The sequence below is a fragment of the Methylobacterium sp. Leaf465 genome (assembly GCF_001424705.1).
In the GTDB taxonomy this organism is placed as follows: domain Bacteria; phylum Pseudomonadota; class Alphaproteobacteria; order Rhizobiales; family Beijerinckiaceae; genus Methylobacterium.
In genome coordinates this window covers 511780-566733 of record NZ_LMRA01000012.1, presented here as the reverse complement: position 1 = coordinate 566733, position 54954 = coordinate 511780, and the positions used below count along the sequence as shown (strand labels likewise).

General features: G+C 70.1%; 56 protein-coding genes and 1 tRNA gene (2 of these 57 cut by a window edge). 27 read left to right on the top strand and 30 right to left on the bottom strand.

Going from position 1 to position 54954, the window contains the following annotated elements; genetic code table 11:
• From ASG51_RS11095 to ASG51_RS11070, 6 genes are all read left to right on the top strand, one after another.
• Positions 1-185: the 3' portion of a DUF2312 domain-containing protein gene (locus ASG51_RS11095; RefSeq protein WP_055951813.1), read on the top strand. The gene continues 82 nt to the left of window position 1, outside the view; only the last 185 of its 267 coding nucleotides appear in the window; its start codon lies off the left edge, out of view; it ends in the stop codon at positions 183-185.
• A 154-nt stretch (positions 186-339) separates the two neighbouring features.
• Positions 340-1590 carry a glutamate carboxypeptidase gene (locus tag ASG51_RS11090; protein ID WP_056380778.1) on the top strand — a complete coding sequence of 417 codons (1251 nt, stop codon included), beginning with the start codon at positions 340-342 and terminating at the stop codon, positions 1588-1590.
• A gap of 189 nt (positions 1591-1779) precedes the next feature.
• The gene (locus ASG51_RS11085) at positions 1780-2187 is read left to right on the top strand and encodes a response regulator (RefSeq protein ID WP_056380776.1); all 408 of its coding nucleotides are present in this window, start codon (positions 1780-1782) and stop codon (positions 2185-2187) included.
• A gap of 173 nt (positions 2188-2360) precedes the next feature.
• Entirely contained in the window at positions 2361-2912 is a 552-nt protein-coding gene (locus tag ASG51_RS25015) for a hypothetical protein (protein ID WP_056380774.1), read from the top strand.
• Between the two features lie 430 nt (positions 2913-3342).
• A complete protein-coding gene (locus ASG51_RS11075; RefSeq protein ID WP_056380772.1) occupies positions 3343-3747 on the top strand; it encodes a hypothetical protein in 405 nt (134 codons plus the stop codon).
• Between the two features lie 57 nt (positions 3748-3804).
• Positions 3805-5397 (top strand): EAL domain-containing protein, encoded by a 1593-nt coding sequence (locus ASG51_RS11070; RefSeq protein ID WP_056351199.1) that lies wholly within the window; start codon positions 3805-3807, stop codon positions 5395-5397.
• 22 nt (positions 5398-5419) lie between these two features.
• Here ASG51_RS11070 and ASG51_RS11065 read toward each other — a convergent pair whose 3' ends face one another.
• The gene (locus ASG51_RS11065; RefSeq protein ID WP_156389660.1) at positions 5420-6505 is read right to left on the bottom strand and encodes a PAS domain-containing protein; all 1086 of its coding nucleotides are present in this window, start codon (positions 6503-6505) and stop codon (positions 5420-5422) included.
• Between the two features lie 209 nt (positions 6506-6714).
• Between ASG51_RS11065 and ASG51_RS11060 the strand changes: the two genes are divergently transcribed.
• Together ASG51_RS11060 and ASG51_RS11055 are read left to right on the top strand one after the other, a co-directional pair.
• On the top strand, positions 6715-7833 hold the full coding sequence (locus tag ASG51_RS11060) for an HD-GYP domain-containing protein (protein WP_056380770.1): 1119 nt from the start codon (positions 6715-6717) through the stop codon (positions 7831-7833).
• A gap of 100 nt (positions 7834-7933) precedes the next feature.
• On the top strand, positions 7934-8677 hold the full coding sequence (locus ASG51_RS11055; protein ID WP_056380768.1) for a Crp/Fnr family transcriptional regulator: 744 nt from the start codon (positions 7934-7936) through the stop codon (positions 8675-8677).
• Between the two features lie 94 nt (positions 8678-8771).
• Here ASG51_RS11055 and ASG51_RS11050 read toward each other — a convergent pair whose 3' ends face one another.
• The 5 genes from ASG51_RS11050 to ASG51_RS11020 all read right to left on the bottom strand — a co-directional run bounded on the left by ASG51_RS11050 (position 8772) and on the right by ASG51_RS11020 (position 13670).
• Positions 8772-9590 carry a universal stress protein gene (locus tag ASG51_RS11050; protein WP_056380766.1) on the bottom strand — a complete coding sequence of 273 codons (819 nt, stop codon included), beginning with the start codon at positions 9588-9590 and terminating at the stop codon, positions 8772-8774.
• A gap of 159 nt (positions 9591-9749) precedes the next feature.
• On the bottom strand, positions 9750-10082 hold the full coding sequence (locus ASG51_RS11045) for a cytochrome c (protein WP_056380764.1): 333 nt from the start codon (positions 10080-10082) through the stop codon (positions 9750-9752).
• Entirely contained in the window at positions 10082-10897 is an 816-nt protein-coding gene (locus ASG51_RS11040) for a universal stress protein (RefSeq protein ID WP_056380762.1), read from the bottom strand. Before ASG51_RS11040 ends, ASG51_RS11045 begins: the two co-directional genes overlap by 1 nt.
• A gap of 923 nt (positions 10898-11820) precedes the next feature.
• Positions 11821-12132 (bottom strand): hypothetical protein, encoded by a 312-nt coding sequence (locus ASG51_RS11025; protein WP_056222827.1) that lies wholly within the window; start codon positions 12130-12132, stop codon positions 11821-11823.
• 203 nt (positions 12133-12335) lie between these two features.
• Positions 12336-13670 carry an MFS transporter gene (locus ASG51_RS11020; RefSeq protein ID WP_056274821.1) on the bottom strand — a complete coding sequence of 445 codons (1335 nt, stop codon included), beginning with the start codon at positions 13668-13670 and terminating at the stop codon, positions 12336-12338.
• A gap of 346 nt (positions 13671-14016) precedes the next feature.
• Here ASG51_RS11020 and cyoA point away from each other — a divergent pair, with 346 nt between their 5' ends.
• The 5 genes from cyoA to ASG51_RS10995 are packed head-to-tail and all read left to right on the top strand — an operon-like array spanning position 14017 to position 19085.
• Positions 14017-15213: a ubiquinol oxidase subunit II gene (gene cyoA / locus ASG51_RS11015; protein ID WP_056380759.1), complete on the top strand. Its 1197-nt coding sequence runs from the start codon at positions 14017-14019 to the stop codon at positions 15211-15213.
• 60 nt (positions 15214-15273) lie between these two features.
• Positions 15274-17277: a cytochrome o ubiquinol oxidase subunit I gene (gene cyoB, locus ASG51_RS11010; protein ID WP_056222817.1), complete on the top strand. Its 2004-nt coding sequence runs from the start codon at positions 15274-15276 to the stop codon at positions 17275-17277.
• 28 nt (positions 17278-17305) lie between these two features.
• The gene (cyoC, locus tag ASG51_RS11005) at positions 17306-17950 is read left to right on the top strand and encodes a cytochrome o ubiquinol oxidase subunit III (protein ID WP_156389669.1); all 645 of its coding nucleotides are present in this window, start codon (positions 17306-17308) and stop codon (positions 17948-17950) included.
• Positions 17947-18330 (top strand): cytochrome o ubiquinol oxidase subunit IV, encoded by a 384-nt coding sequence (cyoD, locus tag ASG51_RS11000; protein ID WP_056222804.1) that lies wholly within the window; start codon positions 17947-17949, stop codon positions 18328-18330. Before cyoC ends, cyoD begins: the two co-directional genes overlap by 4 nt.
• Positions 18330-19085 carry an SURF1 family protein gene (locus ASG51_RS10995; protein ID WP_056222799.1) on the top strand — a complete coding sequence of 252 codons (756 nt, stop codon included), beginning with the start codon at positions 18330-18332 and terminating at the stop codon, positions 19083-19085. The genes cyoD and ASG51_RS10995 overlap by 1 nt, the downstream gene beginning before the upstream one ends.
• Before the next feature lie 2 nt (positions 19086-19087).
• Here ASG51_RS10995 and ASG51_RS10990 read toward each other — a convergent pair whose 3' ends face one another.
• Both ASG51_RS10990 and ASG51_RS10985 read right to left on the bottom strand, forming a co-directional pair.
• Positions 19088-19726, bottom strand: coding sequence for an alpha/beta hydrolase (locus ASG51_RS10990; RefSeq protein WP_056380757.1), 639 nt, complete (start codon positions 19724-19726; stop codon positions 19088-19090).
• Between the two features lie 73 nt (positions 19727-19799).
• Positions 19800-20729, bottom strand: coding sequence for a ring-cleaving dioxygenase (locus ASG51_RS10985; RefSeq protein ID WP_056380755.1), 930 nt, complete (start codon positions 20727-20729; stop codon positions 19800-19802).
• Positions 20730-20853: 124 nt separating this feature from the next.
• On the opposite strand from ASG51_RS10985, the gene ASG51_RS10980 reads away from it, so the two are divergent.
• Positions 20854-21783, top strand: coding sequence for a LysR family transcriptional regulator (locus tag ASG51_RS10980; protein WP_056380753.1), 930 nt, complete (start codon positions 20854-20856; stop codon positions 21781-21783).
• 9 nt (positions 21784-21792) lie between these two features.
• On the opposite strand, the gene ASG51_RS10975 is transcribed toward ASG51_RS10980, so the two are convergent.
• The gene (locus ASG51_RS10975) at positions 21793-22020 is read right to left on the bottom strand and encodes a hypothetical protein (protein WP_056274809.1); all 228 of its coding nucleotides are present in this window, start codon (positions 22018-22020) and stop codon (positions 21793-21795) included.
• 183 nt (positions 22021-22203) lie between these two features.
• Here ASG51_RS10975 and ASG51_RS10970 point away from each other — a divergent pair, with 183 nt between their 5' ends.
• A complete protein-coding gene (locus tag ASG51_RS10970; RefSeq protein WP_056380751.1) occupies positions 22204-22731 on the top strand; it encodes a DUF4142 domain-containing protein in 528 nt (175 codons plus the stop codon).
• A 56-nt stretch (positions 22732-22787) separates the two neighbouring features.
• On the opposite strand, the gene ASG51_RS10965 is transcribed toward ASG51_RS10970, so the two are convergent.
• The 5 genes from ASG51_RS10965 to ASG51_RS10945 form a co-directional block, all read right to left on the bottom strand.
• Positions 22788-23594, bottom strand: coding sequence for a transglutaminase family protein (locus ASG51_RS10965; RefSeq protein ID WP_056222782.1), 807 nt, complete (start codon positions 23592-23594; stop codon positions 22788-22790).
• Positions 23595-23667: 73 nt separating this feature from the next.
• The gene (locus ASG51_RS10960; protein WP_056223026.1) at positions 23668-24588 is read right to left on the bottom strand and encodes a transglutaminase family protein; all 921 of its coding nucleotides are present in this window, start codon (positions 24586-24588) and stop codon (positions 23668-23670) included.
• A gap of 135 nt (positions 24589-24723) precedes the next feature.
• Complete coding sequence (locus tag ASG51_RS10955) at positions 24724-25245, bottom strand: response regulator (protein WP_056274808.1); 522 nt, start codon at positions 25243-25245, stop codon at positions 24724-24726.
• Positions 25246-25445: 200 nt separating this feature from the next.
• A complete protein-coding gene (locus ASG51_RS10950) occupies positions 25446-26639 on the bottom strand; it encodes a transglycosylase SLT domain-containing protein (RefSeq protein ID WP_056274806.1) in 1194 nt (397 codons plus the stop codon).
• A gap of 210 nt (positions 26640-26849) precedes the next feature.
• Positions 26850-26926 (bottom strand) — tRNA-His (locus tag ASG51_RS10945).
• 212 nt (positions 26927-27138) lie between these two features.
• Here ASG51_RS10945 and ASG51_RS10940 point away from each other — a divergent pair.
• Positions 27139-28983, top strand: coding sequence for a chloride channel protein (locus ASG51_RS10940; RefSeq protein ID WP_056380749.1), 1845 nt, complete (start codon positions 27139-27141; stop codon positions 28981-28983).
• Positions 28984-29014: 31 nt separating this feature from the next.
• Here ASG51_RS10940 and ASG51_RS10935 read toward each other — a convergent pair whose 3' ends face one another.
• The 3 genes from ASG51_RS10935 to ASG51_RS10925 all read right to left on the bottom strand — a co-directional run bounded on the left by ASG51_RS10935 (position 29015) and on the right by ASG51_RS10925 (position 31849).
• The gene (locus ASG51_RS10935) at positions 29015-29215 is read right to left on the bottom strand and encodes a hypothetical protein (RefSeq protein WP_056380748.1); all 201 of its coding nucleotides are present in this window, start codon (positions 29213-29215) and stop codon (positions 29015-29017) included.
• Positions 29216-29385: 170 nt separating this feature from the next.
• The gene (locus ASG51_RS10930; RefSeq protein ID WP_056380745.1) at positions 29386-30216 is read right to left on the bottom strand and encodes a YfdX family protein; all 831 of its coding nucleotides are present in this window, start codon (positions 30214-30216) and stop codon (positions 29386-29388) included.
• Between the two features lie 265 nt (positions 30217-30481).
• Complete coding sequence (locus ASG51_RS10925) at positions 30482-31849, bottom strand: MFS family transporter (protein ID WP_277996208.1); 1368 nt, start codon at positions 31847-31849, stop codon at positions 30482-30484.
• A gap of 288 nt (positions 31850-32137) precedes the next feature.
• On the opposite strand from ASG51_RS10925, the gene ASG51_RS10920 reads away from it, so the two are divergent.
• A complete protein-coding gene (locus ASG51_RS10920; protein WP_056380744.1) occupies positions 32138-33016 on the top strand; it encodes a DUF1236 domain-containing protein in 879 nt (292 codons plus the stop codon).
• 62 nt (positions 33017-33078) lie between these two features.
• Here the strand turns inward: ASG51_RS10920 and hrcA are convergent, their stop codons facing one another.
• Positions 33079-34134, bottom strand: a complete 1056-nt coding sequence (hrcA, locus tag ASG51_RS10915; RefSeq protein WP_200917560.1) for a heat-inducible transcriptional repressor HrcA — start codon at positions 34132-34134, stop codon at positions 33079-33081.
• A gap of 264 nt (positions 34135-34398) precedes the next feature.
• Between hrcA and rph the strand changes: the two genes are divergently transcribed.
• From rph to hemW, 3 genes are all read left to right on the top strand, one after another.
• Positions 34399-35127 carry a ribonuclease PH gene (gene rph / locus ASG51_RS10910; RefSeq protein ID WP_056380864.1) on the top strand — a complete coding sequence of 243 codons (729 nt, stop codon included), beginning with the start codon at positions 34399-34401 and terminating at the stop codon, positions 35125-35127.
• On the top strand, positions 35124-35756 hold the full coding sequence (gene rdgB / locus ASG51_RS10905) for an RdgB/HAM1 family non-canonical purine NTP pyrophosphatase (RefSeq protein ID WP_056222757.1): 633 nt from the start codon (positions 35124-35126) through the stop codon (positions 35754-35756). Before rph ends, rdgB begins: the two co-directional genes overlap by 4 nt.
• A gap of 69 nt (positions 35757-35825) precedes the next feature.
• Positions 35826-37004, top strand: a complete 1179-nt coding sequence (hemW, locus tag ASG51_RS10900; RefSeq protein WP_056351161.1) for a radical SAM family heme chaperone HemW — start codon at positions 35826-35828, stop codon at positions 37002-37004.
• On the opposite strand, the gene ASG51_RS10895 is transcribed toward hemW, so the two are convergent.
• Positions 37005-38219, bottom strand: coding sequence for a penicillin-binding protein activator (locus ASG51_RS10895; protein WP_056351159.1), 1215 nt, complete (start codon positions 38217-38219; stop codon positions 37005-37007).
• 121 nt (positions 38220-38340) lie between these two features.
• Between ASG51_RS10895 and rsmI the strand changes: the two genes are divergently transcribed.
• Both rsmI and ASG51_RS10885 read left to right on the top strand, forming a co-directional pair.
• Positions 38341-39309, top strand: a complete 969-nt coding sequence (gene rsmI, locus ASG51_RS10890) for a 16S rRNA (cytidine(1402)-2'-O)-methyltransferase (RefSeq protein ID WP_056380742.1) — start codon at positions 38341-38343, stop codon at positions 39307-39309.
• Positions 39299-39679: a YraN family protein gene (locus ASG51_RS10885; protein WP_056223020.1), complete on the top strand. Its 381-nt coding sequence runs from the start codon at positions 39299-39301 to the stop codon at positions 39677-39679. Before rsmI ends, ASG51_RS10885 begins: the two co-directional genes overlap by 11 nt.
• Positions 39680-39681: 2 nt before the next feature.
• Here ASG51_RS10885 and ASG51_RS10880 read toward each other — a convergent pair whose 3' ends face one another.
• Positions 39682-40071, bottom strand: coding sequence for a response regulator (locus ASG51_RS10880; protein WP_056222745.1), 390 nt, complete (start codon positions 40069-40071; stop codon positions 39682-39684).
• Positions 40072-40422: 351 nt separating this feature from the next.
• On the opposite strand from ASG51_RS10880, the gene ASG51_RS10875 reads away from it, so the two are divergent.
• The 3 genes from ASG51_RS10875 to ASG51_RS10865 are packed head-to-tail and all read left to right on the top strand — an operon-like array spanning position 40423 to position 43228.
• On the top strand, positions 40423-41316 hold the full coding sequence (locus ASG51_RS10875; protein ID WP_082513962.1) for a glycine betaine ABC transporter substrate-binding protein: 894 nt from the start codon (positions 40423-40425) through the stop codon (positions 41314-41316).
• A complete protein-coding gene (locus ASG51_RS10870; protein ID WP_082513961.1) occupies positions 41313-42494 on the top strand; it encodes an ABC transporter permease subunit in 1182 nt (393 codons plus the stop codon). Before ASG51_RS10875 ends, ASG51_RS10870 begins: the two co-directional genes overlap by 4 nt.
• Positions 42491-43228: an ABC transporter permease subunit gene (locus ASG51_RS10865; RefSeq protein ID WP_056222740.1), complete on the top strand. Its 738-nt coding sequence runs from the start codon at positions 42491-42493 to the stop codon at positions 43226-43228. The genes ASG51_RS10870 and ASG51_RS10865 overlap by 4 nt, the downstream gene beginning before the upstream one ends.
• Here ASG51_RS10865 and ASG51_RS25010 read toward each other — a convergent pair.
• Both ASG51_RS25010 and ASG51_RS10855 read right to left on the bottom strand, forming a co-directional pair.
• Entirely contained in the window at positions 43215-44546 is a 1332-nt protein-coding gene (locus ASG51_RS25010) for a L,D-transpeptidase (RefSeq protein WP_244480116.1), read from the bottom strand. The two genes, ASG51_RS10865 and ASG51_RS25010, sit on opposite strands and share 14 nt — an antisense overlap.
• Before the next feature lie 70 nt (positions 44547-44616).
• Positions 44617-45381 (bottom strand): extensin family protein, encoded by a 765-nt coding sequence (locus tag ASG51_RS10855; protein WP_156389668.1) that lies wholly within the window; start codon positions 45379-45381, stop codon positions 44617-44619.
• A 359-nt stretch (positions 45382-45740) separates the two neighbouring features.
• On the opposite strand from ASG51_RS10855, the gene ASG51_RS10850 reads away from it, so the two are divergent.
• Positions 45741-47810 (top strand): M3 family metallopeptidase, encoded by a 2070-nt coding sequence (locus ASG51_RS10850; protein ID WP_056380856.1) that lies wholly within the window; start codon positions 45741-45743, stop codon positions 47808-47810.
• 86 nt (positions 47811-47896) lie between these two features.
• Positions 47897-48718: a hypothetical protein gene (locus tag ASG51_RS10845; RefSeq protein WP_056380738.1), complete on the top strand. Its 822-nt coding sequence runs from the start codon at positions 47897-47899 to the stop codon at positions 48716-48718.
• Between the two features lie 36 nt (positions 48719-48754).
• Here ASG51_RS10845 and ASG51_RS10840 read toward each other — a convergent pair whose 3' ends face one another.
• The 8 genes from ASG51_RS10840 to ASG51_RS10805 all read right to left on the bottom strand — a co-directional run.
• Entirely contained in the window at positions 48755-48970 is a 216-nt protein-coding gene (locus tag ASG51_RS10840; protein ID WP_056380854.1) for a hypothetical protein, read from the bottom strand.
• A 168-nt stretch (positions 48971-49138) separates the two neighbouring features.
• Positions 49139-50026 carry an SMP-30/gluconolactonase/LRE family protein gene (locus tag ASG51_RS10835; RefSeq protein ID WP_056380736.1) on the bottom strand — a complete coding sequence of 296 codons (888 nt, stop codon included), beginning with the start codon at positions 50024-50026 and terminating at the stop codon, positions 49139-49141.
• Between the two features lie 66 nt (positions 50027-50092).
• Complete coding sequence (locus ASG51_RS10830; RefSeq protein ID WP_056380734.1) at positions 50093-50992, bottom strand: NAD(P)/FAD-dependent oxidoreductase; 900 nt, start codon at positions 50990-50992, stop codon at positions 50093-50095.
• Between the two features lie 133 nt (positions 50993-51125).
• On the bottom strand, positions 51126-51467 hold the full coding sequence (gene grxD / locus ASG51_RS10825; protein ID WP_056222726.1) for a Grx4 family monothiol glutaredoxin: 342 nt from the start codon (positions 51465-51467) through the stop codon (positions 51126-51128).
• A 44-nt stretch (positions 51468-51511) separates the two neighbouring features.
• Positions 51512-52021 (bottom strand): DUF29 domain-containing protein, encoded by a 510-nt coding sequence (locus ASG51_RS10820; protein ID WP_056380731.1) that lies wholly within the window; start codon positions 52019-52021, stop codon positions 51512-51514.
• 22 nt (positions 52022-52043) lie between these two features.
• Complete coding sequence (locus ASG51_RS10815) at positions 52044-52280, bottom strand: BolA family transcriptional regulator (protein ID WP_056380728.1); 237 nt, start codon at positions 52278-52280, stop codon at positions 52044-52046.
• 33 nt (positions 52281-52313) lie between these two features.
• On the bottom strand, positions 52314-54539 hold the full coding sequence (gene purL / locus ASG51_RS10810; RefSeq protein ID WP_056380726.1) for a phosphoribosylformylglycinamidine synthase subunit PurL: 2226 nt from the start codon (positions 54537-54539) through the stop codon (positions 52314-52316).
• Positions 54540-54649: 110 nt separating this feature from the next.
• Positions 54650-54954, bottom strand: partial view of a hypothetical protein gene (locus ASG51_RS10805; RefSeq protein WP_056380724.1) — the end only. Its footprint extends 859 nt past the window's final position; only the last 305 of its 1164 coding nucleotides appear in the window; its start codon lies off the right edge, out of view; the stop codon is at positions 54650-54652.

Below are 54954 nucleotides of genomic sequence, written 5' to 3'. Positions count from 1 at the left end.
GCCTCGAGGAGGAGAAGGCCGGCCTCGCCTCCGACATCAAGGATGTCTACGCCGAGGCCAAGGGCACCGGCTTCGACACCAAGGCCCTGCGCAGGATCATCTCCCTGCGCAAGAAGGACCATGCCGAGCGCCAGGAAGAGGAAGCCATCCTCGAGCTCTACATGCAGGCCCTCGGGATGGTCTGACCCCCGCCTTCGACTCCGGCGCGGGCCGCGGGGCGGACGTCCCGATCCGGCCTCGCCCGGCGGCGGTCCCGTCCGGGGCGGCGAATTGCGGCCCGGGCGTTTTCGGAGCATTGCGGAGGCCATGCCCTCCGATGCTCCGACGGCAAGGATCGCCATGCGCACGAATGCCGGTCTCGCCCTCGCGCTCTTCCTCGCCTCGGCGCCCGTCCCGGCCCTGGCCGCACCGAACGAGGCCGTGCTCGCCGCGGCGAAGGCGCAGGACGGACCCTATCGCGAGACCCTGAAGGGTCTGGTGGACGTCGATACCGGCACCGGCGACGTTCCCGGCCTGTCCACCGTCGAGGCGATCCTGACGGCGCGCCTGAAGGCTTCGGGGCTCACGGTCGGCACCCGGGCCGCCCCCGCCTTCGGCGGCAACACCCTGATCGGCACGCGCGCGGGCAAGGGCACGCGCAGGATCATGATGCTGGTCCACTACGACACCGTCTTCGGCACCGGGGACGCGGCCAAGCGCCCCTACACCGAGCGGGACGGCCGGGCCTACGGACCCGGGGTGGCCGACGCGAAAGGCGGCGTCGCCATGATCCTGCACGTCCTGGCCGCCCTGGAGGCGCTGCACTTCGACGGCTACGGCACCCTCACGGTGGTGCTGAACCCCGACGAGGAGCGCGGCTCGCGCGGGTCGCGCGACGCGATCGCCGAAATCGCCCGCGACCAGGACGTGGTCCTGTCCTTCGAGCCCTCCTTCGCCGAGGCCGGCGTCGATGCGGTCACGGTGGCGACCAAGGGGATCAACTACGCCAGCCTGACCGTGAAGGGCCGCGCCTCCCACGCGGGCGGCGCGCCGGAGGCCGGCCGCAACGCGGTGGTCGAGCTCGCCCACCAGATCCTGCAGCTGCAGGACCTCGGCGATCCGGGTAAGGGTACCAGCCTGCACTGGACCGTGGTCCAGGGCGGCACCAAGCCGAACATCATCCCCGAGGCGGCCCGGGCGGAGGGTGACATGCGCTACTTCGTGCCGAGCGAGTACGACCGGGTGCTGACCCAGGCCCGCCGGATCATCGGGACGCACCGCGTTCCCGACACGCAGGTGAGTTTCGACCTTGCCAAGGGCCGCCCGCCGCTGCCCCAGAACCCCGCGACGCAGGCGCTGGGCGAACGGGCGCGGGCGATCTACGGCGAACTCGGCTCCGCGCTCGCCCTCGCCGAGATCGGTGGGGGCACCGATGCGGGCTACGCCTTCCAGCCCGACAGTCCGGCAAGGCCCGCCCTCCTCGAATCCCTGGGCATCGTCGGCGGCCACTATCACAGCGCGGACGAGTTCGCCGTGCTCGCCAGCATCACGCCGCGCCTCTACCTGGCGACCCGCCTGGTGATGGAGGTGTCGCGCGATCCGGCCCCCTGAGCCGGCCGCGTCCCCCGATCCGCCGCATGCCGTGACGGCTCCCCCGGGGGAGGGCGCCGAGCGGATGGCCGGGAGGTGCCGGACGGTCCGGGCGCGCTCGGGCGAGGCCCGGGCCGCCCCTTGCGGCAGATCAAGGCGCGCCCCCGACATGCGCCGTCAGATGCCCGTGAAACAAGAACGGGCGCGACCATGCCGAAGCACACGGGACCGGTGCTCGTCGTCGATGACGATGCGGCCGTCCGCCACTCCCTCCAGTTCATCCTGGAACTCGAAGGCTACGCCGTCCGCCTCTACGCGGATGGCGCCGACCTCCTCGGCGACGCCGCCCTGCCGTCCGCCGGGTGCCTGCTGGTCGATTACTGCATGCCCGGCATGGACGGCGTCCAACTTGTCGGGCGCCTGCGGGACCGCGCCGTCGATCTTCCGGCGATCCTGATCACCGGCTGCCCGACGGACGACCTGCAGCGCCGGGCCAAGGCCGCCGGCTTCCGCCGTGTGGTCGACAAGCCGTTCGAGGACGGCTCCCTCCTGGACGGGATCCACGAGGCCCTCGTGGCATCGTCCCGAGGCAGGGAGCGCGTCCGTAAAGCCCCTTGAGCGAAGACCCGGAATTTTGCCGTCCCTCCCGTGAGCCCAGTCAGGGAATCACGACCCGTTCTCCGGAGGTGTCCATGCAGACCGCTCTTGCCGCCATCGGCCTCACGCCCGTCTTCGTTCCGTAGGAAACCGATTCCATCGTTCCGGCAGCGACGCGCGATGGGGTGCAGGGCATGCGCCGTACCGTCGCCGCCGACGCGGAGATCTTCGCCGAAGGCGACCGGGCGACGACCTTCCACAAGGTCGTCTCTGGGGTGGTGCGAACCGACAAGCTCCTTTCGGACGGGCGCCGGCAGAATTTCGGCTGGGCGACGGATTACCTCCTCGCCCTCGCCGAGCGGGTCTGCGGCGGCCGCCTCGTCTCCGTGCTGGAGGGGGGATACGATTTCGGCGGCCTGTCGCGCGGGGTCCAAGTCCATGTGGCGGCCCTGCTGGAAGCGGGGAGCGTTCGAACCCGGGGCCTTACCGAGGACGCACCGGACGTTTCGGACCCGTACCGGATGGATGGGTCGGGGCCGTTTCAGGCCCCGGCTCCTCTCGCTTCCCCGGACCGTCGGGCCGGTCTGTACCGGGCCCCGGCGTCGTCGGGTCTCGAGCCCCCGCGGAGCGGACCGGTCATCACGGCGATTCCGGTCCTTGTACGCCGCCAGGCGCACCGGCCGGACCCGGGTCTGCTTCGCGGAACGCGCCCCCTGACCGAAAGGGCAGCGCCTCCGACAGCCTGAGCGCCTCATGAACGATTTCCCAGCATCTCGGCCGCCGCACGGGCACCGATCCAGGAATGCTCTGTTTTTCTTCGGAAACACGTCGGTCGGGAAGCCGGGTTTGGATAATCGCTTTCAGACTCTCTTAGGAGGCGCAAAAAGATAATCATCGAAAGTCAACGTAATCTTGGATCACATCGAGACGATGATTTTCGGAGCTGAGATCCAGTTGTCAGAGCCGAGGTCTCGCGATCTCAGTCTTTCCGGTATCGGAGATCTTGCCGCAAAAACCTGGTCTGCGCGGCATGCGGCTTTCGCGATCCCCGGCGATACGCTTCGGCGATGAGACGGAACCCGACCCGGAGCGACATTCGAAACCGCCCCGGCACCGCGAAGGCCCGGTCCGGCCGTGCCATTTCCCCGATCGTCCACCGCGCACAGCGAATTCGACATGGCCCAGATCCTCGCATTTCCGCCAACCACGACGTCGGACGGGCTCTCTCGTCTGAAGGCGCAGCTAGAGCACGACTTCGCGGCCGGAGTGGATCTCGGATCGCGGCGCGCCCAGATCGCGGCGCTCTCCGCTTCCCTCGACCACCTGCTCGGGGCGCTGGAGCGGACGACCGGCGAAGTCTTTCGCGACGGGCCCGAACCGGATCCCGATGCCCTCCGGACACGCAACGCCGTGGCGAACCTGATCGCCTGCGTGAAGGATCTGATCGCCACGATCGACGGGCTGTTCCTGCGCAACCGTGCCCTCGCCGAGACCCCACGCGCTCCGGTCGGTCACAACGACGACCCCGGCGCGGTCGCGCGTTCCGGCCGGTGCCGGGTCAGCCCGTCTCTCCCTGCCTGAAATGCGCGGCCTCCTGCGCGGGGCGCTTCGACACCCGGATCCTGCTTCGCGAGAGAGATGATGACGAAAACGTCGGTGCGCCATTCCTGGGGGCAGGGCGAGGTCTACGAGAGCCTTTGCCTTCTCTCCATCGGGACGAGTTTCTGGATGATCTGCGTGTCCCTCGGCCTGTTCGACACGCTGACCACCTTCGTCCTCGCGCACAACCTGCTCGAGTTCCTCATGCTGGCGACCTTCATGGGCGCCGCCCTCATGGGGGCCTTCGTGCGGAAATCGATCATCCTGCGACGGACGATGGCCGAGCGCGACGCCGCGGCCTCCCAGGCCGAACAGGTCGCCCGCCATGACGCCCTCACGGGGCTCGCCAATCGCAGGCTCTTCCTCGAAACCCTCGGATGCTGGCAGACGAAGCCCGAGCCGGGACCACCCTCGGCCGTGCTCCTGATCGACCTTGATCGCTTCAAGCCGGTGAACGACCTCTACGGACACGCGGCCGGCAACGCCGTCCTGTGCGCCGTCGCCGACCGGCTGCGCGCCGTCCTGCCGCGTCACGGCATGGCCGCCCGCATGGGCGGCGACGAATTTTCCATGCTGCTTCGGCTGGAGGGCGGCAGCGAGGGCCTGCTCCGCCTGGCCGAACGGGTGATCGCCAGCCTCTCGGCGCCGGTCCTGTGGAACGGCAACGAGCTGAAGGTCGGCGCCACGGTGGGCATCGCCTTCGTGACGGGCGAACTCGCCGATGCCGATGCCGTGCTGCACGCCGCCGACCTCGCCATGTACCAGGGCAAGAAGGACGGCCGCGGCGTCGTCCGGGTCTTCAAGAGCGCCATGGACGAGGAGTTGCGGGCCCGCGCGCAGCTCGAGACGGAATTGCGGGCCGCCATCGAGAACGGCGAGATCGAGCCCTTCTACCAGCCCGTCGTATCCTTGCCCGGCCGCAAGCTGATCGGCGTGGAGGTGCTGGCGCGCTGGCGGCACCCGATCCGGGGCCTGCTCGCGCCATCGGAGTTCATTTCGGTGGCCGAGGAAACCGGTTCGATCGCGGATCTCTGCTACAGCCTGATCCGCCGCGCCTGCCTCGACGCCCGGGAATGGCCGGCCGAGCTGACCCTGGCGGTGAACATCGCCCCGCAGCAATTCCTCGACGCCTGGATGGCCGAGCGCATCCTGGCGATCCTGACCGAGACCGGGTTTCCGCCGCACCGGCTGGAGGTCGAGATCACGGAATCGGCCCTGATCCAGGATCTGGACGGAACCCGCAGAACCCTGACCTCGCTGCAGAATCTCGGTGTCCGTGTCGCTCTCGACGATTTCGGGACCGGGTATTCGAGCCTGTATCACCTGCGGGAACTGAAGTTCGACAAGCTGAAGATCGACCGCAGCTACGTCGACAGCGTCACGATGAGCGCCGAGCGCGCCAAGCTCGTCGACGCCATCATCAAGCTCGGCGCCAGCCTCGGCCTCGTCACCACGGCGGAGGGGATCGAGACGGAGGACAGTTCCAGCTGGCTCTCGGACCAGGGCTGCGCTTTCGGACAGGGCTACCTGTTCGGCAAGCCGATGCCGAAGGACGAGATCGACCGCGTGATCGCCCATCCCGCCTGCGATCCAGCGGATTGCGCCACCCCGCGGTCGACGCAAGCCGCCTGACGTTCCGGGGGCGAGGCCGGCCTCAGGCCTCCCGGAGACCGGGCTTCGCGCCCGGCTCGAAGGTGAACGCGACCCCGGCCTGCTCCAGAACGCGCCGGACGGCCTGAAGCGTCTCCGATCGCGGCCGGACGCCGGAGGCCGCATCCTCCAGCCGCATGATCGTCGAGACGGAGACCTCCGAGCGGCGGGCCAATTCGTCCTTCGACATGCCGACCATGCCCCTTGCCCCGCGGATCTGGGCCGGGGTGATCACCGGACCCGCGCCCGGGCCGGCCTCGGCCGGCTTGTCCGGCATCCGCGGGGCGCCGAAGCGGTTCTGCCCCGGCACCGTGAGGCAGACGCCGACCCATTCGCGGATCGAGCCGTCCCGGTTCAGGACGGGAACGCCCCGCGAGTTGAACCAGCGGAAGACGCCGTCCGCGCAGAGCACGCGGAAGTCGGTGTTGTAGGGCGCCACGTGCGAGACGGCGGTGCGCCACGCGGCGGCCGTGCGCTCGCGGTCCTCCGGGTGAATGGCGTCGAGCCAGCCCTGACCCTGCATGGCCTCGTGGCTCTGGCCGGTCAGGGTCTGCCAGAGGGGCATTTCCAGCGCTTCCCCGTCGGGGCTGACGATCCACACCACCGCCGCCGTCGCGGTGATGAGGGCGTTGTAGCGGTCGAAGCGCTGCTCGACCGCCTTACGGGTGTCGTGGCGCGCCGTGACGTCGAAGACCACGCCCAGTCCCTGATGGGGCTCGCCCTGCGGCCCGAGGAGCACCTCGGCGCGGTGGTGGATCCAGCGCTGCGTCCGGTCCGGCCGGATGATGCGGAATTCGCGGCTGATCGGCTGCCCGCTGCGCAGGACCGCGATCTGGTCGCCGTGCACCGCCCGGTCCTCCGGGTGGATCATGTCGAGGGCGAAGCCGAAGGTGAACTCGGTGGAGGGATCGAGTCCGAGAATGCGATAGAGGCCGATCGAGGCGTCGAGCCTGTCCCTGCGCAGGTCCGCCGACCAGAAGCCGACCTCGCCCGCATCCTCGATCATCTTCAGGAAGTGGCGCGAAGACATGCCCCGAAAGCCGCCGTGTCCGGCGGCAGCGTTGCTGCGCATCAGGGATCGGGTCGGCATCGGTCTTTCCACGCGGCTCCGAACGAGCTCTCAAATGCGAGGATATCGAGCATGGTGCCGGGAAACCATTCGCCAGAAGTCCAATACCGGTCACGCGACCGCGAACGCATCCCGTCGATACCCCGGCGATTCCGGGCTGCCTTTCACGACTCTTTGAGAGCAGCCGTCTAAGGTTCGACCAGATCGAATTCGGGAACGACGAGGAATTCGTGAGATCCGTTGTCCTGCTCACCAACTCGCCGGCGCGAAGTCAGAGACTGAACGACCTCAGCTTCGGTCGTTGGCAGATCATCGTCGTCGATGTACTCGATCCGGACTTGGCACCGACGGCGATCGATCCCGCGTCCGTGGCGGCCGTGATCAGCGACGTGCCGCTCGCGAATTCCGTCGAGGTGGGCTCGGTCCGCCGGTACCTGACACGGTTCGGCGCCGGCGATCGCCCCTACCTCTGCATCCTGCACGAGGAATCGCCGCGCGCCCATGCCCAGGCCCACGCCCTCGGCGCGAGCCGAGTCATCTCGGCCCGCGATCCCTTCGAACGGATCGCCGCGCTCCTGGCGGAGATCGTCCCGTCCCCCAAGCCGGTCGCCGAGCCTGCCCCCGCGCCGGCGGTCGCGACGGCCGCGGCGGGGGCCGCGCAATCCCTGACGCGCCTATTCGATCTCGGCCGGGCGGGCCAGGCGCCGAACCCGGCGCTTCTCGCGGAGGGCGCTACCCTCGTCCTCGGCGCCCTCGACCAGGCCGACATCCGGGGCTGGCTCGACGTCGTCTGGCGCTTCGACGACGCCACCCACCAGCACTGCCTGCTCGTGGCCGGTCTGGCAGCCGGGTTCGGGCGCCATCTCGGCCTGAACATGGCCGATTGCCGGGCACTGACGGAAGCCGCCCTCCTGCACGACCTCGGCAAGGCGCAGATCCCGCACGCGATCCTGAACAAGCCGGGGCGCCTGGATCCTGCCGAGCAGGCCGTGATGCGGACCCACCCCGCCCTGGGACACGCGATGCTGCTGGAGCAGGGCGGTTTCCCCGAGATCATGCTCGCCGTGGTCCGCTCGCACCACGAGGCCCTCGACGGATCGGGCTATCCCGACGGGCTCGAAGGGCCGGACATCCCGGATCTCGTCCGGCTGGTGACCATCTGCGACATCTACGGCGCTCTGATCGAACGACGCCCCTACAAGGCGCCCCTCGACCCCGGCGAGGCCTACGGCATCCTCGCCGGCATGGTCGGCAAGGTCGACAGGGACCTCGTCAGAGCCTTCGGGGCCCTGGCGACGGCATCGGGTCCGGGGCATCCCGTGCCGGTCCGGCGCTCCGATGCGGCGTGATCGGCGTGACCATCGTGGGCCGCTTTTCCCCCGGCGCCGGGGATGCATGAGAGCGGGGCGACCGATCGCCCCGAAACCCCGAACCCTCAAAGGCTGCGGCGTGAACGGTCCCTTTCTGACGAAGCTCGAGCACAGCGGCCACACCGATGCGGCGGATCGCGCGGCCATCGCGTCGATCGTCGCGCATCATCGCGTTGTGTCCGCCCGCCAGGACCTCTCGGCCGAGCCGGGGCGCAGCACGGTGCTCGTCCTGCTCCAGGGCGTGATGTGCCGGTATCGGGTCATGGACGGCCGCTCGCGGCGGATCGCATCGTTCGTCCTGCCGGGGGATCTGTGCCGGCTCCCCGAGGCGCCGCCGAAGACCTCGGATTGGAACATCGGGGCCTTGAGCCGATGCGCGGTCGGGGAGATCCCGATCGAAGCCCTGACGGCCCTGGCCCGGGAACGGCCGAACATCAACCGCGTCCTCTGGTGGATGACGCTGAATGAGCTCGCGCGGGCCCGGGAATGGCTCGTCACGGGCACCATGCCGGCGCCGCAGCGAACCGCCCACCTGTTCTGCGAGCTCCACGCCTGCCTGCAGGCCGCGGGGCTGGCGGAGGGCGGCGCGTTCCGCCTGGAGATCGGACAGGCCGCCCTCGCGGATGCGGTCGGGCTGTCCACCGTCCACCTGAATCGCACCTTGCGGATCCTGCGCGAGGCGGGACTCGCGTGCCTGTCGCGCGGCCGGGTAGAAATCCCCGATCTCGCGCAACTGCGCGCGTTCGCCACCTTCGATGGCGGCTATCTCGGCCTGAACGGGCCGGTCGCCCGCACCGGGGGCGCGCTCCACCTCGGGACCTGAGGCCGGCGGGTCGGTTCCGCGTCCGGCATTCCCACGGAGGGCGAGACGGGTCCCGCCCGGGCTCGGTCGGGGCGGGTGGCGGCCCGTCCCGGGGTCAGTGGGAGAGCAGGCAGCAGACGGTGGCCCGCGCCAGCAGATCGCGGGTGACCCCGCCGAAGAACCACTCGCGCAGGCGGCTGTAGCCGTAGGCTCCAGTCACGATGAGATCCGCCCCGAAGGCGCCGGCGGCGCCCTCCAGGGTTTCGGCCACGGACCAACCCGCGGGCGCCATCGCCTCCGCGGTCGCCGGCACGTCGTGCAGGGCAAGGTAGCCGGCAACGTCCTCGATCTCGGAACGGTCGCGGGTCTCGGCCACCTGCACCACCTGGACGGCGTCCGCACGACGCAGGAGGGGCAGGGCGTCCGACAGGGCCCGGCGGGTCTGGAGCGTGTTCTTCCAGCCGACCACGATCCGGCGCGCGGCGAGGTGCTCGAGACCCGGCGGGACGGCGAGGACCGGGCGACCGAGGCCCATCAGCACGTCGCCGACCGGGACCGCCATGCCGGGCGACACGCCCGCCTCCTTGCCGTCGCGCCCGACCACGACGAGGTCGGCGGCGCGGGATTGCTGTTCCAGGAAGGGCACCGGGGCGGCGAGGTCGGAGCGCCAGGCGACCCGGTCGTTCAGGCAGGATGCCTGCCGGAAGACCCGCTCCGCGCCCGCGAGCCGATCGAGGGCGGCCTGGCGGATCTCCTCGATGGCCATGCCCGCCGGCACGATGCTCTCCCCGAACCCCTGCGGATATTCCGGCAGGCAGCCGGCCGCGCCGATCAGGCGGGCGCCGAAGCGTTGGGCGAGTTCCGCCGCCAGGCGGACCCGCGCCGCGGCGTGACGCCCGTCATCCACCGCAACCATGAGGCTTGCATAGGACATGGAATCCGCTCCTGGGCTCGACCGCGAGAGGCCGTCAGGGTGCGGCCCGCGGCGAGGCCCGGCCTTGATCTGTCTCAACCGCATGCCGGTCCCGGCCCGGGCTGTCGCCGGACGAGCCACGGACGGGACCGATCGCTCGCACGCGAGACCTTCTCGGCGTCAGCGCTCCAGGGACTTCAGGTAGGCGATCAGGGCCGCGGCCTCGTCCGGATCGAAGCGGAATTCCGGCATGCTCGGGTGACCCGTGCGGATTCCCTCGGCCAGGGCCTCGCCGAGATTCTCGACAGGGTAGCGGGCGTGGAGCTCGCGGAAGGGCGGTGCGATGCGCAGCGGGCTCGCTCCGGTTCGTTCGACCGCATGGCAGCGGGCGCAGTCGGTGCGTGCGATCGTGGCGCCCCGCTGTACCGCCCGGTCCCAGGCCAGCGCGGGGCCGCCGAGGGCGAGGGAGGCCAGCAGGAGGTGCCCGGCGGCGGAGGGGGCTGTCCGGCGCATCAGTGGCTCATCAGGCAGCAGAGGGTGGTCGCCTGCAGGACGTCGCGGGTGGCCCCGCCGAAGATCCACTCGCGCAACCGCGTATGCCCGTAGGCGCCCATCACGATGAGGTCGGCGTCGGCGCGCCGCGCGAACTGCAGGACCGCCTCCGCGGCCTCGGCGCCGGGGCTCGGGAGGAGATGGGTGGTCACCGCGGCTCCATGCCCGGACAGGTAGGCGGCTACGTCCTCCGCACCCTCCTCGTGGGCACCGGGCCCCGCCACCACGAGGTGGACGGCCTCGGCCCGGCTGAGGAACGGCAGGGCGTCCTGCACCGCCCGGCGGGATTCCCGCGTGTCCTTCCAGGCCACCACGATCCGTTTCGCCGTCAGGCGCTCGACGCCCGGCGGCGCCACGAGCACCGGGCGGCCGACCGCCATCAGGAGGGCGCCCGCGGCGATGCCCATGAGACCGGGATCGCCGTCGACGGGCCCGTGACGACCCACCACGACCATGTCGGCGGCGCGCGCCTGGGTCGTGAGATAGGCCGTGGGTTCGGCGAGCGCCGCCCGCCAGGCCGTGCGGATTCCGCGGCCAGCCTCGCGCAGGAACACTGCCCGGGCTTCCGCGAGCTGCTCCCGCGCACGCCGGTCCTCGATCTCGTAGATGCGTTCGGATTCGCGGACGTCGCTGACGGCGATGAGGGCGGGCACCTGCCGCGCGGCGACGCCGGTCAGGGTCGCGTCGAAGCGTTCGGCCAGGCTCGCGGAGAGCTGGACCCGATCCGCGGCGGCCGCGCCGAGGTCCAGCGACACCATGACGTTCGAAATCTTCATCTCTGCCTCCCGTGGTCCGGCCGTCCGGACCGGACGGGACATCGTGGGGCGCGCCCTCCGCCCGGTCCTTGATCCATCGCAAGGGGTGGGGTGTGGCGTGGTGGTGCCGGCCTGTTCGCGACCCCTAATCGCGCAGGCGTCTCGCCAAGGGGACCGGACCGGGACCGAACCCGTCGGCGGCCACCGACCGAACGACCCGGAGCAGGGCTGCGACGTCCATCGGACGGTCCGTCCCTGCGTCCGGCTGCGGCGCTGCCGGCTCGGCCGGCCCCTGGCCCCGCGGCCCGGCGTGCCCTTGGCCGTCGACGGTCGTCCGCCGCCGCCGGGACAGCCGCGCCCGCAACCAGCGCGGCAGGGGGCGTCCGGACCGGCCCCGCGATCCCCAGACTCGCTCGTCGTCGACAGCCATGCGGCGTCTCCCGTATCCTCTCGGTCGTCGGTGCCGCCCCGCGCCGTCCGCATCGGGACCGCGGCCCCCTTCGCCTTCACGTCGGACGGGCCAGCACGAGCCGGAGCGGCGTGGGGGTCACGACCAAGGAAAGGAGCGCGAGACCGAGCGCCTGGAGGCTGCCGATGCTCCGGTGGCGAAAGAGGTCCGCGACGATCGGAGCCGCCGACGGTCGCGCTCCGAGGATGTGCGGCACGCCCGTCGCTTGGACCGACCGGACGGAAGCGGATCGCAAGACGATCGTCACCGGAGCCTCCTGTTCCCGTTTGCGGTCGCGATGATGACCGCGGGGCCGGCGCGCACCTTGCGGTGGATCAATGTGACGCCACGGGGACTCCGGACCCTCCGCTTCCGGTCGCGGCGACGCGACGGGCCGCGGCACGGAAGCGAAGGCATGGCGGGCGTCCGCCCGGGGCGGGCCGACGCGACAGGACCTCCCCGGCCGTCCACGAAGGACGGCCGCGACGCCGCCGCCTCAGCGCAGGATGCGGGGTGCCGGCGTTCCGGCCGATGGGTCGGGCCCATCCGCATCGCACAGGCCGGCCCAGAGCTTCCACTCGGTCCAGGCCTGCTCCAGGGCCGCCACGGCCGCGTCCCGCGAGGACACGGTCGCGCCTCGCCGGAACGGAGACGCCCCGATGTCGAGGTGCAGGCCCCAGGTCCATTGCGCGGCGGGCGGGGGATCGTCGCGGATGCAATCCACCCGCCCGACGATCAGCGCCCCGCTCGTGATGACGTAGGTCTCGCGCGGGTGGTCCTCGAGGCGGGTGTAGATGAGCTGCGCCACGATGCGGTGTGCCTCCGTCCCCCTCGGGCGTCGTGCCGCCGACGGCCTCGCCCCGGCATCCTACCGCAGAGACCGCGCGCGCGAAGCGGCCGGTTTTCCATCCGAAACGGCCCTGCGGGGGCGGGTCGGCCGCGCGGACACGAAAAAAGCCCCGGCGGCGCAGCGGCCGTCCGGGGCTCGATCCTCGGCGGGCGGCGCGGCCTTCAGAGGCGAGCGGTCTCGCGGCGGTTGAAGGCGAGGGCGCAGAGCGTCGCGACCGCGCCGGAGAGCAGGTAGACGCCGACCCAGGACAGGCCGAAGCGGCTGGAGACGCTGAGCGCCACCAGGGGCGCGAAGCCCGCGCCGATCAGCCAGGCGAGGTCCGAGGTGAGGGCGGCGCCGGTGTAGCGGAAGCGGGTGCCGAGATTGGCGGTCACCGAGCCCGAGGTCTGGCCGTAGGAGAGGCCGAGCAGGCCGAATCCGATCAGCACATAGATGGTCTGGCCGAGCTCGCTGTCACCGAAGATGATGGGCGCGGCGATGCTGGCCAGGGCGAACAGACCGATCAGGCCGGCCGCCACCCCCACCAAGGTCCGCCGCCCGATGCGGTCGGCCAGGACGCCGGAGAGCACGATGGTGCCGGCGGCCAGGAAGGCGCCCGAGCACTGCACCAGCAGGAACTCGCCCGCCGAGCGGCCGGTGAAGAGGTGGATCCAGCTGATCGGGAACACCGTCACGAGATGGAACAGGGCGAAGCTCGCCAGCGGCACCACGGCGCCGATGAGCACGAACCGGCCGTGCGTGCGCAGGAGCTCCAGCACCGGGGTCGGCTCCAGCTCCTGCATCTGCAGCATCCGCGAGAATTCCTCGGTGGCCACGAGCCGCAGGCGGGCGAAGAGCGCCACGACGTTGATCGCGAAGGCCACGAAGAACGGGTAGCGCCAGCCCCAGTCGAGGAAGTCGGCGTTGGAGACGTTGCCGAGGAAGAACGCGAAGAGGGCGCTCGCCAGCATGAAGCCGACCGGCGCACCGAGCTGCGGGATCATCGCGTACCAGCCGCGCTGCTTCTCAGGGGCGTTCAGCGCCAGCAGGGAGGCAAGTCCGTCCCAGGCGCCGCCCAGGGCGAGGCCCTGGCCGAAGCGCAGGGCGGCCAGGATCCAGATCGAGAGGGCGCCGAGTTGGTGATAGTTCGGCAGGAAGCCGATCGCCATCGTCGAACCGCCGAGCAGGAACAGCGCGATCGTCAGCTTCGCCGCGCGCCCGTGACGCCGGTCGATCTCCATGAAGATCACCGAGCCGATCGGGCGGGCGATGAAGGCCAGGGCGAACAGCGCGAAGGCATAGAGCGTGCCGGTCAGCGGATCGGCGAAGGGAAAGAACACGCCGGGGAAGATCAGAACCGAGGCGATGCCGTAGACGAAGAAGTCGAAATACTCCGCGGCGCGCCCGATTACGACGCCGATGGCGATCTCGCCCGGCGCCACTTTGTGATCGCTCGACGCCTCGTGCGCGTCGCGCTCCAGCGATGAGGAGGAGGGCAATGCGGAGTCTGCGCTCATCAAGGAAACCGTGCTCGCTTCATGCGTTCGAGGCCGAATCAGGCGCGGGGCGGCGCGTGAGGCCCTGGGATAGGGGACACGTGTACGCCCTGCCATTTGTCTGCGTCAAAGCGCAGCGTGACGCGCCCCGGGACAAAGAGCGCGGTGTTTTGGCGCGATCCGTGAAATCGTGGCAGGGTCCATAGCGTGCTTTGTCCTGCATCGGCTATGCCCGCAGCGCTGATCAGACGCGCCGCATGCGACTTGTCAGATTGATGCAATGCAGCGAATTGAGACCCGACGATAACGCCTTCGGTCAATCGGGGCCGTTGGACGTCGCTCATCCGAGATGGTGCCAGACGAGTCCATGCCGGTCAAAACCCTTCGTACGCTCGCGCTCCTCCCGCTGTTCGGACTCCTGTCCGGCTGCAACATGGTCCTGATGCAGCCCTCCGGCGACATCGCAACGCGCCAGCGCGACCTGATCCTGGCCTCCACCGGCCTGATGCTGCTCATCATCATCCCGGTCATCGCCTTCACGCTGCTGTTCGCGTGGCGCTACCGGGTCTCGAACACCAAGGCCGAGTACGATCCCGACTGGCACCACTCGACGCAGCTCGAAGTGCTGATCTGGTCGGCGCCGCTGGTCATCGTCATCGCCCTCGGGGCCCTGACCTGGATCAGCACCCACACCCTCGATCCCTACCGCCCCTTGAGCCGCCTCGACGCAGACCGGCCGCTGCCGGCGGGGGTCAAGCCGCTGACGGTCGAGGTCGTCGCACTCGACTGGAAATGGTTGTTCTTCTACCCAGATCAGGGCATCGCCACCGTCAATGAACTGGCGGCTCCGGTCGATGTGCCGATCTCCTTCAAGATCACCTCCGCCACCGTCATGAACTCGTTCTTCATCCCCGCGCTCGCCGGGCAGATCTACGCCATGGCCGGCATGGAGACGAAGCTCCACGCGGTGATCAACAAGGCCGGCACCTACGAGGGCCTCTCGGCCAATTACAGCGGCTCCGGCTTCTCGCGGATGAGCTTCAAGTTCCACGGCCTCGACCAGGCCGGGTTCGACCAGTGGGTCGCCAAGGTGAGGGCCGAGGGCAAGCCCCTCGACCGCCAGGGCTACCTCGCCCTGGAGAAGCCGAGCGAGCGCGAGCCGGTGCGCTACTTCTCCACCGTGGAGAACGGCCTCTACGGCGCGGTGCTCAACATGTGCGCCGTGCCGGGCAAGATGTGCATGAACGAGATGATGCACATCGACGCCATGGGCGGGGCCGGCAAGGAGAGCCACGCCAACCGCGAGCGGCTGGAATACGACAACCGCTACGCCGAGCAGGGCATCGAGGCGCCGGGCGCCACGGTCGGCGGCTCCGGCCGCGAATCCCACAGCCGGGAGCAGCCCGAGGGCATGAAGCCCAAGAGCATCGCACCGGAGGTGAAGCCGGACTCGGCACCGGAGCATTCCGGGCACGACCACGGCGGTCACCATGGCGGCCCGGCCGGTGACGGCAAGGATTCCAAGGGCTCGGACTCCGTCGCGCCCGGTCAACTGAATCGATAAACGCGGACGCTTCGGTCGCCCGCACCCCCATTCGGCACACTCCTCTCACGAGTAGGTCCCATGTTCTCCAATCCGGATCTCCAGAAGCTCCTGTTCGGGCGGTTGACGCTCGACGCCGTGCCGCTTCATGAGCCGATCCTCCTCATCACCTTCGCGATGGTCGGCCTCGGCGGCGTCGCGGTGCTCGGTGCGCTTACCTATTTCCGCCTCTGGGGACCCCTCTGGCGCGACTGGTTCACCTCCGTCGATCACAAGAAGATCGGCATCATGTACATCGTGCTCGCGCTGGTCATGCTCCTGCGCGGCTTCGCCGACGCGCTGATGATGCGCGCCCAGCAGGCGATGGCCTTCGGGCCGAACGAGGGCTACCTGCCGCCGCACCACTACGACCAGATCTTCACCGCCCATGGCGTGATCATGATCTTCTTCGTGGCGATGCCGCTGGTCACGGGCCTGATGAACTTCGTCGTGCCGCTGCAGATCGGCGCCCGCGACGTGGCCTTCCCGTTCCTCAACAACTTCAGCTTCTGGATGACGGTGAGCGGCGCCGTGACCGTGATGGCCTCGCTGTTCGTCGGCGAGTTCGCCCGCACCGGCTGGCTGGCCTATCCGCCTCTCTCGGGGCCCGCCATGAGCCCGGGGGTCGGCGTCGACTACTACATCTGGGCGCTCCAGATCGCCGGCATCGGGACCCTGCTGTCGGGCATCAACCTCATCGCCACCATCGTGAAGATGCGGGCCCCCGGCATGACCATGATGAAGATGCCGGTCTTCACCTGGACCGCGCTCTGCACCAACATCCTCATCGTCGCCGCCTTTCCCATCCTCACGGCCGTTCTCGCGCTGCTGTCGCTCGACCGCTACGTCGGCACGCACTTCTTCTCGAATGACCTCGGCGGCAACCCGATGATGTACGTGAACCTGGTTTGGATCTGGGGTCACCCGGAGGTGTACATCCTCATCCTGCCGGCCTTCGGCGTGTTCTCGGAGATCGTCTCGACCTTCTCGAGCAAGCGCCTCTTCGGCTACGCCTCGATGGTCTACGCCACCGTCGTCATCACGATCCTGTCCTACCTCGTGTGGTTGCACCACTTCTTCACGATGGGCTCGGGCGCCAGCGTGAACTCGTTCTTCGGCATCACGACGATGATCATCTCGATCCCGACGGGTGCGAAGATCTTCAACTGGCTCTTCACCATGTACAAGGGCCGCATCCGGTTCGAGGTCCCGATGCTCTGGACCGTCGGCTTCATGGTGACCTTCGTCATCGGCGGCATGACCGGCGTCCTGCTCGCGGTGCCCCCGGCCGACTTCGTGCTGCACAACTCGCTGTTCCTGATCGCCCACTTCCACAACGTCATCATCGGCGGCGTGCTGTTCGGCATGCTGGCCGGCATCACCTACTGGTTCCCGAAGGCCTTCGGCTTCAAGCTCGACGACTTCTGGGGCAAGGTGTCGTTCTGGTTCTGGCTGACCGGGTTCTGGGTCGCCTTCATGCCGCTCTATGTCCTCGGTCTGATGGGCGTCACCCGCCGCGTCCAGCACTTCGACGACCCGTCCCTGCAGATCTGGTTCATCATTGCGGCCTTCGGCGCCGTGCTGATCCTCTGCGGCATCGCCTCCTTCGCGATCACCCTGGTCGTCAGCGTCCTGCGCCGCGAGCAGCTGCGCGACACGACCGGCGACCCGTGGGGCGGCCGGACCCTGGAATGGGCGACCTCCTCGCCGCCGCCGGACTACAACTTCGCCTTCACGCCCGTGATCCACGATCACGACGCGTGGTGGGACATGAAGAAGCGCGGTTACGCCCGGCCGCTTCAGGGGTTCAAGGCCATCCACATGCCGAAGAACACCGCGGCCGGCATCATCCTCGGCGTGCTGAGCATCGTCTTCTCCTTCGCGATGATCTGGTACATCTGGTGGCTTGCGGCCTTCAGCTTCGCCGCGATCGCGGTCGTCGCGATCGGCCACACCTTCAACTACAACCGCGACTTCTACATCCCGGCCGACGAGGTCGTCCGGACGGAAGGCCAGCGGACGTCCCTGCTGGCGGAGCGTGTCTGAGATCATGGCAACCCAGTCTTCCGCTGCCATGAACTTCGAGCCCGGCCGAAGCCCGTCGGTGACGATTCCCCAGGTCGATCCGACGGCCTTCTACGACGCCAAGGGCGAGCATCACCCGGAAGGGAGCACGATGCTCGGCTTCTGGCTCTACCTGATGAGCGACTGCCTCATCTTCGCGGCGCTGTTCGCCACCTATGCGGTGGTGGGCCGGAACTACGCCGCGGGGCCCTCGCCGAAGGATCTGTTCGACCTGCCGCTGGTGGCGTTGAACACCTCGATGCTGCTGTTCTCCTCCATCACCTACGGCTTCGCCATGCTGGAGATGGAGAAGGGCGACCTCAGCCGCGTGCAGATCTGGCTGGCGATCACCGGCCTGTTCGGCCTCGCCTTCGTGGGGCTGGAGCTCTACGAGTTCCACCACCTGATCCACGAGGGCGCGACGCCCCAGCGCAGCGCCTTCCTGTCGGCCTTCTTCACCCTGGTCGGCACCCACGGCCTGCACGTCAGCCTCGGCATCGTCTGGCTGGTGACGCTGATGGCGCAGGTGCACAAGCGCGGGCTGGTGCCCGAGAACAAGCGTCGGCTGCTCTGCCTCAGCATGTTCTGGCACTTCCTCGACGTGATCTGGATCGGCGTCTTCACCTTCGTGTACCTGATGGGAGTCCTGCAATGAGCGCCGCGTCGAAGGCAGGACACGACGATCACGGGCACGGACACGGGCATGCCGACGGCGGCAGCCACGGGACCTTCAAGGACTACATGACCGGCTTCGTGCTGTCGGTCATCCTGACGGCGATCCCGTTCATCCTGGTGATGGGCAACGTACTCGGCAACGACCGCATCACCGGCATCGTCATCATGGGCTTCGCGGTGGCGCAGATCGTGGTGCACATGATCTACTTCCTCCACATGAACACGAAGTCCGAGGGCGGCTGGACCATCCTGGCTCTGATCTTCACCCTGACGCTGGTGATCATCACGCTCGCGGGCTCCTTGTGGGTGATGTACCACCTCAACACGAACATGATGCCGCAGCACATGCACATGGGCTGATGGCCAGCCCACGACCGGGGGCGCGGCGCTCCATCTTCGCGCTCGCGGCCCTCGCCGTCACGGGGCTGATCCTCGTGGCGGCCCTCGCGGCTCTGGGGACCTGGCAGGTCCAGCGCCGGACCTGGAAGCACGATCTGATCGCCCGGGTCGAGGCCCGGGTCCATGCCGATCCGGTCGCGGCGCCGGGCCCCGGAACCTGGGACGGGCTGAAGGCGGATGCCGACGCCTATCGCCGGGTGCGGACGAGTGGGCACTTTCGCAACGACCGCGAGACTCTCGTTCAGGCCGTCACCGATCTCGGCGCCGGTTTCTGGGTGCTGACTCCCTTGGAGCGCAGCGACGGTACCGCGATCCTGGTCAATCGCGGCTTCGTCCCCGCGGACCGCCAAGACCCGGCCGCGCGGGCGGCCGGACAGATCGCTGGCGAGACCACCGTCACCGGGCTCCTGCGCCTGAGTGAACCGGGCGGGGCCTTCCTCCGCAGCAATGCCCCCGAGGCCGGGCGCTGGTACTCGCGCGACGTCGCCGCCATCGCGGCGGCGCGGGGGCTCGCCGACGCCGCCCCGTACTTCATCGATGCCGACGCCACCCCGAATCCCGGCGGCTGGCCGGTGGGCGGGCTGACGATCGTGCGGTTTCCGGACAACCACCTCGTCTACGCGATCACCTGGTACGTCCTCGCCCTGATGGTCCTGGGCGCGGTCGGCTACACCCTCCTCGATGCCCGCCGCGGCGCAGGGCGGGCATCGGCCTGAGGTCAGGCCGCGGCGAGGCGCTGCAGCCAGGGGCCCGCTCGCACGACGTCGGCCTGCGAAAGGCCGTGCCCGACGGGCAGGGTCTCGTGCGTGACGGTGGCGCCGGCAGCCCGCAGGCGTTCGGCGAGCGACCCCACATTGGCCGCGGGCACGATCGGGTCGGCGGCGCCCGAGAGCATCAGCACCGGTCGGCTGGCGAGATCCACCGGTAGCGTCTCCCGCAGGGGCACCATCGGGCGCAGGAGCACCGCGCCGGCCAGCACCTCCGGGTGCAGGAGCAGCAGGGCCGCGGCGATGTTCGCCCCGTTCGAGAACCCGACCGCCACCGGCGCGGCGAGGCCGTAGGCCGTCCGCGCCGCGGCGACGAAGCCGGCGAGGTCGGCGGCGCGCCGGCGGAGATCGGCCTCGTCGAACACGCCCTCCGCGAGTCGGCGGAAGAAGCGCGGCATGCCGTTCTCCAGCACCGCGCCGCGGGGGGAGAGCAGGGCGGCGCCGGGCAGCAGGGTCCGCCCGAGGGGAAGGAGGTCGGTCTCGTCGCCGCCCGTCCCGTGCAGGAGGAGGAGCGGCGGCAGCCCGGCCTCGGTGGCGGGCTCGAAGCGATGGGTGAAGCGCTGGGCTCCGCCCCAGGATGGTTCGGTCATGGCAATCTCGCGACGATCGGTTGGAGCGCGCCCGCTCCGGACGGAGCGAGCGCTTGTCTTCGGCCGGTTTCGTTCAGGCCACTTCGGGCAGGTGCCCCTCGATCTGGGCCCGGTGGGGTTCGAGGAAGGCCGGCAGCTTGAGGTCGCGGCCCAGGGTCTCCACCGGCTCGTCGACGGCGAAGCCTGGGACGTCGGTGGCGATCTCGAACAGCACCCCGCCCGGCTCGCGGAAGTAGACCGAGCGGAAGTACTGCCGGTCGCGCTGCTCGGTGACCCCGAGCCCGTAGGTGCGGGTCAGCGTCTCCACCATCCGCGCCTGCTCCGCGTCGTCCGCCGCCCGGAAGGCGATGTGGTGCACGGAGCCCGCGCCCTGGCGGCCGCGGAGGAACTCGCCCACCGCCCGCAGGGTGACGAAGCCGCCCTCCGGGGCGCCGCTGGCGTAGCGGGTCGCCGCCCCCTCGCGTCCGGCCTCGTGGAAGCCGAACACCTCGGTCAGGATCGCCGCCGTGCCCTCCGCCTCCTTGAGAAGCAGGGTGACGCCGTGGAACCCGCGGATGGCGTGCTCCGCCGGAACCTCGGCGCCCGTCCAGGGCGCGTCGGTCTCCGCCGCCTCGGTGCCGACCAGGGCCAGCATCAGGCCGTCGGGATCGCGGAAGCGCAGGGTCGGCTCGCCCAGCACCGAGGCCAGGGCCTCGTGGGTGACGCCCTTCTCGATGAAGCGGTGGGTCCACCAGCCGATCGAGGCGCGCGCGACCCGGAAGGCGGTCTCCTGGGTCTCGCCGATCCCGACCCGGCCGGGGGCCGCATGCGCGATCGGGAAGAAGGTCAGGATCGTGCCGGGGCGGCCGGTCTCATCGCCGTAATAGAGGTGGTAGGTGCCCGGATCGTCGAAGTTGACGGTCTTCTTGACCAGTCGGAGGCCGAGCACCCGGGTGTAGAAGTCGACGTTGCGGGGCGCGGCGCCGGAAAACGCGGTGACGTGGTGGATGCCGTTCTGGGACATGGGACGATCTCCTGGGGGCCGCACCGCGCCGGGACCGGCCGTGCTGTGATGACCGGAAGATGCGCCTTGCCACCGCGTTCGAAAATGGAAACGATGGAAACGCATCCTTTCTGAAAGACCATCGATGAAGCTTCCCGATTTCGAAGCCTGGGCCATCTTCGCCAAGGTGGTCGAGACCGGATCCTTCGGCCGTACGGCCGCTGAGCTGGGCATCACCACGGGTACGGTTTCCAAGGCGGTGACCCGTCTGGAAGTGCGGATCGGGGCGCGCCTGTTCCACCGCACCTCGCGCAAGCTCGCTCTCACGGAGGCCGGCGCCTCGGCCCGGGAGGCCGCCGCGCGCATCCTCGCCGAGGGCGAGGCGGCCGAGGCCCGGGCGCAGGACGCGGCGGCGCAGCCGCGCGGGAAGGTCCGGCTCGCCGCGCCGATGTCGTTCGGGGTGCTGCACGTGGCGCCGCTCCTGCCGGATTTCCTTGCGGCACATCCGGGCCTGAGCATCGACCTGCATCTGGGCGACGATCTGATCGACCTCGTCGGCGGCGGCTTCGACTGCGGCCTGCGCATCGCCGCCCTGACGGATTCCTCGCTCCGGGCCCGGCGGCTCTGCGCGATTCACCGCTCGCTCGTCGCCACGCCGGCATACCTCGCCCGGCACGGATGGCCGGCCCATCCGCACGATCTCGCGGGCCATGCCTGCCTCGGCTACGCCTACCTGCCGAGCCCGGATCGCTGGCGCTTCCTGGGGACCGGCGGCGCGGAGGCCACGGTGGTGCCGGATGGCCCCCTGCGGGCGAACAATGCCGATGCCCTCGCGCCCGCCCTGCGTGCCGGCCTGGGCCTCGCGGTCCAGCCGGACTTCATGGTGTGGGAGGACCTGCGCGACGGGCGCCTGGTCCGGGCCCTGCCGGGATGGACGCCGCCGCGGATCGACCTCCACCTCGTCACCCCGCCGGGCGATCCGCGCCCGGCCCGGGTCAGCGCCCTGATCGCCTATCTGGCCCACGCCCTCTCGGCCGCGCCCTGGGCGGCCGGGACCGGCACCGACCCGGCGTGAGCCGCCGGCTCAGGCCTCGGCGATCTCCAGGGTCAGGCCGCGTCCGCGCAGCACCTTGTCGAGGCGCTGGCGCATTTCGGGGCAGAGGTGGTCCACGCGCAGGTGCAGGGTGTCGCCCTGCGGCGTCCCGGTGACCCACAGGCGGTAGCGCAGGCCTTCGTCCCGGAGCTGCTCCAGCAGGCGCTCAGAGGCGATTCGGTTGGCCTCGTTGTTCATCGCGATGAGGCGTGCATCCATCTCGGTCTCTCCTGCTTGCAGAAGGGCAACGCGCGACGCGGCCTTTTTCGTCCCTGCGACCTGACTTCGTGGTGAAGCGGAGCGTGTTCGGGCGCCCGAAAGGGGACGGCTGATCTCCCGCTCAACCGGAACACGGGGCCGATGCCGAGGTTCACGGGCATGAGATCGCTGGAGGAGGGTGTGATGACACGCAGGGCCATGATCGCCGTGGCGGTGCTGCTCGCGGGACCGGCCGCGGCGCAATCGGTGAGCGAGAAGACGGGGGTGAATGCGCTGATCGGGGTGAGCCCCTCCACCGCCGATTTCGTGACCCAGGCCGGGGTCAGCGACCTCTTCGAGATCCAGACCAGCCGGCTCGTGGCCGAGCGCAGCGACGCACCGACCAAGGCCTACGCCCAGAAGATGATCGCCGATCACGAGAAGACCACGGGCGAGCTGAAGGCCATGCTCCAGGGTGGGAAGGTCCAGGCCACCCTCCCGACGGCCCTCGACAGCACGCATCAGGGCAAGCTCGACACCCTGAAGGGCCTGCAGGGTGAGGCCTTCACGAAGCAGTATCACAGCGATCAGGTGAAGGCGCACAAGGATGCCGTCGACCTGTTCCAGCGCTACGCGAAGGGCGGCGACAACCCGGACCTGAAGGCCTGGGCGGCCAAGACCGAGCCGGCCCTCGCGCATCACCTCAAGATGGCGCAGGATCTCGATAGGTAAGTCCCGTCCCCCCCGGGGAGCGGTACGGCGGAGACCCGTCCCGACCCGCCGCCGGATCAGAAGACCTCGTCCGTGTGGACGTCGAAGCGGGCGAGGTGCGCGTAACCGAAGTTCGTGGTGATCGCCACGTCGGTCGCGTCGCGCCCGCGGGCCATGACGATGCGGCCGATGCGCGGCGTGTTGTGGCGCGCGTCGAAGGTGTACCAGGTCCCGTCGAGATAGACTTCGAACCAGGCCGAGAAATCCATCGGGTCGGGCACCGGCGGGATGCCGATATCGCCGAGGTAGCCGGTGCAGTAACGCGCCGGAATGTTCATGCAGCGGCAGAACGCGACGGCGAGATGCGCGAAATCGCGGCAGACGCCCTGGCGCTGCATGAAGCCGTCCCAGGCCGTCCGGGTGGCATCGGCGCACATGTAGTCGAAGCGGATGCGATCGTGCACGTAGTCGCAGATCGCCTGTACCCGGCCCCAGCCGAGGGGCGTGCCGCCGAACAGCGACCAGGCCGTCTCGGACAGCTTGTCGGTGTCGCAGTAGCGGCTGCCCAGGAGATAGACGAGCACGTCGTTGGGCAGGTTCTGCACCTCGATCTGCTGGGCGTTGGGCGCATAGGCGTCGGGCAGGCCGGAATCCTGGACCACGAAATCGGCCGAGATCGTCAGGCGGCCGGGGGGCGTGACGATGCGAGTGCAGATGTTGTCGAAGACGTCGCGATAGTCCTGGGACGGGATCGGCGGATCGAACTGGATGACGTGGGGGGTCAGGACGTCCGGCATCCGTGAGGGGTGCACGCTCAACGCGAGGATCATCGGCGTTGGCTGAACCGATTCGAAGGCGATGTCGAACCCAGTCCTGATCTTCATATCCACCACCTGATCCTGTCGAGAAACACACGCTCTTCACTTGCGACCGGGCGGCGGTTACCGCGCCGGTGCGTCAACGCGCCAGATCCGGATCCGTCGCCCGAGGCCCCCCGGCCCCCGGCTCGACTTCCTGGACATCGACGCTCACCGTCATGCCCAGATCGTCCGCCGGAAACCCGAAGAACGACCCGTGCAGCGGGACTGCCTGGCGCGGGTCTCGCGCCACCGCGACCCGGATCAGATCCCGGTTTCCGACGATGCCGTTCGTCGGATCGAACTCGATCCAGCCCGCGCCGGGCAGGTAGACCTGCACCCAAGCATGAGTCGAGCCACCGCCCACGTGCCGGTCGCGATCCCCGCGTGGGTTGTAGAGGTAGCCCGAGACGAAGCGGGCCGCCATGCCGAGGGCCCGCACGGCCTCGATCATCAACACCGCGAAATCGCGGCAGCTTCCGCGCTTCAGGCGCAGCGTCGTCACCGGATCCTGCACGCCCTTCTCGGAGCGGGCCAGATACGCGAAGTTGCGCCGGACGCTGCGGGTCATCTCGGCCAGAAGGTCCTGGGTCCCGATCCGTCCGGCGGGGGGCACGAAGCTGCGGGCCCAGGCGTCGACCTCGTTGCGCGGATCGGCGTATTGCCGCTCCATCGAGCGGCTGAGATCCGGGATGTCGTCGGCTCCGTAGCCGAACGGGTAGAACGCCGCATGGGCGGCGATGGGGAAGACCGGCGCCGATTCCGGCGTGTGGTCGAGGGTGATCGCGCATTCGAAGGTGAGCTGCGCGGCCCGCCCCGTGAAGGTGGCCACGGCCACGCAGTTGCCGAAGACGTCGTGGAGCCAGCGCAGGCCGCTCGGCTCCGGCGTGATCTTCAGGGTCGCCGAGATCAGGCGCTGGTCGTAGCTGTCGCGAGGCCGGAACAGGATGCGGTGTTCACCGAAGGCCACCGGCTGCCGGTAACGGTAGGTGGTGCGGTGGCGGACGGACAGGATGGGCAAGGCGAGGGGCTCCACCGCGCCGGATCGGCGTGGTCTGGTCGGCGCGGACGCTGGGTTCGGCGATGCAAGTCGTGCGCCGGAGCGACCCGTCGCGGGAGCGACGGAAACGCCTCTCGGCGGGGCGAACCGACCGGGTCAGGGCACGATGGGCTGGGGCACGGTGGTGGCGATCTCCGCCTCGCTCAGGAGATCGAACGGGCGCCACGGCTTCGGAATGAACACCGCCTGCTCCGGAAGGGTTCCGGGTCGTTCGGCCCGCCGGCCCGAGGTGACCACCATGCGGGCCGCCGGCCACAGCAGGGCGACCGCGGAGGCGAGCTGGACCCCGTCCATCGCGCCGGCCAGGCTGACATCGGCGAAGACCAGGGCGACGTCGCCGCCGCGCTCGCGCATGATGGTGAGCGCGGCCTCCGCGCTGTCGCAGCCGATGGCGGTCAGGTCGGTGTCGCTCAGGAGCGCCTCGGCCAGCGCCCGCGTGGCGGCGTCGTCCTCGACCACGAGGGCGAGCTTGGATGGGCGGGGCTTGGCCGGATTGGGCTTTGCCACCGGTTCCGGTTCGACCTTGCGCACGAGGATCGCGAGGTGTTCCGGCACGCCCTCGGCGATCAGGTCGTCGTAGAAGGCGGCGAGGGCCTGGCCGATCCGGTCGAGCGACATCCCGGGGCTCAGCGTGTCCGCGAGCGATGTCCGGCTGACGGCGGACGGGTCGTCCGCGTTCGTACCTTTCGGGTCCGGCAAGCAGGGCCTCCGCGGTGTGTGTCTCGAGGCGAGCCGGAAGGGCTCGCCGACATTAAAGCCGGGAGATCACGGTCAGTTGCGGGAAATCATCCCGGACGCTGTCCGCCTTGTGCGTTTCGTCAGTCCGCCGTCGCGTCGGCATAGGCCAGGATGCCGGCCATGGAGCGCACGTCGCGGTAGCGTTCGCCGCGGGTGCTCATCATCGCCTCGAACTTCTCGTGCACCTGCGCCACCGACAGGCTGACGGCCTTCCGGCGCCCGCGCTGGGCGGCGAAGAAGATCGTCTTGTTGGCCCGGGCCGGGCCGGGCAGCATCTGCGCGGCGGCGGCCTTCGGCGTGTCGACCACGGTGGCGAGGAAGTCCTCGGCGTCGTCCGGGCCGAGGAAGTGGGCGAGGTAGACCTCGCCCAGGGTGAGTTCGCGGCCGATGCGGAGCGCGATGCGGGCGGCGTCGCGCTTCAGCATCTCGCCGGCCATCAGCGCGGACAGGTAGGGGTCGCGGCGCATCTCGAGAATGCGGGTCCGGTCGGCCGGATCGAGGACGGTGGGGCGTCCGTTGTCGCCCGCGACCACGAGGGCGGCATCCGTGGCGAGGCCGTATTTCGGCCCGAAGTCGCGCACCACGCCGAGCCAGGTCCGCTCGATGAACTGGAACAGGCCGGTCGCGGAGGACGTCTGGGCCTGGACCTCGGTCTTGAAGCTTGATTCCTTGTCGGCCACAGCCATCAGCAGGACGGGGTCGGTTTCCACCGCCTGCGCGGCGCGGACGATCTTCTGCACGAGGTGGCGCCGGATCTTCATCGGCCCGAATTCGAGGACCTCGTTCGGGTCGCCGACCGAGCTCTCGGTCAGGAGGTAGTCGTAGGAGACGCGGTCCACCGCATTGGAGCCGAGCTCGGTGTCGAGGTCATGGACCGGGGCAAAGGCGGAAGCGGCGGTGATCACCGCGCGGGGCGCGCTCGCCTGGGCGGAGGTCTGCAGGATGACCGGGACCGGCTGGATGCGCGGACGCGGCATGGTGATCTCGGTCATCGCCTGAGCCGACTGCACCACGCCGGTGTCCGGCCCGACGCCGTAGACCAGGACTCCGCCGAGGCCACCCGCCAACAGCACCATGGAGAGCACGGAGCGGGTCAGGGCGGGGCGGCTGCCGTGATCGCGGCCGATGCGGCCGCCGAGGGTGAGGGCATCCGATGACGACGGAGCGGCGCCGAGGCCGGAGCGCGGTGCGAGCGAGCCTTTGACGGGCGCCCCCTTGGCGATGGGGCCCTTGGCGAAGACGGTCCGTGACGATCCGACGTTTCGACCCTGCATCTGCGCGACCCAACCCCGTTCCCAAGCGACGGATTGAGATTAGCTTGACAGATGTGGCGACAACACGGCCCAGTTTGGGGCAATCCCGTGGCAAGATTGGCACGGTGTCCAGAGCGTTTTCGCACATCGCAGCCGGATGGGGCGGGACGCGAAACGCCGAACGCGGCCATGCCGGAGCACGACCGCCAAACAAACCTCATCGAGAAGGAATGGTACCACTGCCCCGGCTCGAACGGGGGACCTCTTGATCCACAATCAAGCGCTCTAACCAACTGAGCTACAGCGGCACTGCGGGCGATCTATCCCGACCCGCGCCGCATTTCAAGCCGCCTTCGGCCGATCATCGGCAAAAGTGTGGACCATTCTCCCGTCGAGCCCGAGGCGTCGTGCGGGCGACGGCGCCGAGCGGTCGACGCCGGGGCCGCCGACGGGCTAAGCAGGGCGCGGGTCCATCTCCCTGCGCGCGTTCCTCCCGGCGCACGCTCCCGTTCACCGGTCGATGCCACCGCACGCCATCCCCTCCCGACCGCCGCTCGCCCAGCGGGTGCTCGTGCAAGCGCCCGGCCAGCTGCGCGCCCTCGTGCGCGGCAGCGAGATCGGCCTGATCGTCCTGGCCGCCCTGATCGGCTGCTGCGGCGGCGTCGCGGTGGCCGGAATGAACCGCGCGACGCAGGCCCTGCGGGAGCTGCTCTACGGTCTGCCGCCGGGCTTGCGCCTGAGCGCGGCCACCGATCTCCCGCCCCTCGTGGTTCTCCTGGCGCCGGCCTTCGGCGGCGTCCTGCTCGCGCTCTTCACCCTGGCCCTGCGCTGGCAGCGACGGCCCCGTCGCCCGGTGGTCGACCCGATCGAGGCGAACGCGCTGCATGGCGGACGGATGTCGATCCGCGATTCCACCATCGTGGTGATCCAGAACACCATCTCCAACGGCAGCGGCATCTCGGTGGGAATGGAGGCGGCCTACACGCAGTTCTGCGCCGGACTGGCCTCGCGCCTCGGCCTCGCCTTCGAGCTGCGCCGGGCCGATCAGCGGACCCTCGTCGGCTGCGGCGCGGCGGCGGCCATCGCGGCGGCCTTCGGGGCGCCGCTGACGGGGGCGTTCTACGCCTTCGAGCTCATCATCGGCACCTATTCCATCGCCACGCTGACCCCGGTCGTGGTCGCCGCCCTCTGCGGCAGCGTCGTCGCCCGCGCCCTGGTGGCCCAGACCTCCCTCGTCACGGTGGAACGGGCCGATGCCGTGACCACGACGGTCCTGACCACCCTCGACACGGTTCCGAGCCTCGCCCTCGGACTGATCTGCGCCGGCCTCGGCATCCTCATCATGCGCGGCGTGACCCTGGTGGAAGCCGGCTTTCGCGCCACCCGCCTGCCGACCCTCTGCGTGCCGATCCTCGGCGGCCTGTGCGTCGGCGGGCTGGCGCTCATCGCCTCGCCGCAGGTCCTCTCCGGCGGACACGGGGCGCTGCACTTGCATCTCGACGCTCACGGCACCACCCTCGGCCTCTCGGCCCTGATCGTGCTGTTCGTCGCCAAGGCGACGGCCTCGGCGGTCTCCATCGGGTCGGGTTTCCGCGGCGGCCTCTTCTTCGCCTCGCTCTTCCTCGGCGCGATCGTGGGCGAGATCTTCGCCGCCGGCATGCCGATGATCCTGCCCGGCTTCGCCGCGTTCGGGCTGACCCCGCTCGCCTACGCGGTGATCGGCATGAGTGCGCTCGCCGTGGCGGTGATCGGCGGACCGCTGACCATGACGTTCCTCGCCCTCGAACTCACGGGCAGCTTTCCGATCGCCGGCCTGGTGCTCGTGGCGGTGATCGCCTCGTCGCTGACCGTGCGGAAGACCTTCGGCTATTCCTTCGCGACCTGGCGCTTCCACCTGCGCGGCGAGAGCATCCGCAGCGCGCACGATGTCGGTTGGATTCGGACCCTCACGGTCGGCAAGCTGATGCGCCGCGAGGTGCCGACGGCCGCCCTCGACCAGAGTCTCGCCAACTTCCTGCGCAAGCACCCCCTGGGCTCGCCCTCCCGGGTGGTGATGGTGGACGGGCAGGGGCGCTACGCCGGCATCATCCTCGTGCCGGAAGCCCACGCGGCCCTGCTGGAGGCGGAGGCGGAGGCGCCGGGTCTCCCCGGGCTCCTGCGCCACACCCACGACGTCCTCACCGCCGACATGAACGCCAAGATCGCCACGGCGATCTTCGACCGGACGGAGAGCGAGGCCCTGGCGGTGGTGGAGGACCTGAAGAGCCGCAAGGTGATCGGCCTCCTCACCGAGAGCCACACCCTCAAGCGCTACAGCGAAGAACTGGACCGGCAGCGCCGGGCGGTGCTGGGGGAGACGAGCTGAATTGCTGGCCGGGCGGAAAAGCGCCGCGCGGTCACGGACGCCCCGTGGCCCGGCGCCAGCCGGCATAGCCAAAGGCGAAGAGGCTGGCCCCGCCCATCATCAGGAGGCTCCAGCCCCAGTCGCTCGGCACCTGCCCGTCGACCGGATGACCGGCGAGGCCGGCGGCCAGCACGAGGCCGAAACCGGTGACGACGGCAGAGAGCAGAAGCCCGAGGCTGATCCCGATACTCATGACGAAACGCCTCCCACGCAGGAGATCCGGGCGCTGGCCCGCGGCCGCGCAAGGGCCGACGCCGGGTCCTGGGCGGGACGCGGCGCCGGCAGGGTCGGATCAGGGGATCACTTGATCAGAGGGTCCCTTCGTCGAAGGGGCCCTTCATCAGGGGTCACTCGAGTGAAGGATCACTTGGGGACGGCGGTCGAACCCGTCGTCGCCGCGGATGCCGGCGCCTTCTGCGGGGTTCCGAGCACGTTCACCACGTCGAAGCGCACGCCGTCCTCCACCTTCTTCAGGAGGGCGTTGCCCTCGTAATACTTACCCTGTCCGATCAGGCTCGCCGCCTGATCGACATCGGTGGTCGTCTGGTTCAGCGGCACGACGGCCAGGACGAAGTTCATGTCGACGCCGGCGAGCTTGAGCTGGTCGATGGCCGACTTGCGGTCACCCTTCTCGAGGCTCTTGTTCGCGGTCGCCACGGCGGCCGCCTTGGTCGGCGTGGCGACGAAATCCTCGCCGAGCGTCAGCTGGCCGTCGACGGGCAGCCAGGCCGTGGGCTGCGTGGATGCCTTCGCCTCCGCGGTCTTGGCGTCGGCCGCCTTGGCATCGGCCGCCTTCGCATCGGCCGCCTTCGCATCGGCCGCCTTCGCATCGGCCGCCTTCGCATCGGAAGCCTTCGCCATCGCGGCGTGCTTGTCGGGGCTCCGCAGGTCCGCTTCCGCCTTGGTGTAGATCGCCTCGTCGGTCTTGGCCTTGGCGAGCGACGCCTGCGCCTTGCCGATCAAAGTCTTGGCGAGGGTCGGATCGGCGTCGAAGATGGCGATGCGGGCGAGGTGCAGGTCGCGGAAGGCCTGGGCGCCGTCCTTCGACAGCTTGCCCACGTCTCTGTCCGCCGCCTGCTGCGCGGCCGTCATCGGCGGAGCCGTCGCGGGCTTCACCGCATCGTTGGCCAGTGCCACACCGCTGAGGAGCGAGGTTGCGGCAAGGAAAGCGGCAACTGTTCTTGTCTTATTCATCACACTGCCTCCGAAGAAGAGCCGCGCCTGGATCGTGGATCGAACTGATCTCCCTGCGCCGGCGATCTCTTCTGAAGCAAATGTGGTCTTGGCCAATCGAGATGTCATCTTAAAGTTTGGTCAGGTTCAGTTCATCAAATATTCGTTGACAGCAGCCCAGGCGCGTAGGTGCATCAAGCCGTTTCCGAGTCGGATGCCGGCGGCACAAAAAAGCACGCGGTGATCGCTCACCGCGTGCCGGTCGTTCGCCCGAGGAGGAAACGGCTCAGGCGGCCGAGAGGCGGGACTTGCGGGTCAGCGCTTCCTCGACGGTGCCGTCGCCGTCGAGGTAGCCGTGACGCTTCGGGTTCGGCATGATCAGCGAGCCGATGAAGGCGACGCCGAGCATGACGGTCACGTACCAGAAGAACGTGCTTTCGGAGCCGACCTGCTTCAGGTAGAGCGCGACCATCTCGGCGGTGCCGCCGAACAGCGAATTGGCAATGGCGTAGGAGAGGCCGACGCCCAGGGCCCGCACCTGCGTCGGGAACAGCTCGGCTTTCACGATGCCGCTGATGCCGGTGTAGAAACTGATCACGATCAGGCCGACCATGATCAGCGCGAAGGACAGGACCGCGTTCTGCGTGGACCCGATGGCGGTCATCAGCGGCACCACCATCAGGGTCCCGAGGCCGCTGTAGAGCAGCATGTTGGCCTTGCGCCCGATCCGGTCCGACAACCAGCCGAAGAACGGCTGGATGATCATGTAGACGAACAGGGCGGCGGTGGAGATCTGCGAGGCCGTGACCTTGTCGATATGCGCCGTGTTGAAGAGGTACTTCGGCATGTAGGTGGTGAAGGTGTAGAAGCTCAACGAGCCGCCGGCGGTGTAGGCCAGCACCACGCAGAAGGCGCGCCAGTGCTTGAACAGGGCCGCGAAGGTGCCGGAATCCTTCTTGGCCATGTCTTCCTTGGTCGCCGTCTCGGCCAGCGACGAACGCAGGTAGAGCGCGACAACCGCCGCGATGGCGCCAATGACGAACGGGATGCGCCAGCCCCAGGCCGTCAGCTCCTGCGCGGTGAGGAAGCTCTGGAGGATGATCAGCACCAGCGAGGCGAGGAGCTGGCCGCCGATCAGGGTGACGTACTGGAAGGAGGCGAAGAAGCCGCGACGGCCCTTCACGGCGATCTCGCTCATGTAGGTGGCGCTGGTGCCGTACTCACCGCCCACCGACAGGCCCTGGATCATCCGGGCGAGCAGCAGCAGGGCCGGCGCGAGCTGCCCGACCGTGGCGTAGGTCGGCAGCACCGCGATCATCAGCGACCCGGCGCACATCATCAGCACCGAGATCAGCATCGAGGTCTTGCGGCCGAGGCGGTCGGCGATGCGGCCGAACAGCCAGCCGCCGATCGGGCGCATGAAGAAGCCCACCGCGAACACGGCGGCCGATTGCAGGAGCTGACTGGTGCTGTCGCCGGCGGGAAAGAACACCGGTGCGAAGTAGAGCGCGAAGAACGCGTAGCAGTAGAAATCGAACCATTCGACGAGATTGCCCGACGAGGAGGCGACGATCGCCTTGATCCGGCGTCGGTTGTCGGCGGCGTCCTCCGCCTTGGTCGGAATGGTCCCGGCCCCACCTGTCATACGTCTCATCCCTGTGATCTGAACAATGCCGTTCCGCGGCTTGCTTGACGGGGACGTTATCGCCTCGAACGCGATTTCCAAAGGGCGATCAGCGGGTTGTCGGACACGGCCAAGATGACGATGAAACCACGCTGTGGAAGACGTGCCCCTGAGCTTGGCTGTACCGAGTCAATAGGCTGGGCGCGATCAGCCGCAAGATCAGCGCAAGAAATCCGGGAACGGTTTCTCGAAGATCCTCGTTGCGGACGGCATCGACGTCGAGCGGCGTCCGACAACAACGAGAGTGGAAACGATCCCATGAGCAAGCTCTTTCGGAGCACGGTGACGGCGGCGGCCCTGGTGATCGGCGCAGCGAGCGCGTTCGCGCAGGGCGGGCCGGGCGGCGGCGCTGGTGGCGGGGCAGGCGGTGCCGGTGGCGCGGGTCCGGGTGCGGGTGGTGCCGGCGGAATGCGCGGTGGCGCCGGTGGCGGTGCGGGCGGTGGCGCCGGCATGCGGGGTGGCGAAGCCGGCGGTGCGGCTGGCGGCGCAGGCATGCGCGGCGGCGCCGGCGGTGCGGAGACCGGGGCCGGTCCGGCCGGTGGTGCCCAGCGCGGCGAGGCCGGTGGCCGTGGCGCCGAGGGTGGCGCAGGGCGGCAGGACGGTCGTCCGGGTCAGGCGGCCGGAGAGCGCGGTGGCCGCGAAGACGGTGGCGCCGCGGCACGAGACGGCCGGGGCGACCGGGACGACAAGGGAGATCGCGACGGCAAGGCGGACCGCGACGGCAAGGGCGATCGGGGCGGCAAGGCTGATCGCGACGGCCGCGAGGAGCGCGGTGGACGGGCCGACCGCGATGAGCGCGGCGGTCGCGACGGCCGCGTCGAGCGCGAGGGCCGGGGTGGTCGCGGCGACCGTGGCGATCGCGGCGCCGTCCGCGGCGCCTATGGCCGCCTGGGGGCGCCGCAGCGCACCGAGTTCCGCCAGAGCGTGTTCCGCCGGGGCATCCCACGCCTCGCCGCCGGCGCCTTCGCGCTCACCGTCGGAACGGCCATCGCCCGCAGCTACACCCTCTACGACCTGCCGCCGGACATCGTCCGGATCGCGCCGGAATACGAGGACTACCGCTACGTGCTGGTGGACGACGACATCGTCATCGTCGATCCCGACACCTACGAGATCGTCGACGTGATCCGCGGCTGACCCGAGCGATCGGAACCGCGTCGGGGGCGGGGCTTCAGGCTCCGCCCCTTCGCGTTTTCCGCTCAGCGCTTGCGGTCGAGGAGGCCGGAGACCACCCGTGCGGTGTAGTCGACCATCGGCACGATGCGGGCATAGTTCAGGCGCGTCGGGCCGATGACCCCCACCACGCCGACGATCTTCTGCGACCCGTCGCGGAACGGAGCCGCGATCATCGAGGAGCCTGAGAGCGAGAAGAGCTTGTTCTCCGAGCCGATGAAGATGCGCACGCCCTCGCCGCCCTCGGCCCGGGACAGGAGTTCGATCACGTCCTTCTGGGTCTCGAGGTCGTTGAACAGCAGGCGGATGCGGTCGAGATCCTCGGCGGCCCGCAGGTCGTCCAGGAGATTGGCCTGACCGCGCACGATGAGCTGCCGGGCATCCGAGGGGCCGACGCTGACGGCGAGGCCGGCATCCACGAGGCGCTCGGTGATCACGTCGAGTTCGCGCTTCATCGCTTGCCGGCCCGACTCGATCTCGGCGCGGAGCGTCCCCAGGGTCCGGCCCTGGAGCCGGGCGTTCAGGTAGTTCGAGGCCTCCTGGAGAGCCCCCGCCGGCAGGCCCGCCGGCAGGTCGAGGAGGCGGTTCTCCACCGAGCCGTCGTCGGAGACCAGGACGACCAGCGCCCGGGTCGGGTCGAGGCGGACGAACTCGATATGCTTGAGGTGGACATTGGTCTTGGTGGTGAGCACCACGCCGGCCCCGCGGGAGATCCCTGAGAGCAGCATCGAGGCCTCGGCCAGCGCGGAATCGAAGGTATGGCCCGAGGCGGCCGCGCGCATCTGCGCCTCGATCCGCTCCTGCTCCTCACGCCCGACATCGCCGAGCTCCAGCATCGCATCGACGAAGAAGCGCAGGCCCTGCTCCGTGGGCAGACGGCCGGCCGAGGCGTGGGGTGCGAAGATCAGCCCGGAATGCTCGAGATCCGCCATGACGTTCCGGATCGAAGCCGGCGACAGGGCCATGGGCAGGATGCGCGCGAGGTTACGCGAGCCGACCGGTTCGCCGGTCGTCAGATAGCTCTCGACGATCTGCCGGAAGATTTCACGCGAGCGTTCGTTCAGCGCGCTGAGAACCTGCATCTGCTGCGATGTGGAGAAGGGGCGGGCGGGCTCGGTCACATTCCATTCCTGAGGCGGAGAGTGTGACGGTCTCCCGTGCTTTACACAATGCCGCCCACCGTCGCCCCTGGCGGACGCATGGAGAATACGAGAAACCGCTTGGCCACGGAAGGCGTTCCGCACCTCGGGCTCACCGGCGGCGCCGGCAATCCGCCCGACCTCGCTTGCCGGGCGGGGGCCGGAACCGTAAAGCCGCACTCCATCGACACCGGTAAGGAGATCGGCATGCGGCCCTCGAAGCGCGCGAACGACGAACTGCGCATGGTCACCCTGGAGCGCGCCGTCTCCCGCCACGCCGAAGGCTCATGCCTCGTCAGCTTCGGCGACACCAAGGTGCTGTGCACGGCCACCCTGGAAGAGCGCGGCCCTGGCTGGCTGCGCGGCTCCGGCAAGGGCTGGGTCACCGCGGAATACGCCATGCTGCCGCGCGCCACTCACGCGCGCACCCGGCGCGAGGTGACGGCCGGCAAGCCTTCCGGACGCACCCAGGAGATCCAGCGCCTGATCGGCCGCTCCCTGCGCGCCGTGACCAACCTGCCGGCGATTGGCGAGCGCCAGATCACCGTCGATTGCGACGTGATCCAGGCCGATGGCGGCACCCGCACCGCGGCGATCACCGGCGCCTGGGTCGCCCTGCACGAGTGCTTCACCTGGATGCGCGGCCGCTCGATCATCTCGGTCGACCCCCTGCGCGACCACGTGGCGGCGGTCTCCTGCGGCATCTACAAGAGCAAGCCCGTCCTCGACCTCGACTATTTGGAGGATTCCGCGGCCGAGACCGACGCCAACTTCGTCATCACGGGCACCGGGGGCCTCGTCGAGGTCCAGGGTACCGCCGAGGGCAAGCCGTTCTCGGAGGAGGAGCTGTTCGAGCTGATGCGCCTCGCCAAGGGCGGCATCCAGTCCCTCGTCGCCCTCCAGAAGCAGGCCGTGGCGCAGGGAGTCTCCGCATGAGCGAGCACCGCATCCTCACGGGTCGCGTCGTCATCGCGACCCACAATGCCGGCAAGCTCGTCGAAATGCGCGAGTTGCTGGCGCCCTTCGGCGTCGACGCGGTCTCGGCCGGCGAACTCGGCCTGCCCGAGCCGGACGAGACCGGGACGATGTTCGCCGAGAACGCGGCCATCAAGGCGCACGCCGCCGCGACGGCCTCGGGCCTGCCGGCCTTCGCCGACGATTCCGGCCTCTGCGTCAACGCCCTCGACGGGGCACCCGGGCTGTTCTCGGCCCGCTGGGCCGGGCCGTCCAAGGATTTCACCGGCGCCATGGCGCGGATCGCCGCGGAACTCGACAAGCGCGGCGCCACCACCCGGCGGGCGCACTTCGTCTCCGCCCTGGTGATCGCCTGGCCGGACGGCCACACCGAGACCTTCGAGGGCCGGGTCTTCGGCGAACTCGTGCCGCCGCGCGGCGCGAGCGGGTTCGGCTACGACCCGATGTTCCAGCCCGACGGCGACCACCGCACCTTCGGGGAGATCTCCTCCGCGGAGAAGCACGGCGTCGACTGGCAGACCGGCAACGCCCTGTCGCATCGCGCCCGCGCCTTCGTGCTCCTGGCCCAGACCTGCCTGCGGCGTCCGTAAACTGCCTGCGGCGCCCTTGAGACCGGCCGCGGGATTGCCAAACGGCGGTCCCGCGCGCACATCCGCGTCATGACCGAACCGACAGGCCCGGACCACCCGACCCGCGATGCGGGGTTCGGGGTCTATGTCCACTGGCCCTTCTGCGCCGCAAAGTGCCCGTATTGCGACTTCAACAGCCACGTGCGCCACGCGCCCGTGGACGAGGGCCGCTTCCTGGACGCCTTCCGGGCCGAGATCGCCCATGTGGCGGCGCGCACGCCCGGACGGACGGTATCGAGCGTCTTCCTCGGCGGCGGCACGCCCTCCCTGATGCAGCCCGCCACCGTGGCAGGTCTGCTCGACGCCATCGGCGGCGCCTGGACCGTGACGCCCGACGTCGAGATCACCCTGGAAGCCAATCCCACCAGCGTCGAAGCGGAGCGCTTCCGCGGCTACCGCACCGCCGGGGTCAACCGCGTCTCCCTCGGCGTCCAGGCCATGGACGACGCCGCCCTGAAGCAACTCGGCCGCCTGCACAGCGCAGCCGAGGCCATGGCGGCGGTGCGGGTCGCGGCGGCGCATTTCGAGCGCTACTCCTTCGACCTGATCTATGCCCGGCCCGACCAGGGCCCGGCCGCGTGGCGGGCCGAACTCGAAGGTGCCATCGCCCGGGCGGCGGAGCACCTGTCGCTCTACCAGCTCACCATCGAACCGGGCACGCCGTTCTACGGCCTCGCCGCCGCCGGCAAGCTGGTGCCGCCGGACGATGATGCCGCGCGTGCCCTCTACGACGTGACCCAGGAGGTCTGCGACCGGGCCGGCTTGCCGGCCTACGAGATCTCCAACCACGCCCGGCCCGGCGCGGAATCCCGGCACAACCTCCTGTACTGGCGCTACGGCGAATATGCGGGCATCGGCCCCGGCGCCCACGGACGCCTCGTCGAAGCGGCAGGCCGGATCGGCACCGTCACCGAGCGGGCGCCGGAAGCGTGGCTCGCCCGGGTGGAGGGGCGGGGTCACGGCATCGTCGAGACCGAGACGCTGGCCGCCTCGGACCAGGGCGACGAGTTCCTGATGATGGGTCTGCGCCTGCGCGAAGGCATCGACCCCGCGCGCTACGCCGCCCTGAAGGGGAGGGCCCTCGACCCGGGGCGGATCGACGGCCTCGTTGCCGAGGGGCTGATCGCCCGACATGCGGGCGGCCGCATCGCCGCGACGCCCGCCGGCGCGCCGGTGCTCAACGCGCTGGTGGCCGCGCTCGCCGCCTGATCAGGTGCCCGACGGGCCGAGGGTGCGCGGCGCCGGGCTGACGATGGCCGGCGCACCCGAACGGATCTCGTAGACCGCCAGCGCGCGGTCGCTCGGGCCGTCCGGCCGGAACCGGAAGGTCCCGTCGACGCCGGAGAAGCCGGACGGGTTGGTGAGCGTGGTGTCGGCGAAACGCTGCGAGCCGAACTGGCGCGACAGGGCCGCCATCAGCGAGACCGCGTCGTAGGCCAGGGTGGCGACGCGCGGCGGCACCGAGCCGAACCGCGCCTGGTAGCGCTGCGAGAAGCCGGTGAAGCCGGCTGCGTCCGGGGCCGCGAACCAGCCGCCCTGGAGGGCGGGCAGGGCGTAGATCCGGGGATCGTTCCAGACGGCGGTGCCGATCGGCCGGACCCGGCCGGGGGCGAACCCGGCCTTGGTCAGGGCCGGGGCGACGGTGGCGAGGCCATCCGGCGTATCCGGCAGGAACAGCGCGTCGGCCTGGGCCGCCGGCCCGGTGATCAGGCCGCCGAGGCGCCCGATGGCGGGGGCCGGATTGCCGACGGGATAGCGCTCGATCGCCACGAGGCGCGCGCCCTTGCGGGCCACTGCCTCGCGGAACTGCGCCTCCACGGCGTTTCCGTAGCTCGAATCCGGGATCATCGCCGCGAAGGATTTTCGGCCGGACGCGACGGATTCGTCGACGACCCGGTCGACCTCGGCCTGGGGCAGGAAGCTCAGGAGGTAGGTGCCGCGGGCCGCGACCCCGGCATCGGTCGAGAAGGCGATGAGGGGCTTGCCCGCCGCGCGTACCACGCCGGCCGCCGCCTGGACGTTGGCGGCGAAGAGCGGGCCGAGGACGACCTCGGCCCCATCCGCCACGGCGGCTTGGGCCGCCTCGCGGGCGCCGTCCGGCGCGCCGCGGTCGTCCTTCACCAGGATCTGCAGGTCGGACTTCTGGAAATCCTCGATGGCGAGTTCGGCCGCGTTGCGCATCGCCGTGCCCACCGCCGAGCCCGGTCCGGTGAGCGGCACCACCAGGGCGACCTTCACCGATCCGGTGCCGATCCGCCCCCCCGCGGCGGCGATCGGCGCGTCGGGCCCCGGGCCTTCCGCCTGGGGTGGCGGGACCCGGTTCGAGACGCGGCCGCCGCCGTCCGGCACTCCGACGCAGGCCGCGAGCAGGAGCAGGGTCGAGATCCCGACCAGCCCGGATTTCAGCCTGTTGGCGTGCGTCATCGGTGGCCCCCCTGTCGCCGGCTGACGACCCAGGCTTGCAGCCTAGGGGCCAAAAGTAAATGTGAACCGACGCGCCGCCGAGCATTCCGCAGGAAGCCCCGATCGTGGCAAGGTCGCGGCCATGACCCAGAAGATCGACACGCGGACCCGGCGGCGGCGCGACCCGGCCGCGACGGGGCCCGGCGCCCGCCCACCCGCCACCTTCACGGCCTTCGGGCTCGCCGCCGAGGCCGAGGCGATCGAGCCCGGTCTCCACGTGGTGGCGACCCCGATCGGAAACCTGAAGGACGTCTCGTTCCGCGCCCTGGCGACGCTCGCCGCCGCCGATGCGGTGCTGGCCGAGGACACCCGCGTCACCCGCACGCTGCTGATGCATTACGGGATCACCACGCCCCTGGTGGCCTATCACGAGCATTCCAACGCGGCGGTGCGCGAGCGGATGATCGCCCGGATGCAGGCCGGCGAGGCCCTGGCCCTGGTCTCCGACGCGGGCACGCCCCTCGTGTCGGATCCGGGTTTCAAGCTCGTGCAGGCGGCGATCGAGGCCGGCCTCAGCGTCACGCCCATTCCGGGCCCCTCGGCGGTGATGACCGCCATCGTGGCCGCCGGCCTGCCCACCGACCGGTTCTTCTTCGAGGGCTTCCTGCCGGCCAAGTCCGGCGCGCGGCGCAACCGCCTGGAGGCGCTCGGGCGCATCCCCGGCACCCTGGTGTTGTTCGAATCGCCCCATCGCCTGCCCGAGATGCTGGTCGACGCCGTGGAGGTCCTCGGGCCTACGCGCCCGGCAGCGGTCGCCCGCGAGCTGACCAAGCTCTACGAAACGATCCGGCGCGGCAGCCTCGGCGATCTCGCCGCGCTCTACGCGGAGGAGGGCGCGCCGAAGGGCGAGGTGGTGGTGATCATCGGCACGCAGGACGAGGTGCCCGACGCCGCCGAGACGGATGCGGGCCTTGATGCGGCCCTGACGGCGGCGCTCGCCCGGCACTCGATCAAGGACGCCGCGACCCTGGTGGCGGAGGAGACCGGCCAGCCCCGCCGGGTCGTCTATGCCCGTGCCCTGGCCCTGGCCCGGCGCGACGATGAGACCTGAGGGCCCTGCGGCCGAGCGCCGGCGCGCCACCGAGCTGCGCGGCCGGACGGCCGAGACCCTCGCGCTCCTCGCCCTGATGCTGAAGGGGTACCGGCCGCTCGGGTCGCGCTTTCGCGCGGCGGGGGGCGAGATCGACCTGATCGTCCGGCGCGGGGCGACGATCGCGTTCGTGGAGGTGAAGGCGCGCAGCACGCTGGAGGCGGCGCAAGGCGCCATCGACGCCCGCAAGGTCGCCCGATTCTCGCGGGCTGTCCGGGCCTGGATCAGTCGGCACCCGAACACCGACGCGGCGACGTTTCGGGCGGACGCGGTGTTCGTCTCGCCCTGGGCCTGGCCCCGGCACGTGGCCGACGCCTTTCCGATCCGATGATCTCAGGCGCGCGCGGCCGCCACGGCTGCGATCAGCGTCCGCTTGAGGTCGGCTTGGCTGAACGGCTTCTGCACGACCGGACGATCACGGAACGGCTCACGGATGCCGGCGCCGCCGTAGCCCGTCGAGAATACGATGGGCAGGTCGCGCTTCACGATGGCTTCGGCCACCGGATAGATCGGCTCGCCCGCCACGTTGACGTCGAGGATGGCGACCTCGAAACTCTCGTTCTCCGCCATCTCGAGGGCGGTCGACAGACGCGCGGCGGGGCCGACGACGGTGCAACCGAAATCGAGCAGCATGTCTTCGAGCAGCATCGAGATCGCGGCTTCGTCCTCGACGACAAGCACGCGAGCCCCATTGAGAAGGTCTTCGTCCACTTGAGCACTCACGCCGGGGCTTCTTCCCTTCGATCGACTTGGAAATCCGGAACGCCTTCCGCGGAAGGTGTTCAGGGGTTCGCTCCCACCGTGTGCAATCAGGCTCGCAACATGCGAATGATGCAGGGCTTAAGCGAGCCGGCAAGACCCTTTGAACAGCCCGGCACAGAGCGAGCCGTCGCCCGTTCCGTGGGGCGTGTCAAGCACCTGAACCTCGTCAAAGGCCGTCTACGGGGCAGCAATGTTACGGTCTGAAACATTTCTGCGCCACCGACTCCTACCGGTAGGCAGCCCCCCCTGGAATGCCAACAACCTATGTTAACGGGACGGTCCGGGGTGCGAGACTGGACGCGACGGTCCGCGATGGCTTGGCTCGCGCTCTCCGGCGTGCGGGCTCCCGACTCGGCCACGGCCGGGTCTCCCCTCGTGGTCGCCTCGAAGAGCGATACCGAGGGCGCGCTGACCGGCGCCATGATCGCCCAGGTTCTGGAGAAACTGAACTTGCCCGTCCTGCGCAAGCTCGGACTCGGGCCGACCCTGATCGTTCGCAACAGCCTCCTGTCCGGCGAGATCTCGATCTATCCTGAATACACCGGCAACGGCGCCTTCTTCACCGGCACGGAGACCGATCCGATCTGGAAGTCGCCGCAGGGCGCGTACGACACCATCCGGCGGCGCGACGCCGAGCGCGGCCTCGCCTGGCTGACCCGGGCACCGGCCAACAACACGTGGCTGATCGCCGTCAACGGGGACCTGGCACGGCGCGAGCACCTGACCACGATGACCGACTTCGCCGGAGCGGTCCGCCGCGGCCTCATTCGGCTCGCCGCCTCCACCGAGTTCGTGGAGAGTCCGGCGGCCCTGCCGGCCTTCGAGGCGGCCTATGGCTTCGCCCTGCCCTTGAATCGCATCATCAGCCTGCCCGGCGGTGATACGTCCGTCACGGCGCGAGCGGCCGCGCAGGGGATCAGCGGCGTGAATGCCGGGATGGTCTACGGGACCGACGGGGCCCTCGCGGCGCTCGACCTCGTCGTCATGAGCGATCCCCTGGATGCCCAGATCGTCTACGAGGTGGCCCCGGTGATCCGGCAGGCCGACCTCGCCCGCCACCCCGAGATCGCGCCCGCCCTGGCGCGCGTGTTCACCCGCCTCGACGCCGAGACCCTGCGGCGGCTGAACGCGCGCATCACCGTGGACGGCGACGTGGCCGAAGCGGTGGCAGCCCGTTACCTGTCCAAGAACGGGCTGCTGCCGTGACGGCGGGGACATCGGGAAGCGCGCTGCGGACGGTCGGGATCGGGCGCGTCCTCGCGTTGCTCGTCGGCACCGCCTGGCTCGGTGCCCTGGCGCTCGCCCTGACCTGGCTGCCGGTGCTCACCATCGCGCGGAACCGGCTCGCGCTCGGGGATCCGCGGACCGGCTCGGAGGCGCTCGGCGCAACCGGCGCCCTGGTTCTCGCAATGAGCGCCCTCGCCATCGCCCTCGTGGTCTCGCGAAATCGGGCGGCGGCGGCGCTCGCCACGCTTCTGCTTCTCCTGGCCATCCTGGCCTTCGGACAGGGCCTCGGCGCCGGCGCCGTCCGGTCCCTCGCCGGACTCCCGCCGGCCGCGCGGGCCAGTCTCGGATCGGGATCCTGGCTCGGCCTGTTCCTCCTCGCCGGCGCCCTCAGCCTCGCGGTTCGGCGGTCTCGCAAACCGGGTTTCGGCCTCGCCATCGGCCTCGGCTTGGGCCTGGCGCTCGTCGTCCTCGGGTGGTCGGGCGCCTTCGATGCCCTCTCGCTCGCGGTCGAGTACGCGGCGCGGCGCGAGACGGTGAACGCGGCGCTCGCGGAGCATCTCGCCCTCGCGGGCGCGGCCCTCATTCTCGCGGGTTTCCTCGCGGTCGGGCTGTCGCTGCTCCCGCAGGGGCTGGTGGCCCTGGTCCTCGGCGGGATTCAAGTCGTGCCCGCCGTGGCCCTCCTCGGGGGAATGGTCGCCGTGATGTCGGGCCTCCTCCGCGCCGTTCCGATCCTGCGGGACCTTGGTCTCTCGGCGCTGGGCCCCGTCCCCGCCATCGTCGCCATCGCCGCCTATCTGGCCCTGCCCCTCTGGCGCGGGCTGACCCTGGCCCTGCGGGCGCCGGACGACGACACCCTGCAGGCTGCCGAGGCCCTCGGCCTCTCGCGGGGACAGGTGCTGGCGCGGGTCCGTCTGCCGATCGGTGCGCCGATCCTCATCGGGGCCGTGCGGGTGGCGGCCGTGCAGGGCCTCGGCCTCGCCACCCTCGGCGCCCTTGTCGGGGCCGGCGGCCTCGGCCGCATCGTCTTCGACGGGATGGCGCAGTTCGCGCCCGACCTGATCCTCCTCGGGGCGATCCCGGTCGTGGTGCTCTCGTTGCTGACCGAGCGCGGTCTCAGCCGAGTGGAGGCCGCCGCGCGGCGGCGGTGGCACGCATGAGCCGGTCGCGACGAACCGCGGCCCTCGGCTTCGCCCTCATGGGCCTCGGCCTCGCCGTGGCCAGTCATCCCAGGGTGGCGAGCTGGATCACCGAGGCCCTGGGGGAGCCGGCGCGGCGTCCCCTGTCGGTGGAGCGCCTCCTCGACCTGGCATGGAAGCACCTCGCCCTGGCCGGAACCGGCCTCACCCTCGTGGCCGTCCTGGGGATCGGCCTCGGCATCCTGATCACGCGCCGCTTCGCAGAACCCTGGCGGCCGATGATCGATGGACTCGCGGCGGCCGCGCAGGCGGTGCCCCCGGTGGTCGTGGTCGCGCTCGCCCTGCCGATCCTCGGCTTCGGAGGTCCCCCGACGCTGCTCGCCCTCGTCGCCTACGGAATCATGCCGGTCCTGCGGGGGACGGCGGGCGCCATCGCGGGGGTGGCACCGGAGGTCCGCGAGGCCGGACGGGCGATCGGCCTGACCCGGCTCCAGATCCTGACACGGATCGAACTGCCCCTGGCCGCCCCCGATATCGTCGAGACCCTGCGCACCGCCCTGGTGCTCGCCATCGCCACCGCCGCCGTCGGCGCCCTGGCGGGGGCCTCGACCCTCGGCACGCCCATCGTGTCGGGCCTGCAGAACCAGAACACCGTGGCGATGCTCCAGGGCACCGCCGCCACGGCCGCCCTGGCGTTCCTGGCCGACGCCGCGCTGCTGGCCGGCGTCGGCGGGTGGCGCGCTATTCGTCCTTGAACACCACCTGCGCGCCGCGGCTGACGCGGTTGGCGAGGTCGCGCGCATCCCAGTTCGTCAGGCGGATGCAGCCGTGGGATTCGGTCTTGCCTACCTTCTCCGGCTCCGGTGTGCCGTGGATGCCGTAGGAGGGGATCGAGAGGTCGATCCAGACCACGCCGACCGGATTGTTGGGGCCGGGCGGGATGGTGAACTTGGTCTTCGCCTTCACGCCGGCGAACTGGTACTTCGGATTGTAGGTGTAGGTCGGCGCGTAGGCGACGCCTTCGACCTTCGCCTCGCCGGACGGGGCCGGCTTCTCCTCGCTGCCGATCGAGGCCGGATAGAACGCGACGAGTTTGCCGTCCCGGTCGAAGGCCCGCACGGCGCGGCTCTCCTTGTCGACCTCGATGCGGGTCACGTCCTTCGCGTCGCGCGCCTCGGGATCGACCGCCTGGGCGTTCGAGCCCTTCGTGTCCGTCGCCTTGCCGGTATCCTTGTTGGACTCCCTCTCGCTGGAATCTCTCTTGCCGGATTCCGTCTTGCCGGATTCCGTCTTGCCGGATTCCGTCTTGCCGGATTCCGTCTTGCCGGCCTCCTGCGACTGCTTCTTCGCGGCCTTCTCCTCGGTCGTCGCCTTGCCGGTCTCCAGCGGCTTCACCGCGGCGACCAGGATCACCGTACCGGCCTTGCCGAAATCCGCGTCGGGGTTGAGCGCGCCGAGGAGATCCGGGGCCATGTGGAAGCGCTCGGCCAGCATCTCGCGGGGGCTTGTATAGCCCAGCGCGTCGAGATCGGCCTGCTCCTCCATCTTCGCCGGCATCTTCTCGACGAAGGGCCCCGCCGCATCGACCTCCGTGACGGTATATTCGGTGAGCACCGGATCACGGCTCGTCGCCTGAAGCGTGTCGGCGAGGTCGGGCGCGATCTCCGTTTCGGCCTTCAGGCCGTTGGCGGAGGCGAAGGCCGCCAAGGCGCCGCGAAGGTTGTCGCCGTCCCGGCCGTCGATGGCGCCGGGCGAGAAATGGGCCCGATCGAGGAGGATTTGCGCCTTCACGAGCGCCGGCTCCGGGCGCTTCGCCCCGCTGCGCTTGGCCGCCTCGCCCTTCGACTCGGCCCTGTCCGTCCTCTTCGCCGCGCCCGTCTTCGGTTCGCCGCCCTGGGCGTCGGCCTTCGCGGCGTCCCCGGTCGGCGCCAGGGCTGCGGATTCCACCGCCTCGCGCGTCAGCGCCGGTCCCTCCGCCTTGTCCTTCGTCTCGGCCTGCGCGCCGCTCGCCAGGGCGACCAGGGCGAGGGCGGCGAGACCGCCGCCGATGCGTGTCGAAGGATACCTGATCACCGAAGAACTCCCGCGCTATCCGCCTGATGGCGCGGGAGTAAGCGCGCGGGGCCGTCCGGCGTTCCGCCCTTCACTGACAGAGGCGGTGGCCGGCATTCCGCTGCCGCTCGTCGAGATGGAGGTGGTTGGCGTGGGCCGCATCCGAGCCCGGGCCGAGGACCGTGCGGAAGAACGCGCAGGCCCGGCCGCGTACGGCGGCCAGGAAGGTCGCCTCCGGCGTTCCCTCCGGCGCGGCCAGCACCGAGAGGGCCGGGCGGTTGGCGAAGGTGAAGCCCATCACGTCGATGCCGTTGGCGAAGCTGTGTTCGCTGAGCTTGGCATCGGGATCGTGGTTCTGGCCCCGGCATTCGTAGGAGGTGCCGATCGTCAGCCCCTTCAGCGGCTGGCCGAGGTCGCGCTCGGCGGCCGCCTGCGCCTCCGTCGCCCAGCGGGCGAGGGATTCGGCGGCTTCGCAGACCAGGGTCACCGGCGGCGCCAGGGCAAGGTCGTCGGCCAGCGCCGTGACCTTCAGGGGCCTGGCTGCCCCGCACTGACCGTTCGTGATGGCCGGCAGAGGCTCGAAGCGTGCGCCGAGGCGCTCCAGGCGACGCCGGCAGGCCCCGTCGTCGACGGGCGCCACGGTGATGGCCAGGGCGGGGGCCGAGAGTTCGGCGGGTCGCGGGGGCGGTGCCGGCACTTCCCCGCCGTCCGCGGGCTTCACCGGTTCGGCCTCGCGCGCCTTTGCCGCCTCTGCCGGCGGCGACAGTTCCGCCGGTCGTTCGGGTGGGCGCGGCGCTTCGACCTGGGCCGGCGGGGCGAGCTCGGTTGGACGCGGCGGGGGCGCCGGCGGTGGCATCGGGATCGCCGTCGCATCCGACGGCACGCCTTTCTCCTGCGCCGAACCGTCGCGCGTGAGGCCGAGTTGGCCGGCGAGGACGAGGATCGCGGCTCCGGCAAGGCGACGGGCGGGTCGGTGACGCATCTCGTTTTCCATCTGGTCCGGGGCCCCGGAACGCCGGTAACGGTCGGGAGGCGCCGCGGGTTCGCGCGGGGCCTTTACCGCGTCAACCCAGAGACGAAACCGACGCCGTGTCGCTTGCGGGCGTAGGCCCGCATTTGCGCTTCGCGCCTGGGTGCTTACCTTGCGGCGCGACGCGCGATGAACCGGACGAAGGACTGCGAATGACCACTGGCACGCCCGACGCTTCCCAGGAGATGGCTCACGAGACGACCGCCGCCGCGGCGCGGATCGGCCCCTTCGCCGACCCGGCCTGGTCGACGCCCCACGGCCTGCCGCCGTTCGAGGACATCGTGCCCGCCCATTATCTCCCGGCCTTCGAGGCGGCGCTGGCCAGCCACCGGGCCGAGATCGACGCCATCGCGGCCGACACCGCCCCGGCGACCTTCGCCAACACGGTCGCGGCTCTGGAGCGAGCGGGGCACGACCTCGACCGCGTCGCCTCGGTGTTCTTCAACCTGAGTGGAAGCCACACCAACCCCGAGCTGCAGGCGGTCGAGCGGACCATCACCCCGCGCCTGGCCCGCCACGGCAGCGCGATCTACCTCGATGCCGCCCTCTGGGCCCGCATCTCCGCGGTGGATCCCGAGGCCGAGCAGCTCGGACCGGAGGAGCGTCGGGTGCTCGACCGCTACCGGACCCGCTTCCGCCGCTCGGGTGCCGATCTGGCGCCCGAGGCCAAGGATCGGATGGCTGAGATCGCCGCCCGCATGGCCGAGCTCGGCACCAGCTTCAGCCAGAACCTGCTCGCCGACGAGAGCAGTTTCGCCCTGCCCCTGGAGACTGAGGACGATCTTGCCGGGCTGCCGCCCTTCCTGCGCGCGGCAGCGGCGGCGGCGGCCCGGGAGCGGGCCAGCGCGCACGGCCACGTCATCACCCTGTCGCGCTCGCTGATCGAGCCGTTCCTTGTCTTCTCCACGCGCCGGGACCTGCGTGAGAAGGCCTACGACGCCTGGACCCGCCGCGGTGAGAGCGGCGGCGCCACCGACAACCGCGGCCTCATCGCCGAGATCGTCGCGCTGCGGGCCGAGCGGGCCCGACTGCTCGGCTACGACAGCTTCGCCCATTTCAAGCTCTCGGACACGATGGCGGGCTCGCCCGACCGGGCGATGGACCTCCTGCGCAACGTCTGGACGCCGGCGCACCACCAGGCCGCCACCGAGCGGGACCGGCTGCAGGCGCTGGTCCAGGCGGAAGGCCACAACTTCGATCTCGCCAAGCACGACTGGCGTCACTACGCGGAGAAGCTGCGCCGGGCCGAGCACGACCTCGACGAGGGCGAGATCAAGCCGTACCTGCCCCTCGACGGCGTCATCGCGGCGGCTTTCGACACGGCCGAGCGTCTCTTCGGCCTGCGCTTCGAAGAACTGCCCGACGTGCCGCGGTATCATCCGGACGTGCGCGCCTGGGCCGTGCGCAACGCGGACGGATCCGAGGTCGGCCTGTTCCTCGGCGACTACTTCGCCCGCGCCACGAAGCGCAGCGGCGCCTGGATGAGCGCCTTCCGGTCGCAGGAGCGGCTCAACGGCGACATCAAGCCGATCATCGTCAACGTGATGAACTTCGCCAAGGCGCCGGACGGCGAGGCCACGCTGCTCTCCTTCGACGATGCCCGGACGCTGTTCCACGAGTTCGGCCATGCCCTGCACGGCCTCCTCTCCGACGTGACCTACCCGCTGCTCGCCGGAACCGCGGTGGCGGGCGACTTCGTCGAGCTGCCGTCCCAGCTCTACGAGCACTGGCTCGAACAGCCGGAGGTGCTGCGCAAGCACGCCCGGCACTACCGCACCGGTGAGCCGATGCCCGAGGACCTGCTGAAGCGCCTGCTCGCGGCCCGGACCTTCAACCAGGGCTTCGCCACCATCGAGTACACCGCCTCGGCGATCGTCGACATGACGCTGCACCTGTCGAGCGCCGGCGAGGACGGGCTCGACGTCGCGGCCTTCGAGGCGGACGCCCTCAAGCGCATCGCCATGCCGGCCGAGATCGCGATGCGGCACCGGACGCCGCATTTCGCGCATATCTTCTCGGGCGACGGCTACGCGGCCGGCTACTACAGCTACCTCTGGTCCGAGGTACTCGATGCCGACGCCTTCGACGCCTTCCGCGAGGCCGGGGACATCTTCCATCCGGAGACCGCGGCGCGCCTGCGCAAGTACGTGTACGGGGCCGGCAACCTGCGTGATCCGAGCGAGGCCTACACCGCCTTCCGGGGGCGGTTGCCGAGCATCGACCCGCTCCTGCGCCAGCGGGGGCTGGCGGCCTGACGACCCGCCACGCGGCAGACAGGGTAACGGTTTCGTAAAGAAACAGCCTTAACCAATGCTTCCTGCCCCATCAGGAAGCATTGGTCATGACGGATAAGGCCCTCGCGGCATCGGCCGACCCCTCGCCCGACACCCTTCTCAAGCAAGCGATCCTCGGCGCCCGCGCCTCGGCCGAGAAGGCCGCTGCGCCGTCCGTCGCCGGCGGCGCCCCCTGGACCGCGAAGCTCCGCCCCGAGCCGCGTCTCCTTGCCATCGCCGCGGCAAGCCTCGGGCTCGGTGCCCTCATGGGGGCCGGCGCGATGAGCCTCGCAGCCCCGCGCGGGGCGGACGGCAGCGAGACCCTGGCGCAGATTCGCCACCAGATGGAGATCGGCCGCACCGAATCCGAGCGGCAGGTCGAGCGCCTGGCCAAGGGCCTCGCACAACTTCAGGACATTGCGGAGGCCGGCCGCCAGGAGGCCAAGGCGCGCCATACGAACCTCGCCGAGCGCCTCGGCCGCGCGGAGCAGGGCCTCGCCACGAAGCTCGCCGCCACCGGTGACCGCCTCGAGCAGGCGGAGAAGGACCAGAGCGCCCGCCTCGCCGCCCTCACCCTGCAGATCGAGAAGCGCACGGCGGCCCCGGCTCCGCCGCCCGTCGTCGCGCCCCAGGCCGCCAAATCTGCCGCCCCCGAGCCCACCGAAACGGGCGCGCTTCCGGACAAGCCGAAACCGTCACCCGCCGAGGGCTGGGCGGTGCGGGAGGTCTACGATGGGGTGGCGGTCCTGGAGGATCGCAAACGCCGCCTCGTGGAGGTCGGCCCGGGCGACACCGTTCCGGGTGTCGGACGCATCGAGGGCATCGAACGGCGGGGCAAGAGCTGGGTCGTCGTCACCAAGCAGGGCATCATCACGCCCCAGACGTGGTGAGTCCGGGTCGAGCTCGGCCGACCTGACGAACCGCGATCAGGACGCCTGGGCCTCGATCTCGGTCTCGGCGTTCCGCACGGGGAAGCGGGGCTCGATCGTCAGGGGATCCGCGATCATCGACCCCCGCGCGGCGCGGTTGCGCCCGTGGGTCAGTGCCCGCGTCTGCGCTTCCGCCGACGGATGCAGGATGGCGGTCAGGAAGGCGAGGCCTTCGAAGTCGGAATCGAGGTTCTTGGCTTCGAACACTGGCATGGCGGTCACCGGACCCGAGGTCCTGAAGGGCCCCCGGAGGGAGCCTCAGGACCCGTCATTGGCAGATAATGGGGACAGCGGCAATAAGTTCCGAAAGCCCACGATTATTTACCGTTAATTCACCTCTGCGCCGGACCGAAGGTTAACGCGGTGCGGCAGCGCACCTGATTACAGTGTTCGCGCATCCTGGTAGATCGCCGCGGGAAGGCCCCGGATGTCGGTCTCGACGGTGAGGAGGTGGCCGGCCAGCGGGTCGTCGGCCGGGTCGCGCCCGCGCAGGGCGGTGGTGATGAACAGGGTCGTCAGATCCGGGCCGCCGAAGGCGCATTTGGTGACGAGCGCGGTGGGCACCGGCAGCACGCGCTCGATCTGCCCCTCCGGATCGAAGCGGGTGATGCGCGATCCGCCGTAATGGCAGACCCAGAGATACCCAGCGGCATCGACCGTCAGGCCGTCCGGCTTGCCCCAATCGGCTTCGAAGGCCGCGAAGGGCTGGGGCGGTCCGATGCGGTCCTCCGCGATGGGATGGACCCGGATCACCCCTTCGGCGGTATCCGCGGTGTAGATCCGGCTGCCGTCGGCCGTCATCACCGGTCCGTTCGACACGGCGACCCGCCCTCCGAAGGCATCGAGGCGCCCACCGTGCCAGCGGTGGAAGGTGCCGGTGGGCTCCGCCTCGGCGTCGTCCATGGTGCTGAAGTAGAGGGCGCCATCCGGTCCGACATGGCCGCTGTTGAGCCGGTTGCCCGAGCGATGATCGTCGGGCGCCACCAGCGGATCCCGACGGCCGCTCTCCAAGTGAAGCCGCACGACGCCGGATTCGAAGCCGGCGAGCACCGTGCCGGGATCTTCCGTGAGAAGCGCGAATCCAAGCTTCTCGTCCTGCGGATAGCGCTGCGTCGCCCCGCTCGCGGGGTCGTAGCGCCAGATCGTCGGCGTCTCGACGTCGACCCAGCTGAGCGTGCCCGAGCGGGCGTCCCAGGCCGCTTCCTCGCCGAGTGCGCAGCGGCAGGGAACGGCAACGCGGGGCGTGTGCGGATGGACGCGCAGGGTCATCGGGTCGGGCTCCGGACTCGGCAGGGGCTTGAACGGGGGAGCGGCACTCCGCTCCGGCGACGTCGGTCAGGCGACGTCTTCGCGCAGTAGCTCGGTGTTGACCGCGAAGGCCGCCATGGCCCCCTCGGCGGCGGCGACCACGGCGAATTGCACCCGGCGGGAGGCGTCCCCGGCGACGAACAGGCCGGGCACGTTGGTGGTCTCGTACTCGCCCGTCGGCACCACGCCCTTTCGGGTCAGGTCGCAGCCGAGCTGCGTGATGAGGTCGGACGGCTCGCACGGCATCGTCATCAGGAACACCGCGTGGCAGGGCAGGCTGGTGCCGTCCGCGAAGGTGAGGCGCTGCGGCTGGCGGCCGTCGCCGTCGAGGCGCCGGATCGGCGTCTCGACGATGCGGACGCCATGGCGGGCGAGACGCGCGCGATCGTGGTCGGAGAGAACGGTCGGCTGCGCATCGGTGCAGAGGGTGACGTCGTCGCTCCAGACGGTCAACTCGAGGGCCATGCCCTTGGCCGCTTCGCCATGGGCATAGACGATGAGGGGCCGGTCTCGATTCTCGTAGCCGTCGCAATAGGGGCAGGAATGGACCCCGTGGCCCCAGTAGAGGTCGAAGCCCTCCACCGAGGGCAGGGCCTGATGCAGGCCCGTCGCTAACACCAGCTTGCGCGTCGTCTCGTGGCTGCCGTCGGCCAGGGTGACGCAGAAGCCTTCGTCGCAGCCCCGGGCCTGGGTGACCTCGACTGCGCGGCGCTCCACCGTGGGATAGCGGTCCAGATCGGCCTCGGCCCGGGCCCTTAGCTCCAAGGGCGGCGTGCCGTCTCGGGTGAAGACCCCCCAGCTCCGCGGCGTGACCGCGTTGCGGGGCTGGCCGGAATCGCAGAGGAGCACGTCGCGGCGGCAGCGCCCGAGGATGAGCGCAGCGTTGAGGCCCGCCGGGCCGCCGCCGACGATGATGACGTCGCGCATATCGCCCGCTCCCCGGCCTGACCTGTCCGAAGATCAACGGTCGGACACGGGGGGAGGTTCGGTGAAGGCCCCCCGGAACAGGAAAAAGGGCGCTCGCGCGCCCTCGTTCCGTTCCCCAGGGCCGACGCGCGCCTCAGGCGGCGGTCGGAGCCTTCACGGGGATGCCCTTCTCGGACAGGAACTGCTGCAGCTCGCCCGACTGGAACATCTCGCGGGTGATGTCGCAGCCGCCGACGAACTCGCCCTTCACGTAGATCTGCGGAATGGTCGGCCAGTTGGAGAAGGCCTTGATCCCGTCCCGGACCGCCGCGTCGTCGAGGACGTTGACGCCCTTGAACGGCACTTCCAGGTAATTGAGGATCTGGACGACCTGGCCCGAGAAACCGCACATCGGAAACTGCGGCGTGCCCTTCATGAAGACGACCACGTCCTGGGACTTGATCTCGTTCTCGATCGCGGTGTTGACGTCGCTCATGGGAGTCCTCGTTCGTCTCGGGTCGTGGAAGCTCGCGCTTGAGTTCAGGATTCCGGCGCGGATTTCAAGGCCGTCGATCCTGCGATCCGCCGCAGTGCCGCATCCAGATCACACGGAAGCACGAGAAGTTCGTCCGGACCGAGAGGGCATTGCGCCGGCAGGTTCGGAATCAAGGTATCGCCGTAGCGCCTCAGGCTCAACTTCGCCAGGGCCTGCGCAGATGACCAGATCTTATCCCAGTCCAGGCGTTGCCGCATGGAGCGCTCGTATCGATTCATCGCCGTGATCTGGAACGTCCCGGCTTCCTGGTACCAGTGGTCGAGGGCTGCCGCGTCCGGCGCGGACAACCGCTTCAGCAGATGCGCCAAAGTCTGTGCCAGCAGGCTCTCCACGGCCTGAACCTGGGATCGACCCACGCTCTCGATCTCCTCGGCGACGTTCTCCCAATCCAGGATGTTCGACAGGTCCGGCCGACGCGCGAGAGAACGCAGGGTCGAGGCCTGCTGCTCGGCCCAGGTCACGATGTCGTCGTCGTAGAGGCTCGGCTGGTCCATACGGTCCGCCTCCAGGGAGACCTCAATCCTGCGGGATGCCCGTGGTGAGCGCAAGGGCGTGCAGCACGCCCCCCATCCGGCCCTGCAGCGCGCCGTAGACCATCTGGTGCTGCGCGACACGGGTCTTGCCCTTGAAGGCCGTGGACAGGACCGTGGCGGCGTAGTGGTCTCCGTCGCCGGCCAGATCCTTGATCTCGATCCGGGCGTCGGGCAGCGCCTCACGGATCATCGCCTCGATCTCGCGCGCATCCATCGGCATCGGGTTGGCTCCTGACGGTCGGAAAGGGGGGCTTCAGGCCGGGACGCCCGCCGGTTGGCTCGCCATGTAGGCCGGCAGCCAGCCCTCGTGGGTCTCGCGCAAGGTGGCCAACGATATGGTCTCGCCGTGCGGCAGGGTCAAATGGTCGTTGCCCGTCACGCCGATCACGGCCGCCGGGATGCCCTGGGCCGAGGCGCTGTAGAGCAGGTCCGGTGCGGTCTCGGGGTCGACGGCCAGGAGGTATCGGGCCTGGTCCTCGCCGAACAGGTAGGCATGGGTCGCCAGGCCCTGGGGCACCTCGGGGAGGGCGGCGCCGATGCCGCCCGCCATCGCCATCTCGGCCAGCGCCACGGCGAGGCCGCCGTCGGACAGGTCGTGGACCGTGTCGACGAGACCCGACGTAATCAGGCCGCGCACGAAATCGCCGTTGCGGCGCTCCACGGCGAGGTCGACCGGGGGCGGGGCTCCCTCCTCGCGTCCGGCGATGACCGAGAGGTAGACCGACTGGCCCAGCCAGCCGGCGGTCTCGCCGATCAGCACCAGGACGTCGCCGGCGCGCTTGAGGTCGAGGGTGGCGTGGCGCGTGACGTCGTCGAGGACGCCGACGCCGCCGATGGTGGGGGTCGGCAGGATGCCGACGCCGTTGGTCTCGTTGTAGAGCGAGACGTTGCCGGAGACGACGGGGAAGTCGAGGGCCTTGCAGGCCTCGCCGATGCCCTTCAGGCAGCCGACGAGTTGGCCCATCACCTCGGGCTTCTCCGGGTTGCCGAAGTTCAGGTTGTCGGTGATGGCCAACGGCCGTCCGCCGACCGCCGTGATGTTGCGCCAGGCCTCGGCCACGGCCTGCTTGCCGCCCTCCACCGGATCGGCCTCGCAGTAGCGCGGGGTGACGTCGGCGGTCATGGCGAGACCGCGCGGACCGTCCTCGACCCGCACGATCGCGGCGTCGCCGCCCGGCTTCTGCACCGTGTTGCCGCCGATGAAGTGGTCGTACTGCTCGTAGACCCAGCGCTTCGACGAGAGGTCGGGCGAGCCCACCAGGCGCTTCAGGGCCTCGGCGCTGCCCACGGTCTCGGGCACGTCGGCGGCGGCGAGCACCGGCTGGTGCGTGTTGGCGATGTGGGGCCGGTCGTAGAGGGGCGCCTCGTCGCCGAGCTCCTTGATCGGCAGGTCGGCCATGACGACGCCGTCGTGCTTCACGACGAAGCGGAGCGTGTCGGTGGTGTGCCCGATGATCGCGAAATCGAGGCCCCACTTCACGAAGATCGCCTCCGCCTCGGCCTCCATGCCGGGCTTGAGCACCATGAGCATGCGCTCCTGGCTCTCGGAGAGCATCATCTCGTAGGCGGTCATGCCGGCCTCGCGGGCCGGCACCTTCTCGATATGGAGCTCGACGCCGAGGTCGCCCTTGGCGCCCATCTCGACGGCCGAGCAGGTGAGGCCGGCGGCCCCCATGTCCTGAATCGCGATCACGGCGCCCGAGGCCATCAGCTCGAGGCAGGCCTCCAGCAGCAGCTTCTCGGCGAAGGGGTCGCCGACCTGCACCGTGGGACGCTTCGACTCGGAGGCGTCGTCGAACTCCGCCGACGCCATGGTGGCGCCGTGGATGCCGTCGCGGCCGGTCTTCGAGCCGAGATAGACGATCGGGTTCCCCACGCCGGTGGCGGCCGCGTAGAAGATGCCGTCGGTGCGGGCGAGACCCACCGCCATGGCGTTGACGAGGATGTTGCCGTCGTAGCGCGGGTGGAAGCCCATGGCGCCGCCCACCGTCGGCACGCCGAAGGAATTGCCGTAGCCGCCGATGCCCGCGACGACGCCGGAGACGAGGTGGCGGGTGCGCGGATGATCCGGCGAGCCGAAGCGGAGGGCGTTCAGGGCGGCGATCGGACGCGCGCCCATGGTGAACACGTCGCGCAGGATGCCGCCGACGCCGGTCGTCGCGCCCTGGTAGGGCTCGATGAAGCTCGGGTGGTTGTGGCTCTCCATCTTGAAGACGCAGGCGAGCCCGTCGCCGATGTCGATCACGCCGGCGTTCTCACCCGGGCCCTGGATCACCCAGGGCGCCGAGGTCGGCAGGCCGCGCAGGTGCTTGCGGGACGACTTGTAGGAGCAGTGCTCGTTCCACATCGCCGAGACGATGCCGAGCTCGGTCAGGGTCGGGTCGCGCCCGATCAGGCCACGGAAGCGCGCGTACTCGTCCGGCGTCAGGCCGTGCTGGCGGACCAGTTCGGGGGTGATCGGAACATCGTTGCGGAACATGCGACCCTCTCGGCACCGCCCCCGTCCGGGTCCGGCCGTGCGTGACGGCTCTAAAGCGGAACGCCGCGCCGTGGCAACACGCGATCGTGGCGCGAGCGCGATCCGCGGCCCTAATCCTCCGGGCTTTCGGCGATGAAACGCCCCTTGGGCTGCTCCTTCACGTCGCGCCACCGCCGGATCAGCGCATGGACGGGTTCGGGGCCGGCCACGAAGGCGACGTAGTCGAAGGCCTCCGGGTCGCGGCTCGACATGAGCAGCTGGAAGTGCATCCGGAACAGGTTCCACTTGCGCCGGGCGATGATGCGCGTCTCGATCAGATCCTCGATCCGGACGTGAATCTCGACGGGGCGATGGGCCAGGGGCGCCGGAAGCTTCGAGGCGCTGAGCGGATTGCGCTGGTGGACCGAGAGCCAGT

What these genes read in the sequence shown, in the direction of transcription:
- ASG51_RS10865 (WP_056222740.1), top strand. Translation starts at nt 42,491, where the DNA reads ATGAGCCGGTCGCGACGAACCGCGGCCCTCGGCTTCGCCCTCATGGGC.
- ASG51_RS10850 (WP_056380856.1), top strand. Translation starts at nt 45,741, where the DNA reads ATGGCTCACGAGACGACCGCCGCCGCGGCGCGGATCGGCCCCTTCGCC.
- cyoD (WP_056222804.1), top strand. Translation starts at nt 17,947, where the DNA reads ATGAGCGCCGCGTCGAAGGCAGGACACGACGATCACGGGCACGGACAC.
- ASG51_RS10925 (WP_277996208.1), bottom strand. Translation starts at nt 31,849, where the DNA reads ATGAGACGTATGACAGGTGGGGCCGGGACCATTCCGACCAAGGCGGAG.
- hrcA (WP_200917560.1), bottom strand. Translation starts at nt 34,134, where the DNA reads ATGCAGGTTCTCAGCGCGCTGAACGAACGCTCGCGTGAAATCTTCCGG.
- cyoC (WP_156389669.1), top strand. Translation starts at nt 17,306, where the DNA reads ATGAACTTCGAGCCCGGCCGAAGCCCGTCGGTGACGATTCCCCAGGTC.
- ASG51_RS10965 (WP_056222782.1), bottom strand. Translation starts at nt 23,594, where the DNA reads ATGAAGATCAGGACTGGGTTCGACATCGCCTTCGAATCGGTTCAGCCA.
- ASG51_RS11050 (WP_056380766.1), bottom strand. Translation starts at nt 9,590, where the DNA reads ATGTCCTATGCAAGCCTCATGGTTGCGGTGGATGACGGGCGTCACGCC.
- ASG51_RS10980 (WP_056380753.1), top strand. Translation starts at nt 20,854, where the DNA reads ATGAAGCTTCCCGATTTCGAAGCCTGGGCCATCTTCGCCAAGGTGGTC.
- ASG51_RS10875 (WP_082513962.1), top strand. Translation starts at nt 40,423, where the DNA reads ATGGCTTGGCTCGCGCTCTCCGGCGTGCGGGCTCCCGACTCGGCCACG.
- ASG51_RS10895 (WP_056351159.1), bottom strand. Translation starts at nt 38,219, where the DNA reads ATGACGCACGCCAACAGGCTGAAATCCGGGCTGGTCGGGATCTCGACC.
- ASG51_RS11065 (WP_156389660.1), bottom strand. Translation starts at nt 6,505, where the DNA reads ATGCCGACCCGATCCCTGATGCGCAGCAACGCTGCCGCCGGACACGGC.
- ASG51_RS10935 (WP_056380748.1), bottom strand. Translation starts at nt 29,215, where the DNA reads ATGAGTATCGGGATCAGCCTCGGGCTTCTGCTCTCTGCCGTCGTCACC.
- ASG51_RS10975 (WP_056274809.1), bottom strand. Translation starts at nt 22,020, where the DNA reads ATGGATGCACGCCTCATCGCGATGAACAACGAGGCCAACCGAATCGCC.
- ASG51_RS10920 (WP_056380744.1), top strand. Translation starts at nt 32,138, where the DNA reads ATGAGCAAGCTCTTTCGGAGCACGGTGACGGCGGCGGCCCTGGTGATC.
- ASG51_RS10830 (WP_056380734.1), bottom strand. Translation starts at nt 50,992, where the DNA reads ATGCGCGACGTCATCATCGTCGGCGGCGGCCCGGCGGGCCTCAACGCT.
- cyoA (WP_056380759.1), top strand. Translation starts at nt 14,017, where the DNA reads ATGCCGGTCAAAACCCTTCGTACGCTCGCGCTCCTCCCGCTGTTCGGA.
- ASG51_RS10820 (WP_056380731.1), bottom strand. Translation starts at nt 52,021, where the DNA reads ATGGACCAGCCGAGCCTCTACGACGACGACATCGTGACCTGGGCCGAG.
- ASG51_RS10930 (WP_056380745.1), bottom strand. Translation starts at nt 30,216, where the DNA reads ATGAATAAGACAAGAACAGTTGCCGCTTTCCTTGCCGCAACCTCGCTC.
- ASG51_RS10970 (WP_056380751.1), top strand. Translation starts at nt 22,204, where the DNA reads ATGACACGCAGGGCCATGATCGCCGTGGCGGTGCTGCTCGCGGGACCG.
- ASG51_RS10840 (WP_056380854.1), bottom strand. Translation starts at nt 48,970, where the DNA reads ATGCCAGTGTTCGAAGCCAAGAACCTCGATTCCGACTTCGAAGGCCTC.
- purL (WP_056380726.1), bottom strand. Translation starts at nt 54,539, where the DNA reads ATGTTCCGCAACGATGTTCCGATCACCCCCGAACTGGTCCGCCAGCAC.
- ASG51_RS11090 (WP_056380778.1), top strand. Translation starts at nt 340, where the DNA reads ATGCGCACGAATGCCGGTCTCGCCCTCGCGCTCTTCCTCGCCTCGGCG.
- cyoB (WP_056222817.1), top strand. Translation starts at nt 15,274, where the DNA reads ATGTTCTCCAATCCGGATCTCCAGAAGCTCCTGTTCGGGCGGTTGACG.
- ASG51_RS10995 (WP_056222799.1), top strand. Translation starts at nt 18,330, where the DNA reads ATGGCCAGCCCACGACCGGGGGCGCGGCGCTCCATCTTCGCGCTCGCG.
- ASG51_RS10885 (WP_056223020.1), top strand. Translation starts at nt 39,299, where the DNA reads ATGAGACCTGAGGGCCCTGCGGCCGAGCGCCGGCGCGCCACCGAGCTG.
- rdgB (WP_056222757.1), top strand. Translation starts at nt 35,124, where the DNA reads ATGAGCGAGCACCGCATCCTCACGGGTCGCGTCGTCATCGCGACCCAC.
- ASG51_RS10985 (WP_056380755.1), bottom strand. Translation starts at nt 20,729, where the DNA reads ATGTCCCAGAACGGCATCCACCACGTCACCGCGTTTTCCGGCGCCGCG.
- rph (WP_056380864.1), top strand. Translation starts at nt 34,399, where the DNA reads ATGCGGCCCTCGAAGCGCGCGAACGACGAACTGCGCATGGTCACCCTG.
- ASG51_RS10815 (WP_056380728.1), bottom strand. Translation starts at nt 52,280, where the DNA reads ATGCCGATGGATGCGCGCGAGATCGAGGCGATGATCCGTGAGGCGCTG.
- ASG51_RS11020 (WP_056274821.1), bottom strand. Translation starts at nt 13,670, where the DNA reads ATGAGCGCAGACTCCGCATTGCCCTCCTCCTCATCGCTGGAGCGCGAC.
- ASG51_RS11070 (WP_056351199.1), top strand. Translation starts at nt 3,805, where the DNA reads ATGATGACGAAAACGTCGGTGCGCCATTCCTGGGGGCAGGGCGAGGTC.
- grxD (WP_056222726.1), bottom strand. Translation starts at nt 51,467, where the DNA reads ATGAGCGACGTCAACACCGCGATCGAGAACGAGATCAAGTCCCAGGAC.
- hemW (WP_056351161.1), top strand. Translation starts at nt 35,826, where the DNA reads ATGACCGAACCGACAGGCCCGGACCACCCGACCCGCGATGCGGGGTTC.
- ASG51_RS10940 (WP_056380749.1), top strand. Translation starts at nt 27,139, where the DNA reads ATGCCACCGCACGCCATCCCCTCCCGACCGCCGCTCGCCCAGCGGGTG.
- ASG51_RS11045 (WP_056380764.1), bottom strand. Translation starts at nt 10,082, where the DNA reads ATGCGCCGGACAGCCCCCTCCGCCGCCGGGCACCTCCTGCTGGCCTCC.
- ASG51_RS25015 (WP_056380774.1), top strand. Translation starts at nt 2,361, where the DNA reads ATGCGCCGTACCGTCGCCGCCGACGCGGAGATCTTCGCCGAAGGCGAC.
- ASG51_RS10955 (WP_056274808.1), bottom strand. Translation starts at nt 25,245, where the DNA reads ATGTCGCTCGACCGGATCGGCCAGGCCCTCGCCGCCTTCTACGACGAC.
- ASG51_RS11085 (WP_056380776.1), top strand. Translation starts at nt 1,780, where the DNA reads ATGCCGAAGCACACGGGACCGGTGCTCGTCGTCGATGACGATGCGGCC.
- rsmI (WP_056380742.1), top strand. Translation starts at nt 38,341, where the DNA reads ATGACCCAGAAGATCGACACGCGGACCCGGCGGCGGCGCGACCCGGCC.
- ASG51_RS10950 (WP_056274806.1), bottom strand. Translation starts at nt 26,639, where the DNA reads ATGCAGGGTCGAAACGTCGGATCGTCACGGACCGTCTTCGCCAAGGGC.
- ASG51_RS11075 (WP_056380772.1), top strand. Translation starts at nt 3,343, where the DNA reads ATGGCCCAGATCCTCGCATTTCCGCCAACCACGACGTCGGACGGGCTC.
- ASG51_RS10990 (WP_056380757.1), bottom strand. Translation starts at nt 19,726, where the DNA reads ATGACCGAACCATCCTGGGGCGGAGCCCAGCGCTTCACCCATCGCTTC.
- ASG51_RS10855 (WP_156389668.1), bottom strand. Translation starts at nt 45,381, where the DNA reads ATGCCACCGCCGGCGCCCCCGCCGCGTCCAACCGAGCTCGCCCCGCCG.
- ASG51_RS10845 (WP_056380738.1), top strand. Translation starts at nt 47,897, where the DNA reads ATGACGGATAAGGCCCTCGCGGCATCGGCCGACCCCTCGCCCGACACC.
- ASG51_RS10835 (WP_056380736.1), bottom strand. Translation starts at nt 50,026, where the DNA reads ATGACCCTGCGCGTCCATCCGCACACGCCCCGCGTTGCCGTTCCCTGC.
- ASG51_RS11040 (WP_056380762.1), bottom strand. Translation starts at nt 10,897, where the DNA reads ATGAAGATTTCGAACGTCATGGTGTCGCTGGACCTCGGCGCGGCCGCC.